This window comes from Burkholderia sp. 4M9327F10 (assembly GCF_005503145.1).
Classification (GTDB): domain Bacteria; phylum Pseudomonadota; class Gammaproteobacteria; order Burkholderiales; family Burkholderiaceae; genus Paraburkholderia.
Genome location: NZ_SCNV01000005.1, coordinates 1 through 57,671, shown reverse-complemented (window position 1 = coordinate 57,671; position 57,671 = coordinate 1). Strand labels below are relative to the sequence as shown.

Here is a 57,671-nt window from a genome sequence, read left to right as displayed (position 1 = left end):
CACGGTCGGAAAGTTAGCGCCAACCGCGGGAGATACCGACCTGCCTGCCACGTAATGATTGCTCATGCCATGTACCCGGCAGTTACAATCGACTACACCGTGACCGGGAGAGTCGTGCATCCGGGTCGTGCCCATGTGACGCCGCGAGCTTTCGAGTACCGCTGGCCACGGCTTGCCGTCCAGAGGATCGTCGGTCTGCACGTCCGCCACGCTGGCACGCTGGCACGCTGGCACGCCGCAATTCTTCCGCCAGCAATGCGACGGTGCGGTCAAACGTGCGCTTTACCAACTCTGTCAGCTGTCAGTCGACCGTCACGCGGTTCATGCCCAGCTCGTCTTTCTGTGACGAGAATGTCACGCTGCTGTCACAGTTTGCCTCGGCTTCAGCGATCGTCTGGAGCTTGACTTCGGTGATAAGGGAGCGGGGCTGCAACTGGCGCGCACGACCGAAGCAGGCGGTATCGACGGGGTTTATGTTGCAAATAGGTCCGGCGAATCGGTTAGAGCTGTCGGAGTAAAGCGACCTGATGACCCGCCATGAGCAAGCTGAAGAGTCTGGAGGAGTTGTTCGGCGGACGTCATCCTGATCGGAAAATCATCATTCTGTTTGCTCGCTGGTATCTGCGCTACAAGCTCAGCCTACGCGATCTGGTTGAGATGATGGTCGAACGGGGCGTGTTGCTGGCTCACACGACGGTCCTGCTGGCTGAGGCGCTATACGCCCGAGTTGGTCAAACGCTGTAACCGTTGTACTACGGGTGCGGGTCGCTCCTGGGGTGTCGACGAGACCCATATAAAGATGTGCGGCAGGTGCGTATACCCCTACCGTGCGGGGGATCGAGTCGTCCAGACGGTGGACTTCATGCAGGGGAGGCGCGACATGGCCGCCGCCAAAGCCTTCTGCAGCCAGGCCCTTAGGCATCAGGGCCAGTCGCCGGAGACCATTACGCCCGCCGGTTATGCTGCTTCGCACCGCGCAGTGCGCGAGATGAAGACGGATGGTCCTGCTGCCCGAAGACACGAAGATTAGATTGTCGAAATATATGAACCACGTGATCAAGCACGACCATCGCCACATGAAATCCAGAGCGGATGTGATGCCAGGTTTCAAATGCCTCTGGTGGGCCGGGATCACGAATTCAGGCAGTGAGTTGACGCATCGCATCGCAAGGGGCAGTTCAATGGCGCTAAATTCGGTCTGAAGGACGCTGCCGCTTCGCCCGCCTATGGGATGCGGTCCCTGTCTGTTCGATAAGGCATCCTGATTATAAGGCTAATTCGCGACTGGCGTTTTACAAGGTCGGCTGGCGATCAGCCTCCGCGCGACGCGCGTTCATCGGCAGAAGCAACCGGATCAAACCATCGGACGAATACATCTCTGTTTACAAACGGATACTACTGGCGAGCAATTGACACCCGACACGACCTGTGCGGTGGACCACAGTCGCCACGCCGGCAAAAGATCAACATCAGTGGCTGATTGACGCTATCGTCCGCACCTGGCTCGCGAAACAAAGCTCCCGCGACGCGCATGCGCCGCGCACCCGTAAGCAACTCTCTCTGAACGACTGCGTAAAGCCTCGTGTTGCCGCGCTGGAGACTCGGATTGAACATTACGCTCCATCCTGACGACGGTGCAACGAGGACATCCTTACGGCGGCAAAAATGCGGCAGACCTTCTTACCAGTTCGGCGCTTTAAAAAAAATACGTCAGGTCGTGACTTTGTTGTGGGCGATCTGCACGGATGTTTCTCGCAACTGCGAAAGGAACTCGAAGCATGCCAGTTCGATCTCGCTAGGGACAGGCTCTTTGCCGTCGGCGATCTCGTAGACAGAGGGTTCGAATCACCTGCTGTCCTCGATGTGGTGCGTCGGTACGACATCCAGTCGGTGCGCGGCAATCATGAGGAGTCGATCGTGCGCTGGCGTCTTTATGGCGCCAATGACGGCTTCGTTCGGGGCAATGGCGGCAGGTGGCTACTTGATATGGCAGCGGACGGGCAGTCCATTGACGCTATCGTTGCGTACATGGCAGCGCTCCCCTATGCAATCGAAATAGAGACGGACTTTGGTCTGGTCGGAATCGTACATGCGAACGTGCCTCTGCAATCCTGGCCCAGAACGGTTAAGGCAATAATGAAAGAAGGTGTTGACGGGAAGATACGGCGCAAGGTCATCTGGGATCGGTCACGATGGAAGTTGCCAGGATCGGACGGCTTCGCGTCGATGCGTTGCGTCGCAGCACGACTGTTCAGGCGGTTGAAGTCCGGAAGGCTTGATACGTGCGGCAGGGTCGAAGGGGTCACGGCTGTTATCGTAGGACATACGCCTTCACCCCGGCCGGTCGTGAGCCACAATGTCATCAACGTCGACACGGGTGTTGTCTACGGCGGCAACCTTACACTATTGCGCCTCGACGAAATCCCCACCCTGCTGAGCGAGGGCACCCGCGCGGCACCTGCACTCAGCCCGATAGCGCAATACCCGCCGGCCCGCGAATCGGGAAAACTATAGTGCCCTGTCAGGCTCATGCGTCAGCATGACCGACGGACGCAGGTACGAGTGGGACGCCCAATCCACCGGTGCGGGGGTAGTCATTCAATCTGAGATTTTTTGCAGCGAACGCCAAAGCGCCCGGTTGACCCGCCTCACTATCCTGGCGTTCAATGCGCGCGCAAACCTCGCCGGGGCACATTAATGCGCCGCAAGTATTTCAGCTTTCCGGCTAGAAATCCGCGATCAGGAACCCGACTTGCGCTTTTTTAATACGCGCGACGGCCTGTCAACCAGTTGCAAGCCGCCGCGTCAAACGCCAATGCCGCGACGGCCGCTCAGGAAATCGCTCCAGGAGACAGAGCGGACTGCCGTAAAACATGGGCGGGCTGATCAGCCAAGCGGCGTATCGGGACGACATTTCTGCATTCAAAGTGGCGGCGTACGCGAGTGCCGTCGCTGTTTTCCGATACAAGATGACCGTTCGTTTCTTTCGTGCGAAACCAGTACGGCATCCAACAGCAACGCTTCGATGACTTCGGACGCAATGCGCGGCGCATTCGTGGGCGGTAGTGAGAGCCGTGCACACGCCGGAAGGACCCGCACCGAGGTCTACCATGAATTACGGCGCGCCCAAAAGGATGGCACACTGGATCATTGAATGCACGATATGGCGGAGGCAACTGACTGGAGATACGCTTGCATTTCTGCCAGTTTCGCGAAACCCGGTCGCGCAAAACGCAATTGCGCGACCAATCATAGCAGGGAATAACGTAGGCACCATGTTGGGCAGAATTTCCTAAAAATCGACTGCTGCTCGTCCGAGCTGCCGGTGGCTGTTGAGGAGATGTTCAATCCGAGTGAACGCCTTACACGCGGAGCATTTTCGAACTTGCTAGTTAAGCAGCCCCAAGTCGCCGAAGCAGAAATTCCTGCGGAGGTCGCTTTGCCTTCGCTTTTTCGCTAACGCATCGTCGGATCGACCGCGATCAATATGCTCGGTCTTATTCCAAACGCCGAGACCGGCCCGGCAAACCTCCAATTGGGTCCAAAGATTTTTACAAGCCTTGTGCCGGGGTTTGCAGGATCGCCCCGGGAAGCATGCGCCCCCTGTCTAACGTGTTAAAAAGTGAACCGCATTGACGCTAGGGCGCCGAACTCGCGAGGTCTTGCCATTGCAGTCGCGCCGTTACAATTCGTTCAGATGTAAACATTTCAACGGAAGCGACAGTCCTTGGTAAAAACTACAGCATCGGAACGTTTCCCTTGCGCGGGCGCCGCCGGGCGGCATGGCCTATATCTTGCTTAAAGTGGCCCAGTTTGGACTCGCCACACTGACATGACGCCATCCGAGCCGCGCCCACTGATCCTCCTGGCCGACGATGACGAACAGACCGCTGCCGCCTGGACGGCCATCCTCCGCCTGAACGGGTTTGATGTTGTGTGGGCGCCTGACGGCGCTTCGGCCTGGGCTCTCGCGCGTACCGCTCGCCCGGACCTTTTGCTCACCGACTGGAACATGCCTGGTATAGACGGGCCGGAATTGTGCAGGATATTCCGGGCCGACCCAACTCTGGCTAGTGTGCCTATCGTTCTGGCTTCGTCATTAAGCCTGCCGCCCTCTTCGCCGTCTGTTCTGCCCGATCTGTTTCTTCAGAAGCCCGCAGACGCGACAGCACTGTTAGCCGCAGTGTCGGCGCTCGCGATTGTAAAGGGAGTTGCAGATGGGTCGAAGGATGACGCCAAACCTCACAATGGAGAAACCGAGGTTTGACCGACCGGTTCGGACGAACAGGAGGAAGTTTGGACCGCTTTTATCCGGATCGGAGAACGAGCGCTTTAATTATGCTGACTGCCTCTCATGCTCTGGCAGCCCTCGGAAAAATGCCAGAGCATTTCGCCGGCACGGACGAAAGTCCGTGCCGTTTTTTTGATGGTCCGAGGTTCAGGTTGCACACGCACCTTGCGCACCCGGCTCGTCCCGTTAACCGGAAAGTGATGCAGGCCTCCAGCCGTGCTGGCGCCGTCATCAGGGTCAAGTGAGAAATCTCTCAACTCGCGCCGCGGACCGCCGTTAACTCAGACGACATACCTGACCTATTCGACGCGTCACGTCGCAAGTGCTCGAATCGTCAGGGTTCGGACTCCAAGTTTGCCAGGGTTGGCAACACCGGATTATGGACGCCCGTACTGCACGGCGTGCGATCGAAGAAACGTCCCTCATGGTTTTCAAAAGACTCTGTACCGCGTTCATCGCGGTAGTGCTGAGCGCCGCGGCTGCGTCCGTTTGCGAAGCACAATACTCCACTGGGTGGATAGCCAACACGCATGGCACGGCCACGACTCGAGTGGGCAATGTGGCTCGCTCGATGTGGGTGGCACCTGAAGGGGAGATCTATACCGCATCAATGTGGGACGAAGGTGAGGGCGGCATCGCGATCTATCAGAACGGACAGAACATCGGTTCGATCGGGGCGCACGCCGAATTTCAGGGGGGCGCGATCACCGGTAACTCGACCTCGCTATTCGCTGCGCTGCAGTTCAGCGCCACTTACGGTAGCGGTAAGGTTGGCCGATACAACCGGACCAGCCGTACGCGCGACCTGCTCATCACCGTCAGCGCGACGACCACCGAACGCCTGGCCGATGTCGTCACCGGACTCGCGACGTCCGGCTCGCTGCTATATGCGAGCGATTTCCCCGGCAATCGCGTGCGCGTGTTTACGACGTCCGGTGTCTGGCTGCACGATATCAGCATGGCAGAGCCGGGCGCATTAGCGGTAGACGCAGCTGGAAACGTCTGGGTCGCACAACAAAGCCTGGGCGCCGTGATCCAGTTCGGTCCCAGCGGGGAGCGCCGGAACACCATCCAGTTGCCGGCCAATGCGCGGCCCGCTTCGCTGTACTTCGATGCGACGAGCGACCAGCTATGGATCGGCGACGAAGGGCCGGATATGAACATCAAGATCTATGACGTGTCCGGCACGCCGTATGCCGCGGGGACGTTCGGTGTTCAAGGCGGCTTTCTCAGTACGGCCAATGGCACAAAAGGGCAAGTGGGCGATAAGCGCTTTACGCGCGTCACCGGCATCGGCAGGGATTCCGCGCGCAATCTCTACGTCCTGAACAATCCATGGGGAGGGTCATGGGACCTCGGCCGTAACGGCGGCACCGATATCCATGCATACGACGGGACCGGAGTCCTACGCTGGCAGCTCCAATCTGTGAACTTCGAGGGCAACGCGGCTCCTGATCCGGCCACCGACGGGGCGATTTTCTACGGCGGAATGAACATCTATTCGGGAACCGTGGGCGGCACCTTGGTTGCCAACACAATCGATCCGATCACCTATCCGGCCGATCCGCGGATCAATCTTGCCGACCACGAACGTGGCGAACATTTCGCGCAGATCGCCAGCGTGAGAGGGCACCGGATACTCGTCGCCGCGAGTCAGAACCCCGATACCTTCTACTTTTTCCACTTCAACGCGGCGAGCGGCTACATTGCGATTCCTGATGGCGCGTTGCCGGGAACGGCCTTCGCCACGACGGCCCGCGTGCGCAACGGTTTCTGTCTGGATAGCAGAGGCGATATCTGGGCGGGTCTCGACAAAACCAACGTCATTTCTCACTATCCGCTAACCGGTTTCGATGCGAGCGGCAAGCCGGTCTGGGGTGCCGCGGTGACGATGCCGATCCCTCGTACAATCACGCAACTGACGCGGATCATCTACCTGGCTGACAGCGACACGATGATTCTCACGCAGGGGCCAAGCGGAAGCACGGACTGGACCGCGGTCGGATCACGCGTCGAGGTCTATCACGGCTGGCTGGCTGGCAACAGGAACACGCCGAACCCCGTGATCAACATCACTGGCGCGAGTCCCAAATCCATTGCGGCCGCCGGCAATTATCTGTTTGTGGGCTACGTGCACACCGTGCCGAATATTGATGCCTTCAACCTCACGACGGGACAGCTCGACATCACGTTCACCAATAGCAACCCAAACAAAGTCGACGTCGGCAACGACGTGGACTCGATGTACGGACTTCGGACCTATCGACGTTCGACCGGCGAATATGAGGTCACCAAAGACAACTACAACGACGCGAGCGTGGTGCTGTATCGCTGGACGCCGCCTGTGTCGACCGGGAGCGGAGCGAGTGCGACGAAAACGCTACTGGTGTCGCCATTCAGCGGGAAGTAATGAATTTCGGCGATGCTAGCATGTCAACGGCCGTAAAAGAGAGCAGGGGAAAGCGTAAGGCGCGCTTGATTTCCCCTGGACCGTTGGAAGTTTTTGTTGTAAAGGATAGAACGTCAAAAGCTGCGGCGGACTTTGAGCGTATGACAGAACCGGGGACTCACCAAGCCTGAAAATTCGTCTGCGTCTATTGATCTCGTGAACTGAATGAAGCGTGAGTAACCGGGTTTCATCGGGGCCTGCAACGCAGCAGGCTGCGCCAAGGCCAAATGTAGAGCGGAAGCCCGTTCCGTTCGTGGGCCTCCTGAGAACCTCGCTCCAGGAGCTCTTTTTTATGCCTCGCCACTTTAGACCATTCGGCATGCTGGTGTTCCTGCTATACGTATCAGCTTCGCATGGCACGCCCCCCGAAATTGCCCTCATCCCTGTCAGTCTGGCAGTCCAGGAAACTTGTGTCATCCAGTCCACCTCGGATTCAGCATTGACTACAGGTGCTGAAGTGTTGTGTCTGCACGGTGCACCCTACAGTGTCACGCTTGCATCTCGCGACCCTGAGCAGCCGGTCCCCGCGTCGCAGGTCGCTACTCCCGTCGCGCAACGCGTGGTCTGGACCGTGGCATTCTGAGGTCCGGCCGTCATCCGTTAGCGTAGATCGACGTAAAAAACGTCACCGTTTCGACAGTCATTGGGTCACCCTTGAAGAAGGGAGCGCTAAAAACGTAGGGCGTAACCCAGTTGCTCGGTCAGAGAACCTGGTGGACTCGAAAGATTCTTTCGACAAAAAGCGTGCGGCACCCTGTTCTGTGAAAACTAGCACCTGATTGCCACTCTGGCTACATAGGCATAATTTGCAGTTCGGCATATCGGGGCGCCAGGATGAGCTCAGGACGAGGAGACGGGTACGCCGGCGTGATCAGTCCGGGCTTATTGGACCGCTCGCGCAGGAGTAACGCCGGGTAACGAAATTCCCAACATCCGGAAACGTCTTCATCACCGATGATCTTCCAGAAGAAGTGCCAATGGCCGCCGACCCGTTGCCCACTTGCAAATTCCAGGTTTCATTAGCCGCACAGGGGGCCTCGACGACCGCTTGTGGCGATTGGTTATCCTGATTAAACTCACGAAAACCCAAACAACAACCCTTCTCGCATCAGCGTGGCACAATGGAACCGTGTGCTTGTATTTCAATCAACCCGTACTAGACACCCCAAATTTAGGGGCAACGACGTGGCCGATAAATGCAGACAATTCTTATTGTGGACGATGACCCCAGCATTCTGGCTGCGTGGAAGCGTATCCTGAAACTGGAAGGTTACCGGGTCGAGACCGCCAACGACGGGCGTGCCGGACTTTCCCTCGCCCATAATCTGGAGCCAGATCTGATTATCACTGACCGGTCCATGCCGATAATGGATGGCATCGAGTTTTGTTGCTGTTTAAAGTCGGTGCCGACGTTAGCAAAAATTCCTGTCATTCTGGCTAGCGCTGACTATCGAGCCACTGGCGGTCCGCCGTATTGGGATGAACTTTGGCAGAAACCGGTGTCCACTGACTTAATGCTAGCCTCGATAAGACGCCTCACGGAGGTGTCCCGGAAGTCGTGACAAGATGACCGGGCGGTCGGCTGTTTTCGAGCCGACACATCTGTACAAGACAAACTCGAGCCGGGGCAATATTCGAGAATCTGCATCAGCGTGTGCCCGCCAGGATTTGAATGCGGTGGAAATTATCGTAACAGGTTCGCCGTTCAATTTACGGCGCGTCGGACTCCGCCCAATACCGTTCAAACGCTATGCGGGCGCAGGCATCGGTGAATCAGTCGTCATCGTCACCATGATAGCGGTATTCCCAGCCACGGTGGCGACCACGATCATACCACCTTCGTTCGTCGCCGTAATCCGCTTCATAGTGGTAGCCATAGCCATAGCGGTTTTGTCGCGATAAGGAAGGTGGGTCAAACAAATGTCGGTATGATAAGGACTGCTGATGCGATCAACGAATAGAACTGCCGGGCGGGAGTTTGCGCGATCCCACCGTCTTTCATCTGGCCTTTGACGATCATCTGCATGAGCTCGATGCCGCCCAGAATGATGCGTTCACAACGAAAACTCTTGAAGCCCAATATCGGTCGGGTGCGACGCTTGATGGCACGGTGGTCCTGCTCGACGACGTTGTTCAGGTACTTCTTCTGGCGGATCCTGATCGGTGCCTCACGTTCAGCGTTGAGCGCCTGTAGCGCTGCCAGATTTGACCCGCTTTTATCAATCGTTACGGTCTCCGGTTCGCCGTTCTGGGCGATCGCCTTTTCGAAGTAGCGCCGGGCCGCAACCTTGTCACGATGGGCTCGCAGCAGGAAATCGATCGTGTTGCCCGCTTTGTCCACTGCGCGATACAGATATTTCCATTCGCTCCTGACCCGAATGTACGTTTCGTCCATACGCCAGCTCCTACCGACCGCCCGCTTGCACCGTCGGAACGCTTTCTCCAGCACTGGCAGCAGTTTGAGCGCCCAGCGATGCACGGTCGAATGGTCAACCAAAATTCCTCGCTCGGCCATCATCTGCTCAAGGTGGCGCAGACTTAGCGGATAAGCAACGTACCAGCGCACGCAAAGAAGGATTACATCAAGCGGATAGTGCAGACGCTTGAGCACCTTCGTCACGGCCGGATTCAAATTCTGCTTCATCGACCAGATCATTCGTTCTCGGGACTTCAGCATAGCAGGTCCCTTATCGCGACAAAGCCATTCCCGGGAACCCCTGACGTTCGCGTACAGCTTCGACAGGGCCCCATGGACCTTTGCATCGATCGCCCGCCGCTTCGAATCGTTGGGCTCGCTGGCAATGGCATCGCTTACCGCCCCCAGGGAGACCGTGAGCGTAAGACCCGCGCCAACTAGCATTGCGCCCGTCCGCACAAAACCTCTTCTGTTCGTCGCTACCTCCGTCGTTGTTGCATGGGTTACCGGGTCGCGGCCTCGTCTTCGACCGGGATCGGTCAGGCATCGGGACCGAACTTTACGAAGCGCCGGTACGCCGCTTCAGTTCCGCTGTCGTACGCTCCAGCTCCTGCACGATCATCGCCTCATCGGGCAACACCGTCTGGTATTCCGCCGCAAGAATCTTGTTCGGCAGGTTGTCCAGCGCGTAGTGTGCTTCTGCCGCACCTTTTTCGGCGCAAAGGATCAGACCGACAGGTGGATTCTCCCCAGGCTTCATCCAGTGCTCGCGCGCGTAGTTCAGATAGAGATGCATCTGCCCGGCGTCCGCATAGCTGAAGCGGCCGACCTTGAGATCGATGATGACCAGGCATCTCAGACGTCGATGGAAAAACACCAGATCCACCCTGAACCACGTGTCGTCGATTCTCAGGCGGCGCTGCCGGCCGACGAAAGCGAAGTCGTCGCCGAGCTCCAGCAGGAAATCCGCCAGATGCTGGATCAGCGCCTCCTCAAGATCCGACTCCGAGTACTCGTCCCTGATGTCGAGAAACTCGAGGACGAACGGGTCGCGAATCGCCTCCTCTGGCGTGAGGAGATCACCCGGCTGGACATCGGCGGCTTTTCTGAGCAGCGCCGCCTTGTTGCGCGACAGCGCCAGCCGCTCGTAAAGCTGGCTACCGATCTGGCGGTCGAGTTGGCGCACCGACCAGCCTTCGCGCAATGCCTCTGTTTCATAGAAAGCGCGCGCGGCCGCCGTCTTCACAGAAAGCAGGCGCACATAGGCGGACCACGGCAACGTAAAACGGGTGGCGAGCGCCATGTAATCGGGCGCCGTTGCCGTGGTGTCGACCACGTCTTTCGCCGACAGCGATTTTCCAGACGGCGTCTGGACATTTTCGGGTGCTGCCGATTTTCCAGACACTGTCTGGAAAATCTCCGCCGCCGGCCAGGCGGAATAGAACGCGCGCATGCTGGCCAGATTCGCCCGGCCGAAGCCGCGTCCGAAACGGCACGTCAGGTCATCCGCGAGCCGGGCGATCAGCGCCTGTCCGTAGCCGGCGCGCGCCTGCCCGCCCTGCTCGCTGGCGACGATCCGCCGCCCGATCTCCCAGTAGGCTGCTGTCATCACGGCATTGACGTTGCGTGCCGCCGTGCGTCGCGCCGACTCGACGACACTGACCACCTCCTTGTGCAGCCCGGCGTAGTCGCCGGGCGCGATCGCCACCTTCGTCATGACGCGTTGACGGCATCCTTGAACGCCTTGCCCGCCGTGAACTTGACGGTCTTCGCCGCGGCGATCTGCATTTCGGCGCCGGTCGCCGGATTGCGGCCGACCCGTGCGGCGCGCGCACCCGTGGAAAACGAGCCGAAGCCGATCAGCTGGACGGTATCGCCCTTTGTCACCGCGCCAGTGATCGCAGCGATCACTGCGTCGATCATCGCGCCGGTCGCGGCCTTGCTTTCATCGGTTACCGCTGCGACCGCGTCCACCAGTTCCTGCTTGTTCATGGTTGATTCCTCATTGTGATTGGGATGCCGCCACCCTACCCGATCGGCCTGCCTTCACGCAATCACGACCAGCGAGCGGGCGGTCCGGTTCTGCGGCACCCGGATCAACCAAAGGTGCATTGACTTCGGCACGCGCCGTCAGGGTCGGTCGGAAGCGCCCGGGCACGGCAGATCAATCTGCGATTTTATCGACCGTAACCGAGCGACGACCGGAACGCGCCACGCAGCAAAATCTCCACATCTGATAACTGGAGTAATCACGAACCGGCCTTGACGCGAACGGCGGGCTGCCGGCAGGAACCTGCGCACCAGCCCGACGGGCACCGGAGCGCGCGCTCAGCGACTCCCGGTCGGCCGGGTCGACAGGGTGCGCCGGTACTGGTCGACTTCCAGCAGCAGATGGTCAATCCGCTCGCGCAGCTGGCCATTCTGCGCGCGCAGCGCGTCCGCTTCCCCGCTCGCCTGCAGCCGCACGGCATCGTTCTGCATCTTGAGAAACCGCTCGGTGCCGGCCAGCTGCGTGGCGGTCTGCGCGAGGGCCGTCGCGCCCACACCGGCGCGTTCGATCGACGCGTGCAGCTCGCCGAGCAGCCGGTTCACGTGTTCGCCGGCCAGATCCCGTGCCGCATGCGCTTCGCCGAGTTCGCGGTGCAAGTGCGCATTGTCCTGCTCAAGCCGCCGGATCCGCGCATGGGCATCTTCCAGCGCCGCCTGCAGCAGCGGCTGTTGCGCCATCGCGTTCACATCACCACGATCCGGTGCGGCGCCGCCCGCATGCCCATTCCCCCGCTCGCGCTGTGACGCGTACAGCGGCGCGAGCGCCTCGCGCACCACCGGAGCGAGTGCCTGGCGCATCAGCTCGAGATCGACCGGGCGGTTCTCCGCACTGCCCGGCTGCGCCATCGGGGCCAGCGCCTGCGCCCGCAGGATCGCCTGCTGGACCGTCGGGGCACTCGGATGGCGCTGGACGCCGGCCTGCGGCCCGACATCGCGCAGCAGCCGGCTGTAGTTGGTAGCGCCAAACACGCGGCCGGTAACCGCCCGGACTTCGGCGATCAGGCCATCCAGGAAGCGTGCGTTGTCGCGCGGGAAATCCCGGTCAAGCGCCGCGATGCCATTCATGATGGCGAGCAGCTGTGCATCATTCCACTCAATCCGGGGTCGGCCCATGTTTCAGCTCCTCGGGGTCCGTCAGAAAAGATCGCCCTGCCGCGGATCGCGCGCAGGGGGTTTTGATGCCTTCACGGGGCGCGCCGACTGGCGCCGCGGCTTCACGCGCCGCAGATGCGCGATGAGCCGGACCGGCACGCCCTCGGCCAGCAGTGTCAGGCTGAACAGGCCGGTGTCACCCGGCGCCGGCGCGCCGGGGTTGCCCCCTGCGGCACCGTGCGAGGAAGTGAAAGTTGCTTCGTTTCGGAAGTGAAACTAGCAGCACCGTAGGCTTAAACCTGGTGACCGAACGGGAACGCTCCGCGCCCCAATTGGGGCTCGTTGTTCGATCGACCAGCGCGGGCTATTAAGAATGTCCTTAAAAAAACACGGCATGCTGCGCTTTGGCTGGCGTACAAAAGTCTTGTCAGCAGTGTCTGTCGCCCCCATAATAGTGACCAAGTGGACTGGGAGTTCCCGGTCGGCGTCAAAGCCTCGGTGAGTCTCACCGGGGCTTTTCGCTTTCTCGCGACGGGAAAATCTTCAGTCCCCAGTCCTCGTAGCCTTCCCCCAGACGTTCGCGCCCACCGCTGCAATAGAATTTTCGTTTCAGCACCTCGAATGCGCGGTTCTCCTGCCCCGGGCGAATAACACTCATCCCGACCGGCCGGGCCACGAGGTCGGCGAGTTGCAGCCCGGGCGAATCTACCTTCTTGTCAGCAAAGATGACGTCGAACGGCAGGGAGATTCCCAGTCGGTTGGCCCCATCACAGATGCGACGAAACTCAAGCTCGAGCTCGTTATCCTCCTTCTTGCCGCGGCATTCGACGACCACGTGCGTAAGCGCGCCATCCTGATTCTTTTCCTGAAGGAATTCGTAGAGCGTTTCTAGACAGAACCCGAGCGCAAGATGGTAGGGGTTGTTGTCTGCGTCGCCGCGCTCACGAAGCCGGGTCTTGTCAATGACACAACTGATCAGGATGAAGTTGCTGAGCTCAATGATGCCGGTCAGCTCGGAGATGAACTGCTGCTTGTGCTCGCGATTGACGAAGAAACGAAAATCTCCCTTCTCCTTCCGGATTTCATGTTCGCGGAGGACCACCAGGTCGTGACCGAAGTGGTTGAACTTGAACTTGTGCAGCGCCGGCACGACCTTTTCGCTGTAGTGACGCTTGTAGAACACACAGAAAGCCAGCACGAACACCGGATAGTTGGCATCCAGTGTCTGCATGCCGTGATCACCACTCTCATCCACGTAGACGACGAAATTGCTGTATTTGCCCGGCACCGACGTTTCGCCGGCATCATCGTCCGCGTCATGTTGCGGCTCATCGTTAAACAGCGAAAATTGCTGCGGCGTCGGCGTTGGATCGTTGCTCATGCGTTGGTTACGCTCCCTTGGTCGTCTTCGCGCCGTGTGCCGGATTCTCCACGCGACCGCGGCAACTCACGATGGTGTTTTGGCACGTACCGCCGGGATCCTGTCCCGGTCCGGCGACGCGACTATTTTACTGTCAACCGATGCGCATCCGCTTTCCCGCACGGGATGTCGGTCGGCCAGCCCCTGATACACATGACGGCACGCAGCCGGGAGCGTCGCTCAACGTGTGCTCAGAACAGTTGTGCGTCCTGGCAGACTTATTACCGCCAATTTTTGCGCAAAACGCGACCCTTTATCGGTTCGCCTCGTTTGGCAATGAGCTGGCAAAGAGGTCTGAAATCGCGTCGCTCGCCTGTTGCCGCGACGGCATCGTGCCGCTCCGGACCCGCGAGATAACATCCGGTGGGAGCCAGACATCCTCCATTGCGCCGATGCCGCCCTCGATCATCTGCTGCAGGAAAAACGATTGCTTGCGTCCCGTTAATTCCGCCAATAGCCGCAACCTTTGCTCGGTCTGTGGGTTGACGCGTACCGCGACTACCTTCCGCTGATTTTCGGCGGTTCGTTTCACCGCATACTCCTGTGATGTTCTTCGTCCCGCAAACGGGCGCGTTCGTGCGGTGCTTCTACCACGGCGAATCGCGGTCGGCAACGCTAATTCGCGGAAGGGGCTCCCGTACCGGGCTACCAGCAATTGCCAGCCTTGAATGAAGAACGATGACCGTAACGTTGAAACCGAGCGCAATGCCGCACAGCGCGAGAAGGCCGCGCAGTTCCATAAGTGTGGCTGCCAACTCGGCGTGGTGGACGACATCGATATGCGACAGCTGTGCCACCTGGTTGAGATTGACGCCGACGTGGCGTAACAGCTCGATCAGCTTAAAGGATGCGGTTGCCGCCCCACGATGCGGTGCTGTCCCGCGTCGCCCCGAGCAACAGCTGCGCGCGACGAGTCATCGCATCGATCTCCCGGCGCCAATCCGATTCGACAGAGTATCCGGATGGCGTCTGTCACGACGCGCTTGTTATCCGTTTGCCGAGGCCAGCATCGAACCCGTACACCGTTTCGCCCCACAGCGACACGCATAGTCAGCGATCAGCTCGGGAGTAATCGCGTCATCGATCGTGAGTCCATAGGCGATACAAAGCTCCTCGCCCGGCATCAAGTCTTTGAGCGTCTCGATGAAAACCCGCCCCCGCCCGTCCTCGATCGCCTCGCAGTTCGGCTGGCAGGAGTGATTCAGCCAGCGCGCGCTGTTGCCGCCGACGCTGCCGTCGATCACGCGCCCGTCATCCAGCCCGAAAATGAACGTATGGCCGGGCATGCCGGAGCGCCGGAACCGGGCAGCGGCCCGTCGCCACGAGGTCACCTCGCCGCGATATTCGAGGATCCGCTGGCCGGCTGGAATCGCGCGCAGCGCGAAGACACCTCGTCCATGCACCGATGATTTCCTGACCGTCACGCGCCGCACGTCGAAACTCCTGATCCGTTGAAGCCTGCGAGCATAGCGAGCATAGCGCTGCGCAGCAACCGGCACGGTCGCATCAGAACAATCGGGTCTGCCGGGGATCGCGTGGCGGGGGCCGGGAAACATCAGTCCGGCCGGTCTGCCGGCGTTTACCGCGCCTGCCTCCGACCCGCTGCAGCCGTGCCAGCATCAGGCATTCAACTGCCCCATCGTTAAAGCGCAATTCGAAGACGCCGGTGTCGCCGGACCGACACCGTGCCGTTGCGCGGAACGACAGGCGTAGCCCCCGACGTTTCGCCCGGGCGATCATCTGCGTGCGACTCATGCCGTGCCAGCAATCCGACATGAAACGCGTCACGGCCCCGGGCAGGGACTCATGCGCGACGCCCTGCGGCAGCGTCAGTCCGGCGAGCAGGTAGAGATCAGCCATGCAGTCCATTTCCCTGGTGGCGAATTACCCTGTCTTTATACCGTTTTCTTGCGACGCGTTGCTGGTTTGGCGGTCGGCAAGGCACGGGACGAACGGGTCGGCCGTGGTGCCGTCCGGACGCCAGCCGATGCCGACGACGCCCGCGGTTCCCGTGCACGCGTTTCCGCTTCCCGCAGCGTCATCATCTCCGCTTGCAGCCGCACATTTTCCGCCTGAACGGCATCCAGCCGCCCCTGCAGCACGCCCGCCTGATGACGTGCATCGCCCAGCTGCATCTGCAGGGTTTCCAATGCACTGCGGTGGTCGGCGTCCTTCCGGTCCGCGCGACGTGCGGCCTCGTCGAGCTCCTTCTGCAGCTTCGTTGCGGTACTGCGCTCGCGGTCGATCTCGAGCAACGCGCGCTTTTCAGAAGCGCGGAGCCGATTCTCCGCGCGCTCAGCAGTTTCCCGCTGTTTTTCCAGATCGCGCGAAAACCCTTCCCTGGCCTCCTGCAGTTCGCGGTCGCGCGCAGCCAGCGCCGCCTGGATCCTCGCCAGTTCCGCCTCGAGCGCCTGCCGCTGCGCATGGCCTTCGGCCTGTGCCCTGTCCAGCTCGCGGATCTCGACCTGCGCGGCCAGCAGCGCCGCGGTGCGCTGCTCAAGCGCCGTCTCGACGCGACCCAGTTCGTCGCGAGCGGCGACCACCGACTGCTGCGCCTCGGCCCGCTGCGCCTCGACTTCGTCACGCAGAGCGTCGAGCGCGGCGTCGGCCGACGCAGTGGCGCGCGCCCAGAGGGTCGCGACCAGTTCGCCGGCAGCCGCGCTGAGATCGGTGGGCAGGTCGGGATGCTCGATGCGCACGCGGCTCTTTTCGCGTAGTTCCGTCCAGAACTCGCCGAGCACGGCAGTCGGCGTGCCCATGCTGCCGCGCTTCACGAGCTGGTACAACCGGTTCGCGGTCGGCGTGATGCCATGACGGAAGAACAGCAGTGCGCAGACCTCGCGGTACAGCTCGCGGGTCTTGGGGAATTCGGCCTTCAGGCGCGCGATTTCGGCGGCCAGCGCCGCATCGGGGGACAGGACGTCGCTCATGAGATCACAATCAAACAATTATGATAGATATTACTACGTAGACCGGCCTATATCTAATCATCGACCGCGCATATTTTGACATTAATCCTATAATGTTGAAATTCAGCAATGGTGATGCGACAATCGCCGCGTGACACCCTGGATTCCGCCCGAGCCCCCATGAAAACCACCCTGATCGCGCCGCGCCCGCTCGACGCGCTCGACCTGCCCGCTGATCTCAACGGCCGCGACGGTACCAACCGGGCGCACGGACACGCCCAGGTCGCCGCCCGCGACGACCTGGATGCGGTGCGCGCGTGGCTCGCGCGCGTCGCCGACAAAAAGACCACCTTCGAGAACTACCGCAAGGAAGCCGAACGGCTGCTGCTGTGGGCTATCGTCCAGCTGGGCAAGCCGCTGTCGTCGCTCACGCACGAGGATCTGCTCGTCTACCAGCGCTTCCTGGCTGATCCGCAACCACGGGAGCGCTGGGTCGCCGGCGGCGGCCGCAAATTTCCGCGTCACGATCCCCGCTGGCGGCCCTTCTACGGCGCGCTCGCCGCGACCAGCCAGCGCCAGGCGATGGTGATTCTCAATGCGCTGTTCGCGTGGCTCGTCGACGCCGGCTATCTGGCCGGCAACCCGCTGTCGCTGTCCCGCCAGCGTGCCCGGCGGGCGGCGCCACGCATTACCCGCTACCTCGAGCGCGACCTGTGGCAGGAGGTCAAGGTGTACATCGATACCCTGCCCCGCGAGACCGGTCGCGAGCGCGAACGCTATTTCCGCGCGCGGTGGCTGTTCACCCTGCTCTATCTGGGTGGCCTGCGCATCTCGGAAGTCAGCGGCAATGCGATGGGCCGCTTCTTCTGCCGGCGCGATACCGACGGCCATGAGCGCTGGTGGCTCGAGGTGCTCGGCAAGGGCGACCGGGAGCGGCTCGTGCCCGCCTCCGCCGAAATGATGGTCGAACTCGCCCGCTACCGACGCGAGCGCGGGTTGGCCGCGCTACCCTCCCCGCAGGAAGACACGCCACTGGTGCTGCCGCTCGGCCAGTCCATGAAGCCGCTCACCCGCGCGGCGCTGCACACGATCGTGAAAGGTATCTTCGCGGGCGCGGCGGACAGGCTGCGACTGCGTGGCGACGAGTATGCCGCACGCGCGACGCAGCTCGAGCGCGCTTCCGCGCACTGGCTGCGCCACAGCGCGGGTTCGCACATGGCCGACGGCAACCTCGACCTGCGCCTCGTGCGCGACAATCTCGGCCACGCGTCGCTCACCACCACCAGCCTGTATCTGCACAGCGACGACGCACAGCGCCACCGCGAAACGGAAGAAAAGCACCGCATCGATTGGTAAAGCGGTCGCCGTCCGTGGCCCCGGAGTCATGCGGACCGGCCAGACCCCGGAAGGCACGGCGAAGGCTTGATTCATCTGGCGTGCACGCTTAATCCCGTCACTTTGCGCTATTGCCGGCGGAAAGTTGTTATGTGCAGCCTCGAACCCCGCTCGCTTATAGCAAAGCTTTCCGGTTGTAGGAACTCGACATAAATGTTTGGGCGGGATGTGGAGGCCCGCAGCTAACAAACGGCGTGCGTGACCTCCGGGGCCCCACAGCGAGTGTAGCCGGTCGAGCAGGGACTGGTTCTGCTGCCAGGACGGGATCTTCGGAAGCGGCGTTCCAGAATGAGCCTGACAGACGGCGCTGTTTTTTATCGAAGACGACTAGCCGCGCCCATGCAACGCACCAGCACCCGGTAAACGCCGTCAAGCGACGAGTCGTTCGCCTCGCGACGCGCAATGGCTTCAAGCGTGCGAAGCAGGTATTCGGCGACTTCAAGGTCGTCCTCTGCACAGGCGCGCTCAAAGGCCTTCCGTACGTCATCGTGGAGCGTGGATTGGGTGGCGCCTGCGTCTTGGCTAGCGAGCGTCCCTGCTCGCCGGGACACGGGGTGTGGGGAGTGGTGGCGCATCATGTCCGTACCCTCAAGGTTCGAAGGTGATCGTCCTCTCCGCCGAAGCGCCAGTCAATGGTCCGGCGCCTCGCACGCGGGCACACGCCAGGCTTTCCCGGCCGAACACACTACCGGCTCCCGGATGATGACAGGCCTGCCGCTTGGGAAGGGATTTCAGAGCGAAACAGCCGAAGGGAGCACACGGCGGCCGTCAGCTCAACGGCGGCAAATACGCCCAGTGCGGCGCCGAAGCCGAAACGAAGCACCTCGCCGAAAATGAGACTCCCGAGGCCGAAGCCAACGAACAGCGTGAAGACGTTCAGGCCCATCGCCTGTCCCGGCCGCTTGCTCCCGAGCGACGTCACAATGCCGGCGAACAGTGGCTGGGTCATGTCGTAGCCCAGCGACAGCACCATCGCGACGAGTGGTGCGAGCATCACCGGGAAATGGGCGAGCAGCGCGGCGGCCGCCAGCGTGCTGAGTCCGAGCCCGATTGGCAGCAACCTCGCACGCCCAAACTTGTCCGCTGCGCGGCCGATCACCGGTCCGAGCAGGAATCCCGGCACGCCGTAGCCGAGCAACGCCAGACCGATACCCGTAGGCCCAAGGCCGTAGCGTCGTTGGAGATACACGCTGAGCCAGGTGAAGACGCCGGAATGGAACATCGAGTTCACAAACACATAGCCATAAGTGCGCCGCCCGCGTGGTGTCCCGAGCAGGCTCAGGTAGCCCCGGAACAGTTCGCCGAGCGAGCCGCCGACCGGCTGCATCGCCGCTGCGATCATGCGGCGATAGGGCAGAAACATCACGAGGACAACTGCCCCCGCCGCACCGACCAGCAGGAACAATCCACGCCAGCCGATGAAGGGCACCAGCATCGCGCCCAGCGGCGAGCCGAAAGCCATACCGCCGGCCATCGCGCCGAAGAGCCAGCCGAGCGGGCGGCCCCGCTGCTCATAGGGGAAGAACTTGGCGACGAGCACCAGCGCGAGCGGCACGACACCACTAACGCCCACGCCCGTCAGAACACGCCACAGCGCCATCTGACTGATGGACGTCGCGGTTGCCGTCAATGCCGTGAGCGCTGCGAAGGCCGCCAGGGAGGCGAACATGACACGCTGAACGCCCACCCGATCGGCCAGTAGGCCATACACCAGCGTGGCGACGCCGTAGGGGATCAGGTAGGCCGGCACCACCAGACCGACCGCTTGCACCGAGGTCCCGAAAGCGCTGGAGAGTGCCGGGATGATCGGCGCGACCATGTACGCCTGGAAAAAAATAAAGAACGTGGCGGCCGCGAGCATCCGCAGCAGGCGCTCCCGTTCGTGATGGTCGGGGACACGGGCGGTGGCATCATGTTTCATGTTGAGGTCTTCGCTACGTCAAAGAGTCCGCCTGGCCTAGATCGCCAGTTGGGGAATCACAAAAAAATACGCGTTCAGCATGTACAGGCCGGCCAGCACCAGCGTGGCCGCACCGGCCATCTCAAACGCCTTCTGGTAACGCTGAAGCATGGAGAGGCTTTCGAGCCAGCCGACCGCCGCAGCGCCGAGGATGACGGGCACCGCGCGGCCCAGCGCGAACGCGAACAGCAGTGTTGCGCCGAACAGGGGCGACCCGATCCCGGCAGCGATCCCGAGCAGCACCACGAGCGCGGGCGTGCAAAACGGGCAAACCGCGACGGCAAACGACGCCCCCAGTGCGACTGCGCCCCATCCGCTGCTGGCGCGTCTGGCGCGAAGGGAGATCGATGGCAGCGGCAGCCTGATCCAACCGGGCCACATCAGGCCCAGCAGAATCAGTACGGGCCCCAGAACAAGGCCCCATTCCCTCCCGATCAGCTGCGCTACCCAATGTCCGCCGAAGCCGGCAATCAACCCCAACAACGTCTGGGCGATCACCATGCCCAGAATGAACAGGCCGCCATACAACGTTGCTGTTTTCGTTTCGCGCGCCTTCGTGACGTATGCGAGCGAAACCGGAATGGAGGCCAGCGCGACCGGGTTGAACGAGAAAACGAATCCCAGCAGAAAGCCGATTCCCAGCGATGCCAGGCTCGCCTGCTCAAGCGTCGCGCGCAGCGACTCAATGTTCATTTAGCGCCTCCAGGGCATGTTTCATTTTCATCTTGCGCCGATGGTGCACGGGTCGCGCGCGATCGTTGCACGGACGGTGACTCAGGACCGTTCTCGTTCAAGTCGCCGCACCAACGCCTCGCGAAGCTGTGCGGCGCTTGGCAGTTTCGCGAAGACAAGTTCGCCATCGATCGCCAGCGACGGCGGGGTCAACACGCCGAGCGCCACGGCGTAATCCAGTTCGTCCAGCAGGTTCACATCACGCCAGGACACCTGATCCTCGCCGAACGCTTCGGCGATTGCTTTCAAGCTGTCCCGGGCGCGATCACAGTGGCTGCAGCCGGGTGTCGAGAAGACTTCGACCTTGATACTCATGGCATTCGTCCGGAGTTAGTGTGGGTCGCGAGGCTGGTGAGCCATGCTGGACTCCAGCGCCGCCAGAATGGGACAGTCATCCAGTGGTCGGTCTTCGGCCGTGCAGATCTCGATCAGGTCACTCAACGCGTGCGACATCGCTTTCATCGTCCTGATCTTCTGTTCGAGCTGCAATTTCTTGCGGATTGCGAGGCTGCGTACGTCGCTGCAGCACGAACTGTCATCGGCCTTCAGCTCGAGCAGTTGCCGTATTTCCGCTAGCGTCATGCCGCACTGCTGGGCGTGCCTGATGAAGTCCAGCCGGCGCACCGCGTCCTCGTCATACAGGCGATAGCCGGCTTCGGTCTTGGTCGCGGGCAGCAGCAACCCTTCATCCTCGTAGAAGCGGATGGTGTCGGCGCTGACCTCGGCACGCTTCGCGAGCTTGCCGATGGTCATGCCGGCGCGCGCCTGAGCCGGCTCGGCCACCGGATCGGTCCGACGCCGCGGCCGTGCCGCACGATTGTCCGTTCGGGAGGGTTGGCCGACGCCGCGGCGGTTGTGCTTCATGGAATCAGGGGGTGTTCGCACGGATGAATCCTCCAATGGCGACGATGGTCGCCTTGATGCCGGGTTGCGGCCTGCCTGCGGCGCATCTCAATTGGGTGACCTCGGCGTTCAACTGACGACCCGGGTTTCGTAACCGGCGTTACCCAGGCATGCTGCGAGCGTAGCCGGTTCCAGTTTCGTCGCGTCAAACAGCACCTCGATACGCTGGTCAAGTGCCTGCGCCCGAACCTGTCGCACGCCCTGCAGCGTGGTCAGCAGGCGCGCGACGCGCTGTTCGCATTTCTCGCAGTTCAGTCGCAGTGCACCGGTCACTTCGAGTGTGACGGATTTGAACATCGTTAAACCCCTCTTTTCATCACATCGGCGCCGAGCGCCGGTGACGCTTGCCTCACGATGGGATCGCCTGCGGCGGCATCGGAGGCGCGTGCCCGACCGCCCGGATCGCCTCGAAGAAATAGCTGCCGCGCCCCCACAGGGAGTTGATGAAGATCGCGGTCACGCTCGCGGCCATCGCGACCATGCCCCAGACCGGATAAATCAGGCCGGTGGCGGCCGCCGGAATCCCGACGCCATTGAACAGGAACGCCAGCGAGACGTTCTGCACGATCTTCCGGTAGCTGTTACGACTAACCGCATAGGCGTCGAGCACGGCGCCGAGCCGCTGGTTGAGGATGATCACGTCGGCCGATTCGATTGCGATGTCCGCACCACTGCCAAAGGCGATGCCGACGTCAGCCTGCATCAGCGCCGGCGCATCGTTGATGCCGTCGCCGACCATCGCCACGCGTGCGCCCTGCTGCAGTTGCCGGATCAGGACGGCCTTGCCGGCCGGCAGCATACGCGCGTGCACTTCTTCAATCCCGGCTGCGTGGGCAAAATGGCGGGCCGCCTGTTCGTTATCGCCGGTGATCAGGCTCGTGCGGATGCCAAGCGCGTGCAGGCGGCGCACGGTCTCTGCCGCGTCGGGCCGCAGCGCGTCGCCCAGTGCCAGCAGGCCGAGCAGCACGCCGTCGCGCGCCAGACCGATGACTGTCAGTCCGCGCGCTTCGAGGTCATGGATGCGCGCCTGCTGGGCCGCGAGATCCACGGCTTCGGCCGCGAGAAACACCGGGCTGCCGAGCATCAGGCTCGTCTCGCCAAGGCGTGCCCGCACGCCGTGCCCCGCGACGGCCTCGAATCCTTCCACCTCGGACAGCGCGAGATGGCGGCTGAACGCTTCGTCCACGACGGCTCGCGCGAGCGGGTGTTCGGAAAAGGCTTCGACGGCTGCCGCGAGCGCGAGCAGTTCCTCCTCGCTGCACGCCACGGCGACGATCTCGCGCAAGGCGGGGCGACCCTCGGTGAGCGTGCCGGTCTTGTCGAATACCACGCGGTTCACGCGGCGCAGCGCCTGAAACGCCTCACCGGTGCGCATCAGCACGCCGCGCTCGGCCGCTTCACCGGCCCCCCGCACGATCGATAGTGGAGCGGAGATCCCCACCGCGCACGGATACCCCATGACCAGCACGCTCAGGCCGGCAAACACCGCCCGTTGCAGATCCGGCGCACCGCCGACCAGCAGGGGACCGACTAGCCAGAACAGCGCTGCCGCGACGGCCGTAAGCAGTACGAGCGGGGTATACACCCGCAACACGCGGTCGACGAGATGCAGCAGACCGGGCTTGAGGGCGCGGGCGTCTTCCACGCTGCGAATCACCTGTCTGAGAAAACTCTCCTCGCCCACCGCACTGACACGCACGAGCAGCGTGCCGTGGCCGTTCAACGCGCCGCTCACCACCCGGTCTCCGGCGCGCTTCTCGACGGGGAGCGGCTCGCCGGTGACGAGTGATTCATCCACGTCCGATTCGCCCGATTCGACCTGCCCATCGACCGGCACCCGGCCACCCGGGCGGAGGCGCACCAGGTCGCCGACGTGCACCTGTTCGAGCGGCACCTCCTGTTCCTGACCGTCCTTGACGAGATACGCAACGTCAGGCTCAAGGTCCAGCAGCTTCTTGACCGCCTGTGAACTGCGGGTCTTAACGATCAGCGAGAGCCACTCGGAAAAGATGTGGTAGCTGAGCACCATTACCGTGACGGCGAAAAACGCCTCGGTCGGATAGCCGGGCAGGTGCAACGCCAGGCCGATCACCCCACCAGCCAAGCCCGCGAACGCGCCGAATTCAACCAGCACATGCTGGTTGAGAATGCCGCGCCGCAGCGCCATCACAGCCATCCGCACAATATGCACGCCCACCCCGAAGACGAGCATCAGCGCGAGCGCACCGGCGATCCATGGGACGGTCGCGCCGAACGCGCCGCGCAACTTGAGGTAATAGATACCCGCGCCGAACACGGCGATCAGGGTCGTGCCGGCCATCGCGCGCGACAGGCCGTAGCCACGCAACACGACGAAGGCAAAGGCCACCAGACTGACGAGCGAAAATACGCACAGCGGGAACCACGCGCTGTCGACCGGGTAGCCGACCAGGCCCATTGACGCGATGCTGGCCGCGAGGGCGGTGAGGAAGCGCCCGCGCTCGCGTACCAGCGCGCGCTCTTCTTCGTCATAGGGCCGCAGCTTGCGCGGATCGGAGACCGTGTAGCCGATATCCCTGAGCGTCTGCAGCAGATCCTCGGCGTGTGCGACATTGGGGTCATACTCAATCAGCGCCTGCTCATGGGTCAGGCTCACCGCGACCTTGTCGACGCCGGGTCGTTTGCCCAGCGCCTTTTCAATCGTGCCCGTGCACAGCGAGCAGTGCAGGCCACCGATGCACGCACGGATGCGGCGTCGGCCCGGCAGGCTGGAGGGCTCCTCGCTCCAGAAGCGCGGTGCCGATTCAACGGACGTTGCAGTCGTCATGACGACACCTCCACATCAAACCCCATCTCTTGCAGCCGCTCGCGTATCTGGCTCGGAATGAGCCGGGCCGGATCAAACGCGACGGCGACACATTGCGTGGCGGCGTCGGCGGCCACGTGTTGTACCCCTGGCAGGCGCTGCAGGGCGAAATGGATACGGCTCTCGCAGCCACTGCAGTGGATTTTTTCGTCACCGGTGACGGTGAAGTCAATTCGGTCTGGCATGAACTGCTCCTTTGGGCATGACATGCGCTTGGCGTCTCGCCCTAATCGAAACGGGCAGGCCGGGGTCCGCTATAACCCATCCTAGACCTTGGAGCGTACTCCAGAGTCAAGAGAAAACCGCCTGGCGATACGTCTCGAAGTCGCCGTGAGTGACGCAGCGTATTAGTGTCCAATTGGGCTGTACCCTTATGTCGGGCAATTCCTGTCAAGACCCACATCAACCTAACCGTGCGATTCTGTGTGGCACGCCAACAAGCGAGTCGCGCAAGTGCGATTCCGGCAAGCGCTACGCGGGGCCCACAAATCGACCAAGCTGCGGTCTTAGCGTCAGGAAATCTGTCTTTTGAGGGCACGTCTCTTCGGCCTCAACATCCCCCGCATGCCCCGCCACTCATCCTGGCCCCTGTTCGGCGCGGCCGCCGTAGAGGGGGCGCGACGTTCGCGATCGGCTTCATCTCGCAGGAGGTCTTTGGCTTGGCACGTGCCTTACCGGACCCGGGGTGGTGCTACGATGGCTACGAACTGTAGCCGTTTGTGAAAGAGGACGGCGAGGCGGTTGTCGACGAACACGGACATCGTGTGAAGTAGTTTGCCAATCTAGTGGTCTGCGTCAAACGGATTGCATCTGATTCAGCTTGTTCCTTGCACGCGTAACTTTCGCCAGGATGTCGGAAGCCTTAGCAGTCCAGATGAACGGTTTCTGATGGCGATTGTGCTTCTCCACGTACTGTTCGATCGTGCCGACCAATTCAGGCACCGATCGGAAGACCGCTCGTCGCAACTGGTTCTCGGACAGGTCACGAAAGAAGCGTTCGACCATGTTGAGCCAGGATGCACTGGTGGGCGTGAAATGCATGTGGAATCGCGGGTGCTTGGCCAGCCACGCTTTTACCTCGGGATGCTTATGGGTTGCATAGTTGTCGGCGATCAAATGCAGCTCCTTGTGTTTGGGTGTGTTGCGATCGATCTTGCGCAAGAAGCTCAGCCACTCCTGGTGACGATGTTTCGTCTGGCACTGGCCAATGACACTTCCATCGAGCGTGTTCATCGCGGCAAACAGCGTAGTCGCACCATGGCGCTTGTAATCGTGCCTCATCGTTTGAGCGCGACCACGCTTGAGCGGCAATCCCGGCTGGGTCCGGTCAAGCGCCTGGATCTGGGACTTCTCATCGCAGCACAAGACCAAGGCGTGTTCCGGGGGATCGAGATACAGCCCGACGATGTCCTCGAGTTTCTCGGCGAAGTGCTTGTCGTTCGATACCTTGAAGCTCTCTACCCGACGCGGCTTGAGGCCGTGCGCCTGCCAGATGCGCCGCACGCTTGCCGCACTGACGCCGGCCACCGCCGCCATGCTACGCGTGCTCCAATGCGTCGCGTTATCCGGACGCTGCTGCGTCGTCAGCGCCACGATGGTCTTGACCTTGCGGGCGGAGATCTTCGGCTTGCGCCCGGGTCGCGACTCATCGCACTGGATCCTTGCTACACCGTCAGCGATAAAGCGAGCGCGCCAGCGCGCCACCGTGCCTCGCCAGATACCAAGCTCCGCACCGATCTCTTTGTCCGTCTGGCCCTGTGCTGCGAGCAAAATCATCTTGGCACGCTCGGCCACTCGAACCGGAATCGTCCGGCCAGTAGCCCACGTCTCCAACTGTCTGCGCTGTGCTTCGCTCAGCTCAACTTTCGCCGCGATTCTCATGACTTCGTCCTCCGAGTAAAGGAGACTCGCAAATCGCGATTACGTTGCATTGTTTGTGACGCACTGCACTAGCGAAGCATCACCTTGCCGAGTTGAACGCCCGCATCGCGGAGTTGACCGAGATGCGCGACACACTGGTGCCCCGCGCTCAACATTGCCGTGGTGACTCTCGGCCCAAATGCCCAATTCCCGAGGATTTGGCCGCGTCCCGCCATTAGCAGTAAGTGCCTCGATAAAACATCGAAAAAGGCCTTGACCTTCCCACCATGGGAATGGTGATACTGGGTTCATCGAAGATAAACTGATGGAGAAAAAGCATGGAATTTCAAGTGAATGATATGAGCTGCGGCGGCTGCGGACGAAGCATCACCAACGCAGTGAAGCATGTCGACCCCTCCGCTTCGGTGGACGTCGATATCGCGCAGAAAACGGTCAAGGTGACCTCATCCGTATCGCCCGAGAAAGTGCTCAACGCAATATCAGAGGCCGGTTACAACCCGGTCTTGAAAGGCTGATGTACGCCCGGGTCGCTCCAGACCCGGGCTTTTTCCGAGGTATTGGTGATGGAAGCGACCCTGCAAAAAACCGGCGACAAACCGGCATCGAAGGAATGGTCAATTCCCATCGTGGGGATGACGTGCGCCTCGTGCGTCGCTCGCGTTGAGAAGGCTCTGGCTAAAGTGCCTGGAGTCACGCATGCAGCGGTCAACCTTGCGACCGAGCGTGCCAGTGTTACGGCCGGCGTCGCGGTGGCGCAAGATGCCATCGTCGATGCGGTAAATCGCGCCGGCTATGAAGTGCCCATGAATTCCACCACCCTCGACATCAAGGGGATGACGTGCGCGTCTTGCATCTCTCGCGTAGAGAAGGCGCTCTTGCGGCTGCCTGGCGTATCCGCTGCCGTCGTGAACCTTGCCACTGAAACCGCAACGGTGACCAGCATGGGAGTGAGCGATGACGCGTTAGTCGCTGCGGTGATCAAGGCCGGATACGAAGCTGCTCGGCATGTTGACAGCAGTGCCAAGCCCGCGCCGTCTCGTTTTGATGCCGACATGCTTGCTGTCATAGCATCCGCTGTCCTGACCGTCCCCCTCGTCGTACCAATGTTCGTGGAGCTGTTCGGCGCTCACGCAATACTTCCGGCGTCGGCCCAATTCGCACTGGCGACTGTCGTGCAGTTCGTTTTTGGCGCCAGATTCTACAAGGCTGCCTGCAAAGCGGTGCTGGCCAAAGCGGGGAATATGGATTTGCTCGTCGCTCTGGGGACCACTGCAGCTTACGGTCTCAGTATGTACGAGCTCATCGCTCACCCCGGCCAAATGAATCATCTTTATTTCGAGGCGTCAGCCGTCGTTATTACGCTTGTCCGATTCGGGAAGTGGTTGGAAGTGCGCGCGAAGCGCAAGACCACCGACGCAATTAGAGCGCTCAACGCATTGCGGCCTGAAACGGCGCGCGTTCGCATGGCGGGCGAAGAGAAAGATACCGCGGTGTCGAGTGTCCGTGCCGGCGACCAGGTTGTGGTGCGTCCTGGCGAGCGGATCCCGGTGGACGGAACAATCGTAGAAGGCCAGAGCGATGTAGACGAGTCGCTTATAACGGGAGAAGGTTTGCCTGTTGCGAAGGCTGTTGGAGACTCGGTCGTGACAGGCTCCATCGTAGGAAACGGGTATCTGTTGCTTCAGACCACGGCAGTCGGCGCGGACACGATGCTGTCCCGCATTATCCGTCTTGTCGAGTCGGCTCAAGCCGAGAAGGCTCCGATACAAAGGCTGGTGGACCGTGTCAGTGCCGTGTTCGTACCCGTCATTTTAGGCATTGCACTGGTTACTTTGGTAGGGTGGCTGCTGGCAAATGGAAACGTCGAAGCAGCCATTCTGAATGCCGTTGCGGTGCTGGTCATCGCCTGCCCGTGCGCGCTAGGGTTAGCAACGCCCACGGCGATTATGGCGGGCACCGGCGTAGCGGCACAGCATGGCATTCTCATCAAAGACGCCGAAGCGTTGGAACTGGCTCACCGCCTCACCGTTATCGCGCTCGACAAGACCGGTACATTGACCGAGGGAAAGCCGAGCCTCGTACAATTCGAGGTAAACCAAATTCCGCACCTCGAAGCTTTGCAACTGGCGGCATCGGTGCAACAGGCAAGCGAGCATCCGCTAGCCCGCGCGGTGGTAAATGCTGCGAAAGAGAAAGGGCTGACGCTGAGTCGCGCAAGTGATGCCACTGCCCTGACTGGCCGAGGTGTCGAAGCGACGATTGATGGGCGCAGGATCGTTATCGCAAGCGAACGATGGCTCATGGAAAGTGCAGTCGGAGTCCCTTCCGAACTCGAGCTTGTCGGAGAGCAGGCGCAGGAAGCCGGCTTCTCCGTCTCGTGGCTCGTCGCGACTCAGCCAGCCACCAAGGTTCTGGCCATGATGGCATTCGGCGACGCAATCAAGAACACATCGCCAGGCGCCATCCGCGCGCTTTCGGCGTTGGGCGTTCGGACGGTGCTCCTTACTGGAGATAACGAGGGGAGCGCGCATCTCGTGGCAAAGGAACTCGGGATAAAAGATGTTCGTGCGTCGTTGCTGCCCCAAGACAAGGCAATAGCAGTGGCGGCGTTGAAGCGCGACGGCAATACTGTCGGCATGGTCGGGGACGGCATCAACGATGCGCCCGCGCTCGCCGCGGCTGACGTCGGTATCGCAATGTCCACTGGAACCGACGTAGCAATGCATGCAGCGGGCGTGACACTTATGCGCGGGGACCCGGCACTTATCGCAGACGCAATCGACATCTCGCGCCGGACGTACAGCAAGATTCGACAGAACCTGTTCTGGGCGTTCGTCTACAACCTGATTGGCGTGCCGTTGGCAGCGTTCGGCCTGCTGAATCCAATTGTAGCGGGAGCAGCAATGGCATTCAGCAGTGTCAGCGTCGTGAGCAATGCGCTGCTTCTTCGGACCTGGAAACCTCGTTCCCGCGGCGTATGAAGGGACAGGCGCGATGTGTGTAGATAAAGTTTTCCCGTACCAGAGCCGGGCGTCCACGACGAGCTCCCTGTCCGTCCCGGGCTCGCTCCGTGAGACGCGGCTGTCCCAGGACCACCGCTCGATGTCAAACATTGACTTGGATACCCGTTGACGAGATTCACCGGCTTATGTTGAAAACCAGGTCCGATGGCATCGGAACTTCGGTAGTCCAACAACGTCCGCCGACCCTTACCGTCCCACTCGTATTCACCGAAAACGTGACCAGCGTCATTCCAGTTGACTACGAAGTAGCTAGCGACCGAGTCGCGCCTGCGTTGGGTGTCCTCCACGGACACATTCCTCGACAGGGCGCCCATGACGACCATAACGTAGGTACGCGGAAGTCTGAATCGGGTAACATTAGGTTTTATGAGGCCTCCGCTGTCCCGAATCGACAGGGTCAACGCCTGTTTAGGTAGTCATGTCACCCCAATTTTTCCGTGCGATCGTTTATTTGCTATTGCTACTTCTGCCTTTGCGCGGCTGGGCGGCAGGTGATCTCATGGACTGTCAACCTGGAACGTCAATCGAGAGCGGCGCCATCAGCGGCGGCCCCGCTTCCCAGCCGATACGAGCTGAAATCACATCGGGCGCCGCCGATGGACACAGACTAATTCCGGGCACCGCCAAATCGGGAAAGGCGAACGTGAACCTCTGTTCGGTTTGCCTCAGTTGCACGTTTTGCACTCCGATGCCTGTGCATGCATCGCTCGACGCTCCTAGTCCGATTGGCTATCCCGCCCGCTTTTTAGCTATCGATCGGATCTATTCCTCCACTGCTCCCGACGTACCCCATCCTCCACCTCAACGCCCCCGCGTCTAATTCTCGCGGGCGACTTTTGTCGTTTAACAGCGTTGAGAGTCCGGTGCCCCCCTGGTGCGCCGGGAGGATCTGTTTGGTTTCGGAGCAGGACGATGCATCGTCGAAATTTTTTTGCCGGCCTGGCCGGGCTGTCTACGCTTGCCTGGACCACCGCTGCGTTGCGCGCCAAGGGCACCATGAGCGGTGCAATGGGCAACATGACGGGAATGGGGAACATGCCCGCCATGAACGGGATGGACGCGCCAACGCCGCGACTCGCGTCCGCTCGTGCGATCCCAATGGGTGGGCCGCTGCAGCCGCCTCGAGTTCTTCAAAACGAAACCAGTGAGGCGGGAAAATTCCGGGCGACGCTAGTCGCGGCGCCAACACGCGTGCAGCTTGTGCCCGGCCAAACCACCGAGGTCTGGAGTTACAACGACAGTTTTCCAGGGCCGCTGCTCGAGCTCACTGCAGGCGACGACGTCGAGATCACCTTACACAACCGGTTGCCACAAGCCACCACGATTCACTGGCACGGGCTGCCGGTACCGGCGGACCAGGACGGCAATCCCTCAGAGGCAGTACCCGCTGGCGGCAGCCGCGTTTACCGGTTCACGCTGCCGACGGATATTAGTGGCTTGTACTGGTATCATCCGCACCCCCACAAGCAGTCATCGGAACAGGTGTACCGCGGTCTCGCGGGGCCGATCCTGGTGCGCGCCAGGGATGATCTATTGGCGGCGCTGCCTGAGAGGGTTCTGGCCATCACCGATTTGCGCCTTACCGCAGATGGTGCAATCCCCGCAAACGACATGATGGACTGGATGAACGGGCGCGAAGGCCAGTTCGTTCTGGTTAATGGTCAGCACCGACCAAAGTTGGCGTTCGACGCTAGCGGACAAGAACGTTGGCGGATACTGAATGCCACCAATGCCCGCTATCTTCGCCTCCAACTACCCGGCCATTCGTTGGTGCTGGTGGGCACGGACGGGGGCCCGCTCGAACATGCGCAGACGGGCCTGCGCGAGATTCTCGTCGCCCCCGCGCAACGCGTCGATGTGGTCGTGCACGCCAGCGGCCAACACATGTCGCCTTCGCCGGTGCTCGCGGCTCCGTATAACCGGGGCAAGATGGGCGGTGCTGCTGAAGACGCACCGGTTCAACTCCTCGATGTTATTTTTAGCAACGCTCGTGCATCCAGCCGGCCACCGTTGCCGTCCGTCCTGCGCTCATGGCCGCAATGGCCCGCAGCCAACGTTCAGAAGCGCGTCGTCATGAGCGAATCGATGTCGATGGCGAAGGGGCAGCAGGGAGGGATGCAATTTCTTATGAACGGGAAATCGTTTGCCATGGACCGCGTTGATCTCACTAGCGAGATGGGCGTCATGGAAGAGTGGACGATCGTCAACGACTCTGACATGGACCATCCATTTCATATTCACGGCACACAGTTTCTCGTGATCGAGCGGGAAATCGGCGGCCGAATCCGCAAGGAATCGTTTCGTGCACTCTATGACACGGTCAACCTGAAATCCCAGGAAACCGTGCGAATCAGGATTATGCAAACCATGAAGGGCATTCGCATGTTTCATTGCCACCTTCTCGAACACGAAGACCTGGGCATGATGGGACGACTCAATGTCATCTGAATGCCGGGAGGCACTATGTCCGAATCTGCCGCTCTCGAGCGCAGACGGCGCGCCGCTGGTCTCCGACATGCCGGCTACTAAATCCCTGTTTGAGCATTTTCATCATGACAGACATTAGCAACTTCAAATTCCCGGTCAGCAAAGCCCTGGCGGCTCTGCTGGTTGTCATCCTCGCCATCACGGCATACATGGCTTTTGGCCGAACGAAAGCTGTGCCGGATGCGACGTATGTGCTGACGTCGGGCCGAAAGTTAACGACGGCGGACCTGCGTGGAAAAGTCTACCTGGTGGATTTCTGGGCCACAAGTTGCGCCACCTGCATCAAGGAAATGCCTCAGATGATTCAAACGTATAACAGGTTCAAAGGCGCGAACTTCGACTTCATCGCAATAGCGATGAATTACGATCCGCCCGCGTATGTGACCAACTACGCCAATACAAGGCATTTGCCGTTCAGGATCGTCATGGACACAGATGGAAGTCTTGCCCGCAAATTTTTCAATGTTGAGATGACGCCGACCACGTATCTGGTCGACAAGAATGGAAAGATCCTTAAACGCTTCCTCGGCGAGCCTGATTTCGCCGCGCTTGACCGCATGATCAGTGATGCTCTCGCCCAATCGACTTAACAGAGCGCGCCATGTTCACTTCCCTCTGGGTTCAGGCGCCGCTTGCCGTGGCCGCAGGCGTACTCCTCAACCTGACACCGTGCGTGTTACCGGCTATTCCCATCAAGGTGCGCGCCATCCTGCGCGAAGCCGGCGGAGGCTTGGGTGCGCGCCTGCTGTCAGCCGGCCTGTTCACCGCCGGATCGGTGCTCTTTTTCTCGATCCTTGGACTCTCTACGGCGCTCCTGCATCTGCAGTGGGGCGTCCTGTTCCAGTCGCGCATTCTGCTGATCGTGCTCAGCGCGCTGCTGCTGGCGCTGGCCATGATGAATTTTTCGGGCAGAGGGCTGCCGGTCCCCGCTAGGGCCGCGTCGATGCGGGGTGCCCGATTTCTCGAACCGTTTGTTTCGGGACTGGCCGGCGCGTTGCTTTCGACACCTTGCACCGGTCCCCTATTGGGCGGCGTTCTGGTGTTCGCGCTCACGCAGCCGGTAGCCAATATTGTGACCATTTTCGTCTCGATTGGCGTCGGCCTTGCGCTGCCCTACGCAGGATTGATTCTTCACCCCAAGTTGCTCCAGCGGCTGCCGCGCGCCGGCGCGTGGTCTGATGTCGTTCGGCGTAGTTTCGGCTGGGTCCTGCTGGGCGCGGCGCTTTTCTTTGCGCAAAGCGTGTTGCCGGCCGCGGCGGGACCGTTCCTGTGGTTCGCGTTTCTTGCCGGGCTGCTGGTCTGGACCGCTCATGCGTTCTGGCGGGCTCAGGATCGCGCCGCACGCCGCGCGGTGGCGATCTTCGGCGTCATTGCATGCGGATTGGTCTACGCGGGCGTAAGTCCCGGATCCTCTGCGGCACATGTCGTCGCGTGGCAACGTCTGGAGGCGTCCGATGCCACGAAGCTGTCAGCTCTTGGCCGCCCAGCCCTGGTCGAGTTTACCGCTCAATGGTGTATCAACTGCAAGATCCTGGAAAGCACGGTGTACCGCGACAGTGACGTCATCCAAGCCATCCGTTCCCGCGGCGCCGTTGCGTTCCAGGTCGATCTGACGCGACCCAATCCTGCGCTTGAGCGCCTGCTTGCCTCTTACGGCGGCGCAGGCTTGCCGTTTCTCGCGATCCTCGACAGTCGGGGCCGGGTAGTCCAGCAGTTTTCCGGCCTGTTTACGGGCGGAAGTCTTATCAATGCGCTAACGGATGTCAAATAGCAGGTGAACCATTGTGAACATGAACTCCAGGACCACCAGGATATCTTTTGCCCTGACGTTGCTTGCAGTGGCAGCCATCGTTGCATGGAGCCGGTATCCGGAATTTCGCGATGTAGTGACTTTCTGGGATACGCGAGCACAGAATTCATCTTCCCCAATCTTTTCCGCCGCATCCCGTGGCGGAATTGGCGACTCTTCTAAACAGGTCACGGCGTCGTTCGAAAACGTCGCCCGCGGCGCCGAGGTGATACTCCATATTCGGTCGAACTGGCATGTCAACGCCAATCCTGCGTCGCTCGATTATCTGATCCCCACAACAATCTCCGTCGAACAGGGCGGCGAAGTACGTCCGGTTACCGCGCAATATCCAGCGGGCGTGAACAGCGGGATTCACGTAGATGGTCAGGAACTCAAGGTCTACGAGGACGGAACGCGCATCCCCCTGTCAAATGTGCCCAACGCGGCAGACGCCCGCCTGACAGTTCGCGCGCAAGCCTGCAGGACTGATGGTGTGTGCTTGCCGCCCGCGGACATCCCGGTACCGAGGAATATGCGCTAGCTCGGCACCGGTTGCTTTGCGCCTCACGGGTCCCGATCAAAACGAAGTCAGGGTTATGCACGCACATCCCCTGACGCCCGACTAGAGAAATCCATGGTAACGCTGCTTGGCATAAACATCTCCTTCGACCGGCTGATTTTTTTCGCGGCGTTTTTTTCTGCAACGTGCCTGCTCCGGATTGTCAGCCGAAAGTCAAAGCATCCGTCGGTGTACAGGTACAGCGCGCTGCTCGACGAAGCCGCGGTTTGCGGGTTGCTCGTCGCGCGGCTGGGTTATGTCGCTGGACACATGGACGCGTATCGCGCACATCCGTATGAAGTCCTGTTTTTCTGGCTGCCAGGGTATGCGCCTTTATATGGCCTGGCCGGAGGGCTGACGTGGGCGCTGCTTCGGATATGGCGAGGCAGGAGAACACATACGCCCAGTCTGCGAGTGTTAGCCACGGCGGCGCTGCCTCTCGTCATCGCGTTGCTATATTTGAGCGTCCAGACCTGGGAGAATCCCACCGGGAAAGATTCCCAGATTGCCGACGCGCTGAACAACCTGCCGATGACCGGTACAGACGGGCAGCCACTCATTCTGCAGAACCTCAAGGGGCACAGCATCGTTGTCAATTTGTGGGCGAGTTGGTGCGTACCATGCAGGATGGAACTGCCGATCCTGCAGGATGCTTCGCAACGGCTCCAAAAATCCGGGCTGATCGTCGTCGGCCTCGATCTCTACGAGGCACGGTCGCAAGCCCTGGCGTTCGCCAGCGCCCGTGGCGTAACGTATGTGATCGCATCGCCCATCCATTCATCGGAAACGACACGAACGCAGATCGATCGCCTCATCAATTTCATTGGCTCCAATGTGATTCCGGTTTCGATTTTCATCGACGCTTCCGGGAAGGTCAGAGCCGTACTGCCTGGCATACTTTCACCCGGAACCATTGACGACTGGGTGCGCAGGTACTCAGCATCAGCCCGTGAAAGGAATGCCTCGACCTGACCTTCTGCACGAGGTCAGATCTGCAAGGAAGGTCGTTCGCCGAAATCAGATTGCCGGATTCTCCAGGAAGAAATGGACGCTCAGTCACAAGGAAGGGATGCGATGACGAAAAAAATAAATCTGCCGCGCAAGTATACGATTCATCTTGCAACACCGGAGCCCGTATGAATGCGGTTAATTCAGTGCGGAGGCCAAAAGTCACCAGGCGGGCATGGAGCAATACGCTGGATTTGCTAGGCTCGATGCGATTTGCCATCAGTCTGCTGGTCATTCTCTCCATCGCCAGCATCATCGGCACGGTGCTCACGCAGGACGATCCCTATCCCAACTACGTCAATCAGTTCGGCCCATTCTGGGCGGATATTTTCCGTTCGCTCGGCCTGTACACCGTCTACAGCTCGTGGTGGTTCATGCTGATCCTCGGTTTTCTGATGGTGTCGGTGTCGCTGTGCGTGATCCGCAATGCGCCGAAGATGATCGCGGACGCGAAGAGCTGGAAAGACAGGGTTCGCGAAGGCAGTCTGCGCGCGTTCCATCACAAGGGCGAGTTCGCAGTGCACGGCACCCGCGCGAAGACCTCGGTGGTGCTCGCGACACTGTCGGCGAAGCTCGGCTACAAGTTCGTCACGCGCGAGTCGGAAGGCGCGACGCTGATCGCCGCCAAGCGCGGCGCGCTGACCAAGTTCGGGTACATCTCCGCGCACATCGCGATCGTCGTCATCTGTCTGGGCGGTCTGCTCGACAGCAACCTGCCGATCAGGCTGCAGATGTGGCTGTTCGACAAGTCGCCGATCCGCAGTAACACGGTGATCAACGAGATTCCGCCGGAACATCGTCTGTCGCAATCGAATCCGACATTTCGTGGCTATGCGTGGGTGCCGGAAGGGCAGCATGTATCGACGGCAATTCTGAATCAGCCGGACGGCTCGCTAATCCAGGATCTGCCGTTCTCGATTGAGCTCAACAAGTTCATCGTCGACTACTACTCGACCGGCATGCCGAAGCTGTTCGCGAGCGACATCGTCGTGGTCGACCATAAGACCGGCGCGCGCGTGCCGGCGCGGGTCGAAGTGAACAAGCCGTTCACCTACGACGGCGTGTCGATCTACCAGTCAAGCTTCCAGGACGGAGGCTCGCACATGCAGATGACCGCGTGGCCGATGACGGGCGCAAGCGGAAAGACCACACCGTTCGGCGGCGTGATCGGCAACTCGGCGCCACTTAACGCGCCGATCGCCGGCGCCGACGGCCAGACGATTGAATTCGCCGACTTCCGCGCAATCAATGTCGAGAACGTTTCGAATGGCAGCGGCGCCAATGACGCACGCGGCGTGGCAGCGCATCGCACACTGAAAGAAGCGTTCGACGAGCGCCTCGGTTCCGGTGCGAAGACCTCGAAACCGATGAACATGCATAACGTCGGCCCATCGGTGCAATACAAGGTGCGTGACAAGGACGGCCAGGCGCGCGAGTACAACAACTACATGCTGCCGGTGGACGTGGCCGGCGAGCGGATGTTCCTCGCGGGCATGCGTAACAGTCCGAATGATCCGTTCCGCTATCTGCGCATTCCGGCCGACGCTGGCGGTACCGTCAAGGAATGGATGAACCTGCGCGCCACGCTTGAAAATCCGGCCATGCGCGCCGCAGCGGCGCACCGTTTCGCGCTGCGTTCAGCGCCGGGTTCCAATCCGGAACTCCGACAGCATCTCGAAGAGAGCGTGCTGCGTGCACTGACGCTTTTTGCGGGCGCCGACAACAGTATCAAGATGCCGAACGGCCAGACCGTCGGTGGTTTCCAGGCAATTGCCGGTTTTATCGACCATTCGGTGCCGAAGGGCGAGCAGGAAAAGGCCGCTGGCCTGCTCCTGCGTATGCTGGAAGGCGCGACATGGGATCTATGGCAGTTGTCGCGCGAGCAGCTCGGCGAACCGGATGCGCAGGCCAACGCGGACGAAAGCCGCTTCATCCAGAGCTCGATCAATGCAATATCCGACAGCTTTTTGTATGGATCGCCGGTCTACTTGCAGCTGGACTCATTCAAGGAAGTGCAGGCTTCGGTATTCCAGCTGGCGCGCGCGCCGGGCAAAAAAGTCGTGTATCTTGGCAGCCTGCTTCTCGTGTTAGGCATCTTTTCGATGTTCTACGTCCGCGAACGGCGCCTCTGGTTCTGGCTCAAAGATACCGATCACGGCACGAATGTCGTGATGGCGATGTCGAGTGCGCGCAAAACACTCGATTTCGAAAAGGAGTTCGTCCAGACGCGCGACGCTGTCGGCGCCGCGCTGGGCGCCAAACTCACTGAAGCATCCGACACCGCCGGCGCCTCCGACAAACCCGGCAATGCCGGCGCGCCGTCCGCACGCTCACAAGATTCGACCCGGTAAGATCATGGACCTGACTCAGGTTTCTTCATCCTCCTCTTCGTCACCCTCGCGGCCCCCCAGGGCGTTCGCGAGCGAGACACTCAACGTCGCGCAGTATGACGACCGGCCGTTTCTGAAACGGCTCGGTATCGCCGACTGGCTGTTCGCCGTCGTGATGGTTGCGGGCGCGGGGTTCGCGCTGTCGCGCTATCACCCGTTCATGAATTACTACGACAAACTGGTGCTGTGCCTGGCGGTGCCGGTGTTCGTCGTGCTCGGCTGGCGCTGGAAGCCCGTGCGTCCACTAATCGCCGGTATTGCGGCGCTGTCGCTGCTGGCGATCCAGATCTATCACGGCGATCTCAGCCGCGCGGATAATGCGTTCTTTCTGAAGTATTTCCTGTCGAGCCAGTCCGCGATTCTGTGGATGAGCGCGCTCTTCGTGTTCGCCACCGTCTTCTACTGGATCGGTCTGCTGTCGCGTTCACCGACCGGCGCCGCGATCGGTTCGAAAATGACGTGGGCCGCCGTGGTGATGGGCTTCGTCGGTTTGATGGTGCGCTGGTACGAGTCGTACCTGATCGGCGCGGACGTCGGGCATATTCCAATCTCGAACCTGTACGAAGTGTTCGTGCTGTTCAGCCTGATTACCGCGCTGTTCTATCTGTACTACGAGCAGCACTACAATACGCGTGCGCTCGGCGCATTCGTGCTGCTGGTGATCGGGGCGGCGGTCGGCTTCCTGATGTGGTATTCGGTTTCGCGCGACGCGCAGCAGATCGAGCCGCTCGTGCCCGCGCTGCAAAGCTGGTGGATGAAGATCCACGTGCCGGCCAACTTCATCGGCTACGGCAGCTTTGCGCTGTCGGCGATGGTCGGCGTCGCGTATCTCGTCAAAGAGCGCGGCGTGCTGGCGGACCGTCTGCCGCCGCTCGACGTGCTCGACGACCTGATGTACAAGTCGATCGCCGTCGGTTTCGCGTTCTTCACGATCGCGACGATTCTCGGCGCGCTGTGGGCCGCCGACGCGTGGGGCGGCTACTGGAGCTGGGACCCGAAGGAAACGTGGGCGCTGATCGTGTGGCTGAACTACGCGGCGTGGCTCCATATGCGCCTGATGAAGGGTCTGCGTGGTGCGGTGGCGGCATGGTGGGCGCTGACCGGCCTGCTGGTGACGACCTTCGCGTTTCTTGGCGTCAACATGTTCTTATCTGGATTGCATAGTTACGGAAAACTTTGAGTGGAATTGTGGCGGCTGGACGTCTCACCAATGTCTCGAATATCAGACGCACCGAAGCACGGCTCAATGAGAATGAACGCGAAGGTCCGGGCACAACAAGAGAGGGAGATGGTCCGTGCCCGCCCTCCTTCAAATGTGAAGCAGACACCCGGCACTGTGTCATCGCTTTTCGCCAGGCAAGCGAGACAGGCGCAGTTGCTACGCAATCGAAAAGGATTCCAGGCGCGTATCCATGTAGGCGAGGACGGATACTGAGCGATTTGCAGAAAACGACATTATCTGGCGACCATATAGGGAGCACGAGACTTGAAGCTAAAATCGGAAATAACACTGACACTCGCGATGTTGATTGCATCGGCGCCCATGGCGATCGCCTTCGCCGAAACCCCCAAAGGCGTCGATCAGGCATTGAAGGCAGCAATCGGCGGTTCACAGCGAACGCCCGCGTTCAGGCTTCGGGACAAATATCGACATCCGGTCGAAACACTCGAATTTTTTGGCATCCAGCCCGACATGAGGGTGGTTGAGGTCCTGCCCGGCAGAGGATGGTACACCGAGATTCTCGCCCCCTTTCTGAAAGAACATGGACAACTGATTGAGGCTACGCCGCCCGCAACAAGTGTCAATCCATTTTTCCGCAAGATGGCCGGCATGTACGGGAAAAAGCTTTCGGACAATCCGGATCTCTATGGAAACGTTGCGACGACGGCCTTCGAGCCTCCGGAATACATGCCGCTCGGCGGCCCGGAATCTGCCGACATGGTGGTGACGTTCCTCAATCTCCATGACTTCGTCTACTCCAACGCGCATAACGAGACAACGGACGCGATCGTGCAACGCTTCTTCCTGTCTGCCTATCAGGTACTGAAGCCGGGCGGAGTGCTGGGCATCGTCGAGCATCGGGCCAAGGCAGGCGAAAGCGTCGCCGACGCGATCACAAAGGGACGCGTTCCGCAAGACTATGCAATCCGCGCGGCGCGGCACGCAGGCTTCGTGCTGGCCGGTACGTCCGAAACCAATGCCAACCCAAAAGACGACGGTAGCTATCCCGTCTGGTACTTGCCGCCAACGCTGAAGCTGGGCGACAAGGACCGGGCAAAGTATCTTGCAATCGGTGAGAGTGACGACATGACCCTGCGTTTCATAAAGCCGGGGAATTGATGTCGTTACGGATGACGCCGACACCGGAGTTGATCGATGCCAACGTACTTGCGTGTGCGCTGTCACGGTGTCGGGGGCAATGTCTCGCCCCCGGCTGGTGCCGTTGAAGCGCGGCCGATTGGTCCCGATCGTCGCTCGGCGTGACGGGTAGACGGCATTTACCGACGGCACAATGTCGTCACGTTGAGCCTGGACCAACTCCTGGCTGCTCCGGCGTCGTCGCCGGTCAGGCCTGACTGCAAAGCCGCTCGTAATCGCGCAATTGCGACACATGGTATTGAGCGTCGTTCACGTTGACCGCACTTCAAAGCATCCTCGCAATGGCCTCAATCGGTTTCATACCCGCGCCGAAGCGGGCGATGTTTTCACGGTGCTCCTTGAGTGCACCGTACGGCAAATATTTGATGCCCAGTTCCGTAACGCGTGAAAACGCTGGTCGGGCAAGCTGGCTGCGCACATCCGCTTCTCGCGCGTCGGGCGCAACCAGGTATAGGTGCCTCTGCGCGGGCGTGACCGAACCGAGCGCCAGATCGAGCAGGCGAACGATGCCCGAGTAGATGGATGTCGTATGCTCGACCTCAAATGCGGCGACCACGGTCTGATCCGGATGCAGCCAGATGACGTCGATGAGTGGCACCGTGTCCGCCCCACTAATGCTGAGCGATGCGGGCAGTTCCGTTATGCAGCCGTCAACAAGCTTTCCGCCTGCGTAGGAACGCGAGCGGTCATTGGTTGCAATCCAGACCCTGTACCCGAGCGAGTGACCCAGATCGCGTAACCAGCCCTGAACCTCGGTATGGGTCGCGTCCTGCTGCTGATTCGCTTCGAGTTGCCTGGCAAGCGTGGTTGATTGCGCGCGAACGGCCTCCAGATCCTTCAGCCAAGCCTGGCCCGACACAGTGTCGTCGACTGGTGGGGGCAGCGGATACCGATCCATGCCGACATCGAACAGGAACCCTGCAATCGCACCGAGATCGTTGGAGAGGAGTGACCGATGCTCGCGGTTCAACTCCAGGATGCCTTGTCGCATCGACAGATAGTGGTCCCAGCGCCCGAGTTTCACGTTCGCTCGAGTCACCGCGTTGAAGCCTCGCACAATCGCGGTGTTGAACGGACTGACGTGTGTGGGGTGAATGAAATACAGCAGATTGGCGACAGCCGGCCCCAGACCCTTGATCGCGTGCGAGTCCAGTATCCGGATTGCCTCGAGAACTTCATCTGCCTCGTTACAGCAATCGCACGCGTCCAGCGCTTTCCCGAACGCACGCTGGTTCACTGGATTCTCGTAAATGTCGGGGATACGCAGCTTGGGTTTCCACAGGAACGCGTGGTCTGCGCCCCTGAATATCTGGCGCTGCTCCGCGATCGAGGCGACGACGGTTTCGAGCGAGGAGCCCCGATAAGCGTTTCCGAAGGCGCCAGCGTTGATTTCCTTGACGACCTGCCGTATTCCTTGGCGGATGGAACGAAAATTCTTGAGCCGTTCAGGCCAGAGAAACCAAGTCTGGAACGTCCCCGCGGGGTCGGACTTCCAGTGCTCGATCAGCGTGTGGAGACTGTTCATAGGTTAGCGATTTGTAGTTTGGCAGCGAGTCTATCACTGCACATCCGCTGTCCGATCGTAGGCGCCTTTACCGATAGGCGAAGTCGAGGGTGGTGTGCATGCCAATCCGACGTGGTTGCGGGAGTTCAGGACGAACATTCGAGGATGTCGCGAAAGCGTTCAGCGTGGCTGCCAACATTGACCCGACACGCGAAGAAGCCTCAATCTCTCCAGCTTTTTCCTGGAGCATTCCCGAATTTTGGCGGCGGCGGTTCCGGCCAATCCCTGCGCAAGATTGGGGCGCCCACGGGTTCCTGGGCGTCCGTCTTCGGTTGAATCGCCGAAATATGCAGTCGTCGAGCCTGCAAAAAGTGACGTCAACACAAGCTCGCAGGGAACGCAGGTCCGTGTCTTGCTACGAGCAATTTCATCCGAACGTGCACTGACCAGGCAATGGCGCAAACCGTGGCGAAATGCCGCTTCGTCTTGACCTTCCCGCCGTGGGAACGCCCATGCTGAAAGTTCTGACTTGCGACCGGAGGAAAGCGGGGAACTCGAAGTTAGAGACATGTCATGAGCCGGTGCGTCAATTCGATTGCGAATGCGGTCGCCATCTCGACCGGCAACGACTCTGGAAACAGACGTCACCACGAAAATCGTGAAAGTCGATTCTGCCTTGCCTGAGGCAAGCGTTGTCGCTGCGATTAAAGCGGTGGAATTTCACCCAACGGTCCACGCGCAATCATATCGTCCGAGGGGAAGCCGGAATGTGGTTATCATTTGCACGCTGTTGCTCCGCGCACAATCGGGCGCGTGGCTCAAGTCGAAAATATCCACGCCCCTGGTTCGTCCAACGCGTCTATAACGGGATGACGAGGTCACCCTTAAGCTGATCAACGTCATGAAGGTACGGAAATCACCTCATGATGTGCCTCGATAGCCTGAGGTCGCTCGTAGAGAACCCCTCACGCAGGAGTTTGCGATGCAGATTGTCACTGCCCTGGGTCATGCCCTCTGGATGGGCTTCACCATGTTATGGCAGATTTTCTGGGGATTGAGTCTGGGCTTCCTGTTCTCTGCCGTGATTGAAGTCGTGGTCTCGAAGTCCGAGATGTCGAAGCTTCTGCCTGACGCGTCGCCACGGTCGCTGACTTTCGCCAGTCTGCTCGGCGCCGCGTCGTCCTCATGTTCGTATGCAGCGGTCGCAATGGCGCGGTCGATCGTGCGAAAAGGCGGCGATTTCACTTCAGCGATGGCGTTCCAGTTCGCGGCGACGAATCTAGTACTCGAACTCGGCGTATTGATGTGGGTCCTGATTTCCTGGCAGTTCGCAGCCGCTGAGTTCATCGGTGGCCCGATCATGATTGTCGTTCTGGTACTGCTCTTCCGGTTCTTTCTCAAGGATGCGCTGAAAAGCGAAGCTATCGAGCAGGCGGACAAAGGTATCGCCGGCAGCATGGAAGGTCATGCGGCCATGTCGATGGGCCAGCACGGAACCTGGAAGCAACGTCTATCATCCAGAGACGGGTGGATAGCAATCAGCCACAGCTACGTAATGAACTGGTCAATGCTGTGGCGCGACATCGGCATCGGGTTGCTCATCGCAGGCGCGCTCGGCGCCTGGGTGCCGGACAGCTTCTGGCAGAAGTTTTTTCTCGTCAGCCATCCAACGGCGGCAATGATCTGGGGCGCGTTTGTCGGCCCGTTGATTGCGGTTGCGTCGTTTACCTGCTCTGTGGGTAACGTGCCGCTCGCCGCAGTACTGTGGAACGGCGGTATCAGCTTCGGCGGTGTCGCTTCTTTCATCTTCGGCGACCTCATCATTCTTCCCATCCTCAACATCTACAGGAAGTACTACGGCGGCCGGATGACGGTGTTCCTTTCTGTGACCTTCTATCTTGCGATGGTTTCAGCGGCACTCGTGGTCGAAGCGCTGTTCCAGTCGCTCGGATGGGTCCCGACGCAGCGGCATACAGCAGTCGTCGACGCGGCGATAACCTTCAACTACACCGCCGTGCTCGACATCGTCTTTGGTGCCGTCTTCCTCGTCCTGACGGCCGTATTTTTCAGGACCGGCGGCCCTGAGATGATGAGGATGATGGAAGACGGTGAGCACGACCACGCTGCAGACGGACACCGCGGCTCGCATGACCATGCGCAGCATCAACATCGTAGTCACTCGGAATGATTTTTTCCACAAGGAGTTTCAAGATGAAAAACCTTCACGCGCTTCGTGCCCTTTGCCTTTGTGCTGGCTTTGTATTTGCTGGCGCCGCTCTGCCCGTCAACGCGCAGCAGGGCGCGTCGATGCCGGCAATGAGTATGTCCGGTTCGACAGATGCCCGGTCGGGCCCGTCAACGCAGGCCTTCAAGGACGCGGACCAGAAAATGATGAAGGATATGAGCGCGCCTTCATACACGGGCGACGCCGACAAGGACTTCGTGGCCCACATGATTCCCCATCACAAGGGTGCGGTCAGCATGGCGGAGGTCGAACTAAAATATGGCAAGGACCCGGACATGAAGCGGCTGGCCAGAAACATCGTCAAGGCGCAGGATGAGGAAATTGCGTACATGACGAAGTGGCAGGCAAAGCACAGCGCCAAGTAGTGGAGTACAGAGGCCTTCGCGCCGCACGATCCGGCGAAGCCACGCCCGGCGGTCAAGGACGGCTGCGATGACGTCCTGGTTGCACCCGCGCCCACTGCAACTCGTAACCCGGGTGCTGCGCGCATCGCTCGACTCAGGTGTCTGGGAGGTGCTCGTCGTCCGAACCAGGCGCATGGCAACTCTGGCGATGTTCCGGCTGCGTCATGCTGTTCGTGCTCAAAGTGATGCTGCGGCCGGGTGGCGGAACGGTTTTGCGTTGGACATAGCTGGAGTGGCAATGAATGGACGACCGTGCTCGTGAAAAAGACGCGCGCGCGACGCTGACGAAGCGAGCGACGCTGGCGATACGGGAGCGACTCGAAGGCAGAGGCGTTCGAGTCCTTCTGCCATTTTTCGGCCCGGCAGTAGTCGTCTCGATCGCCTACATGGACCCTGGGAACTTCGCGACGAACATCCAGGCTGGCGCGAAGTATGGCTACATGCTCCTCTGGGTCGTCCTGCTGGCAAATCTCATCGCAATGCTGTTTCAGGCGCTCTCCGCAAAGCTCGGGATCGTCACCGGGAGAAACCTCGCAGAACTTTGCCGTGACCACTTCCCCAGGCCGCTCGTGCTCCTCTTGTGGGGGATGAGCGAGGTGGCCGCAATGGCAACAGATCTGGCCGAGTTTCTGGGCGCAGCAATCGGCCTGTCACTGTTGTTTCACATGCCGCTGCTGGTCAGCATGGTTGTCACCGCGCTCGTGACCTATGCGCTTCTGCTGTTCGAGCGCGCTGGTTTCCGCCCACTCGAACTCGCAATTGGTGGGCTGGTCGGCGTAATTGGCCTGTCGTACCTGGCCGAGCTATTCATCGTACCGATCGCCTGGCCAGCCATCTTCGTGCATACGTTCTCGCCGCGCCTTCCGGATTCTGCGGCTCTCACGATTGCCGTCGGCATTGTCGGTGCGACAGTGATGCCACATGCATTGTTTCTCCATTCTGGGCTGACCCAGAATCGCGTGCGCCCAAAGACAGACGCACAATGCGCCACGCTGTTGGCATATTCGAACCTCGAGGTCATCATCGCGCTGTCAACCGCAGGTCTCATCAATATGGCGATGGTCATCATGGCCGCCGGAGCATTTCACGAGGGACATCGCGACGTCGCCGAAATCGAAACGGCGTACCATACATTGGGACCCCTGCTGGGCATCGGTGCTGCGGGCATTTTCCTCCTGGCGCTCATCGCGTCCGGGATATCGAGCTCAGTCGTGGGCACGATGGCCGGCCAGATGATTATGCAAGGCTTTATTGGCTTTCGTATCCCGCTCTGGATACGGAGAGTTGTGGTAATGGTGCCCAGTTTTGCCGTTGTCGGTTTCGGGGCGAACGCGACCAATGCGCTGGTTATTAGTCAGGTCGTGCTGAGTCTGGCGTTGCCGTTTCCGATGACGGCGCTGGTATGGTTCAGCGCCCAGCGGGATATCATGGGCATTCACAGGAACCGCGCGTTCACGACCATATTGGCCACGATCGCAGCCACTGTGGTCCTGTCGCTTAATGCGATTCTGCTCCTGCAAACCGTCGGAGTGACGCTTCCGTTGTCGTGAACATCATGCGCTCCCTTCTCGTCGTCTGCGTGCTCGCGATCGCCAGCGCACCCACCGTATATGCTGATGAAAGCGGAAATCCGGCCGCGCCCTCCACTATTGAAAGCGATGTGCACGTTTTCGTCGTGGCGGAGGACGGCACCGTGGCGGAAGACGACAACACGACGGTGCGGGCAAATACCGCGGCCGGCATCGAGGACATCGCGCAGCGCAATGTCTGGTTCGACCAGAATATGTCGCATGTCGAAATACTTGAGGCCTACACGATCGACAGGAACGGAATCCTGCACCCGGTAGCGCCGGGTCAGGTCCGCGACATCCAGGCGCCACGCTCCGGGGGTGCACCGACCTTCCAGGACGCCCGGCAGAGGTCGGTGATCTTTCCCGGCGTCGGCACCGGCTCGCGCATACACCTGAGATTTCGCAAGACGCAGTCGCGACCGGTCGTGGCGCGCCAGTTCAGCTATTACGTCGAACCGGACCGGGGACCGGTCGACAGCCAGAAGCTGATCTTCGATTTACCGGCGGACAAAAGACTTTACGCCGACGCACGCGGATATGCCGCGTTATCGCCTGTCACCGCCCACGGCCGAACCCGGTATGAGTTCGATTACAGCCGGGAGCACTACGATCGTATTGAAAACGGTGCGCTCGGGTACGCGACGTATGGGGACCGGCTAATGGTCTCGACCTTTCCCGACTACGCGGCTTTTGCTGCGAGCTACCGTGAACCTGCGGTCGACGCCACGGCCAACGACCCGTCCATTCGCGACCTTGCGCTATCACTCACGCAACAGGACGCCAATCCACGCACGAAGGCGAAAACGCTATACGACTGGGTGCGCCGGAACGTTCGCTATGTTTCGCTGTACGTGGGACAGAGCCCGGCGGCCCCGCACAAGGCGGTCGACATCCTCGCGAACCGATACGGCGACTGCAAGGACCACGTGGCTCTGTACGGCGCGCTCCTCGCGGCGGTCGGCATTAGCAGCGAGCCTGCCCTGATCAGTCTCGGTTCCGTGCACACGCTTCCGTCGGTACCCGGCTATGGCGCAAGCGCGATCAATCACGTCATCACGTGGTTGCCCGGGTTGGGCACCTACGCGGATACCACCACCTCGAATGTCGAGTTCGGCTACCTGCCGCTCGCGGACATGGACCGACCGACTGTCCTCATCGATGACGGCACGCTATCGCGTACGCCCGCTACTGAACCGCTCTCGCGCACGGCCCGCCTTCAGATCGATGTTGTGTCCGGCGGCGCAACCTCGTTCGCATACCGGGTCGAAGACGCGGGGTGGGGCGCGGAAATCGAGCGCACCAGCCTGCGGCTCGCGAGCGCGCAGCAGCGCGACCAGATTGCGGCGAACCGGTTGCGGCTCACGGGTTTGCGCGGCACTGCCACGCTGACGACCGGCAACGTCGACGCCACCGCCGGTCCGCTTACCACGACGCTGCGCGGCACCCTTGATGATGTCGTCTGGCCGACCGGCACGACCGCCGTGCCTGCCCTGACGAGCCTCTCCGGCGGCATCGCGACGCAGGTGAACAACGACCTCGCGGAGCGCACCCGCACGCAACCCTATCTCTGTACCGACGGCGAATGCGATGAGGTTGGCCAAATTACCCTGCCGAAAGAGATTCGCGTGGTCGATGTACCTGACAACACGGACATCAAGGATGGGGTTTTCGATTTCCGGTCGCGATATGTGTTCGACCCCTCCACGAACGTTCTGCAGGTGACGCGCCACCTGCGAACCGCTTTCGGCAGGCAGGTCTGCTCGCCCGCCGATTTTGCCACCGCGCGACCCACGCTCGAAAGGATCGAACGCGATGCGCAATCGCAGATCGTCGTGAAGGCAGCGCAGCACTGAAGCCACGGCGTCGTTAACCGCTTTGATTGCACGGCGGCGGACCCTGAGGGATTCCTGGAGTCAACGCCAGACGCTTCAAAAACGCGCCCGATAACCTCAAAGTTTGCGCTCGGGCCGTGACACGTCCAACCCTCAATACCCTTCGGGAGAAGAAAATGAGTAAAGAACTTGAGTTAGAAAGCGTCGATTGCCTGGTGATCGGTGCGGGGGTGGCGGGACTTACCGCGGCGATCTATCTGGCTCGCTTTCGGCGCAGCATTACAGTCGTTGATGCTGGCCAGAGCCGGGCCTCCGTGATTCCCCTTTCCCACAACTGCCCGGGATATCCGGACGGTATCGCCGGCCCCGATCTGCTTGCGCGGCTGCGCGCACAAGCTTCGCGTTATGGGGTTAGCATCGTTGCCGGAACCGTGCAAAATCTCAGCATGCAGGAGGATCGAACATTTCTTGCATTGACCGAGTCCACACGCATCCAGGCCAGAAAAGTGCTGCTCGCCACCGGTGTCATCGACGTCGAGCCCGCTTTTCCCGGGCTGGTTGACGCCGTTCACCGGGGCTTGGTCCGCCATTGCCCCATTTGCGATGGCTACGAGGTAATCGGCAAGAAAGTGGCAGTCATCGCGCAAGACACGGAGGCCGTGAAAGAAGCGCTGTTCATTCGCACCTACACTGCGGACCTGACGCTGTTTACCCTTGGACACAGCGCTGCATTTTCTGACGAAGACCGCCAGAAACTGAAAACCGCCGGAGTCACCGTGATCGAAGAGGGAATTCCCGCGCTACGCATGGAGGGAGACCGCATCGCTGCGCTCCAAACGCTCTCTGGCAAGGAGTACGAGTTCGATTCTGTCTACTCCGCGCTGGGAGACACGGTAAGGTCAGATCTCGCCTTGTCCCTTAACGCGGACCACGCGCCTGACCGAACCCTGATTGTTGATCAACACATGGCGACATCCGTCGCCGGTCTGTATGCCGCCGGCGACGTGGTGCATAGTCTCGATCAGATCGCTGTGGCCTTCGGGGAGGCCGCCACCGCTGCCACGGCTATGCACGATTGTCTGAATGCGGAGGGTTGGGCGGCCGGAGACCGGGCCCGCGCAGGTAACGTGGAGCATTCGCCACCGGATGACCAGACGATGCGCAAAAGCGGATGATGGCAGTTGCGCATAGAACAACACGCGCGCCCTCATGGCGCGTGCTAACGGGGGGCTGCACGCAATCGCTGCTCGTCCCGGCGTCTCCTGGTCAGCGCATGTTCCCCGTGTGCCCAAGCGAATACCGGCCGGGTTGCGGCCAGACCGTGAGTCCATGCGGTTCCATGCCGACCGGAATGCCTTTTACGGTTCCTGCGGTCGTATCGATCGCATAAACGACATCGTCGTACCGGCCGGACAGCCACAGCGTCCTGCCATCGGGGCTGACATTGCCCATATCCGGACTGCCACCGCCCGGAATCGGCCAGGTCGCCACGACTTTGCGTGAGGCGAAGTCGAGCACCGACACACTGCCCTTGCCGTGACGCGGACCGTGAACCAGATTGGAGCCTCGATTGGCGATGTACAGGCGGGTGCCATCGCGGCTCGGATACAGACCGTGCGTGCCGACACCGGTCTTGATGAAGCCAATCTTCGTGAAGCTGTCGCCGTCGACCACGAAAACGCCATCAGCCCTCATGTCGGCAACATAGAATACCTTGCCGTCCGGCGAGATACGGATGTCCTGCGGCATGCCCTTCCTGTCGAGTTGAAGATAGCCCACGACCTTCCGTTTGACCAGATCGATTTTTGCCAGCTTCCCGCCGAATTCACAGGTGAACAGGACGTACCTGCCGTCGATCGAGAAGTCGGCGTGATTGATGCCTTTGCACTCCGGTACCGGAAGGCTCGATTTCAGCGCCATCGTATGCGGATCGCGAAAGTCCAGTCGCGCGTGCGCTTCCGCTACCACGATCGCATCCCTGCCATCCGGCGTGAAGTACATGTTGTAGGGGTCATCAACCATGATCTCCTTGCCGGGCTTGCCCGTCTTCGGATCGACCGGTGTCAGGCTGCCGTCAGTGCGGCCCTCGGCATTGTTGGCCACCCACAGCGTCTGCAGGTCCCATGAAGGGACGACGTGCTGTGGGCTATAGCCGACACGGAACCGGTCGACTACCTTGAACGTCGCGGGGTCGATCACATAGACGTCGTTCGAGCGCAGATTGGGCACATAGATCCGTGGCAATGCATTCTTGACAGCCGGACTGAAATGACCGGCGCCCGCTTCACCGTACAGATTGCTGGCGTTCACCAACGGAGGCATGCCCGCGACAGTATTGGGAGTCGGGGCAGCCGATACGCTAGCCGCGATGGACAAACCGGCCAGCGCGGCACCGACAGACCGCGCAAGTCGCGAGAAGAAGCGACGGGAGCGTGAATACATGATGAGTTCCGTTATTCAGTGAAATGATGGTGGAAGATGAACCTGATCCTGCCGCGAACGTCACCGGCTCACGGTGTCTTTCCTGATGGCATTGACCGTTTTCGACACGATAGCCTCGATGCCCGGCTCGCCAAGTCCGGCAGTCGAGCGTCGGGGGTCCCCGCCATAGACGCCGTCGGCGGGTCCGGGTTTCGGCGCATTCTTCAATTGGCTCTGCCGTACCATTTGCGGCGCCACCGCGAGCAGCAGCGACGTATCCGCAAGACCCGCATGCGTGCCGATCTCGTCATCACGGTAGCCGCGTTGACGCAGGATCTGTGCGTAGCCGTCCGAACTAGCCCCATAGTATTCAGGCGGGTCGAATGCGCGCGCGCCCGAGCCTGCCCAGGCCTTGTTTAACTGCCCGACCGCACGCCGGATGTCGTTCTGGTAGCCGCCGTGATCGCCCAGAAAAACAATGTTCCTGAAACCGTGGACCCTGAAGCTGTTCGCGACGGATTCCAGTGTTTTTTCGAACACATCGTCCGGCACCGTGGTGGTGCCGGGGAAACGCATGTGCGAGGTCGGCGGCGCATAGCCGCCCTCCGGCACGTAGGCGATGACCGGCGCGACCAGCGCATTGCCGAGTTCTTCGGCAATGCGTTGCGACAGCACCTTTACGCGCGCATTGTGCTTGCCGAGTGCGACATACGGACCGCTTTGCTCGGTGCCGCCAATGGGGACAAGCATGGTCGTCTTGCCGGCCTGAACCTCTTCACGCAGTTCGGTCCACGTCAGGTCATCCAGGAATACTGTCTTCGGTGTTTGTGCAAAGACGGCATGCGAGGCAGTCAGAAAAATGAAGGAAACGAATGCTTTTCGTAGTGTTGGATGCATGAGGGTTATTCCTGACACTTGCTGCAAACTGGCTGTAATGTAAGTCCGGTTGAAACGCCGCGTTGCGCGGTCCTTCGGTCGGGCACCATGCTGCCAGATTTTGCTCGCGTTGTGCGCCCATCATTAGCAAAACGGGTCATTCTCACGACGGTTGGCAACGCCAGCCTGACCGTCCAGATGCGATCGTCATGACAGGTCACTGCCAGCACACATCACGGTTTCGCAATTACACCTGGCCATGCTTGCCCGTCCTGCGGCGCCAGGGTCGATAATGACGTGTGTCAGGAAAAAGGGGGGAAACCTGAAGTCCGCTCGGCCGACATAAGGACGGTTGCGGTGACGCTCGCCCGAGCCCATCGACCGGCATCCGGCCGGCGGTACGAACGGCCCTTCCCCAATGCCGCACCACTGGTGCGCTGGCGGCGCTGCTTCATGCACGGGATTGCCCTCTGATGGTCACCCGCGCTGCGAGGAGGCGATGTACGCATTCGTTCGATTTTTCTGCATGGCGTGCGCGATGGCGCACGGCGCGAGCGCATTCGCCACCATGCTCAACGAAGACAACGAGGCGCCGTCGGCGCTGGAGAACGACGTGCATGTCTTCGTCGTCCAGCACGACGGTTCCGTCGAGGAGCACGACGACTCGACGCTGCGCGCAAATACCGCGAGCGGCGTCGACGATATCGCGCAACGTTATATCTGGTACAACAAGGATATCGAGAGGGTCGAACTGCTCGCGGCCGAGACCATTGGCCGCGACGGCGTGGCGCATACGGTTGGTCCGGAAGCGATCCGCGACGTGCAGGAACCGCGCTCCGCCGGCGCGCCGACCTTCCAGGACGGCGTGCTGCGCACGGCGATCTTTCCCGGCATCGAGGCCGGTTCGCGCACGCGTCTCGTGTTCCGCAAGGCGCGTGCGAAGCCGCTTCAGGCGGGACTCTTCAGTTATTTCGTCGAGCCTTCGCGTGAGCCAGTCGAAAGCCAGCGCCTGATCTTCGACCTGCCCGACGACGTGCCGCTTTACGCCGACGCACGCGGTTACGTCGCGCTAGCGCCCGTCACGTCAAACGGTCGCACGCGCTACGAATTCGACTACCGCCACGGCCCATATCCACCGATCGAAAGCGGCGCCGTCGGATACGCGACTTACGGCGACCGGCTGATGGTGTCCACCGAACCCAATTTTGCGTCGTTCGCAGCGCGCTATCGTATCGCGGCCATGGACCCGAGCGTGGGCGACCCCGCGGTCGTGCAGCTCGCGCAATCGCTGACAGCGAACGCGGCGGACCCGCGCGCGAAAGCTCGGGCAATTTATGACTGGGTACGTCTGAATGTGCGTTACGTAGCGCTCTTTCTCGGCGAGACGGCGGCGGTTCCGCACAAGGTGACCGACGTACTGCGGAATCGCTACGGCGATTGCAAGGATCACGTTGCGCTCTTTGGCGCGCTGCTCGCCGCGGTCGGGATACGCAGCGAACCGGTACTACTGGGTCTCGGTCCTGTCTATACGTTGCCGTCCGTGCCTGGTTACGGCGCAAGCGCGATCAATCACGCAATTGTCTGGATACCAGACCTCGGCCTGTATGCCGATACGACTGTAGGCGGTGCCGAATTCGGCTACCTGCCGGCGAGCGTTATGGATCGGCCGGCGCTGCTGGTGGACCAAGGCGTGCTCTCTCGCACGCCCCCAGCGCAGCCGCGGGAGCGTGTTGCGCGCCTGCAGATCGAAGTTGCGCCCAGCGGCATGGCCGACTATACCTATCACGTCGAGGACGCCGGCTGGACAGCTGAACTGGAGCGCAACATGTTCCGGCGTGCGACACGCGAGCGCGCACGACAGATTGCGACCGACCGCCTGCGGCAGACCGGGCTGCACGGCACGGCGCAGATTCGCACCAGCGAACTCGACGCGACGGGGGGGCCGTTTGACACATCCATAGCGGGCTCTCTCGATCATTTCGTGTGGCCAGCCGGGACGACCGCCCTGTCCGCGCTGTCAAGCCTGTCAGGCGGTATCGCGACTCAGGTGCAGGGCTGGCTCGCCGAGCCGGTACGCACGCAGCCCTATGTTTGCATGGATGGCGACTTCGTCGAGACGGCGCAGATCGCGCTACCCGGGATCGTACGCGTGACCGTCCTGCCTGAGGATACGAGGGTGCAGGATCGCTTCTTCGATTTCGAATCGCACTATGTCTTCGATCCGGGCACGCAGGTCGTGCAGATCACGCGCAGGCTGCACGCGCGCTTTGCGCATCAGATGTGTTCGCCGGACGATTCTGGCGCCGCGCGTGCGTCGCTGGAGCGCATTGAGCGCGACACGCTGGCGCAGATCGTTGTGCGGGCAAAGAGCCGTTGAAATGGGCCGCGCAAAAGACCGAGGAGCCAGCTTGCGTTCATTCAGTCATGAGCAATGAGGCAGCCCTCTGCCCCTTCCAAAGACTAACGTTTGATTGCACGATCCTTATCGATCAAAGGTTCGCATATCCTCCTATGGCGAGAAAGCCGACGAGCCGCCAGGCCCAGGTGCTAGCGGTCCTTAACGCGAGGACCGCCGGCTTCAGCATGATCGGACGATCCACCTGGGATGCCCCCGCGCCGGTTGCACCTATCTGGGCGGACAGTTCGTTTTGACATGCAAACTCTGGCAAGGATATGTTTTGGGTAGCTGCACCGCCCTCGCTGCACTCGGACTGGCATCATCGCTACTTACGACGCTTGACTCTTTTGTCGCGACGGAATTCGCGCAGCCGGCAAGCACCACTGCCAGACCCGATATCACGGCGACTCTACTCCACGCAAGAGATGGCATATGTACTCGACAAAAAGGGAGAATGGGTTGCAACACAGCTGTCAAGGTTGACTAGCCCGCCGCGCGTGAGCGCCGCTGATGCGAGCGACCGCGCTCCGTCATCAGACTGCCCGGCAGGGTCAGTTTGCATTTCCAGGCGGCACAATGTCGTCGCGTTGAGGCTGACTCGCATCCAGTTGTGCCTGCTCGCGCGTCTTTCCCCCCGGCGAAGCCCGACCTCCCGGCGCGCGCGATCCCGATGTCGACGTATTCGCGTTATGTTTCACGGTGGAGAAACCGGCCGTTGCGGCCTTCGGGTAGTCGTGATCTGCGTCCGCATGAGCGGAAGTAGCAAGCGTCGCAAGAATAACGGCGCTCGCGGAAAGTTGAATTTTCATATGTCCCCTCCAGAACAGCGCCAGAACCGGCGATAACAGTTCCGACTGCCTTTCATTCTGGATGGCGGCGTATGAACGGGACATGGCGTGGATATGACCTTTTGGTCATCTTCATCTCGGACGAGTTGGCCCCGCCGCTGGCGACGCCGGCCCGCTGCAGCCGAAGCCAGATAAGGCCGGGTGGTGCCTTCATCGAGCTCGCGGCGATGACCATCTGCGTGGACTGAAGAACTTTTTTGGTGCGATCTATGACGTACCGGGTAATGGACTGGAAACCAGGATCGCAGCCGCGACCAGCACGCTGACCAGCACCGCCGACTCGATGTGCAGGACGGTGGCGAAACGCTTCAGCGGTCGCACGGATGACGCCGATGCGGTGTCCTTCAGCGACGCCATCAGCCCGGGCATTTCAAAGAATCGGTTGTGTCCGCCAAGCGCAGCGGCGATGAATACGAAGGCAAGCTTCAGCAGCAGCACCTGCCCGTAGGTCGAGTCCAGCAGATTGCCAGGCGAGTTGACGCCGCGCCAGCCGTTGTACGCGCCGGTAATGAACAGGACGATCAGCGCAAATGTCGCCGTGTCCGACAGCGACTGGATGAACGCTGCGCTATTTGTTCGCTCGTTTCCCGGTGCCCTGAAGAAACGTGGCACAACCACATAGGTCGCGACCAGCACGAGGCCGACCCAGGCACTGATGGCCAGCAGGTGAATCCAGTCCGCCCATACCGGCACGCTGAACACGCCGGCGTCGACCGGGTGCCCTGCGTTGCTTCGCGTCATCGCAAAGCCCGCGAGTGCGAGCCACAGCACCGGCTGAAAGCGGATGCTGCCCGCTCGCGGCGCCAGTGAGATGCCGGCTACGCATAACAGGAACACGGCGCCGGCAGCCCAGGTGTGGCCATAGCTGGTTCCCTCAAGCATCGAGCGTACGGCTGGCCACGCGTCGGCAAGTGTCGAGTCGCTCATCAACGCGCAATGAATCCAGAACTCAGACACCGATGCCAGAAGCGCAACGACCGCTGCAACGCGAAATGCCCGCGTCAGCCGGCGACTGACGCCCGCCTGCCAGGCGGACGGCGAACGGGCCAGCCACCGTTCGCTCAGCAGTGCACCGACGAGTACCGCAAAGCCGAGGTTGTGCAGCGCAACGGATGCGAGCCGCAAAACGCCGAGGAAACCGTCGTTCATCATTTCACCTTCAAAGTGTATGTGCCCCTGCCCGTCAACTGTGTCACGACACGAATGACGGGCAGGAAGTACGCCGGACGCGGCCCGCCATTCCCCCTCTTTCTGCACGGACTCACTGCCCGCTTGCCGTCACCTGATCGCTCCCGCGCCGAGCCTGCTCAATCTGCTGGAATCGGGCTCGATTGCGCGCGATGGTTGCGGCGCTAGGCGGATAGTCGTTTTTGCTAACCGGAGCGAGACCCGCTCGCTCCGCTTCCAATAGCTCCGCACGAACCTGTGCCCGCGTCTTGCCGTAGTCCGTCGTACGACCGACTGCGAGGGGGTCTTGTGCCGTAGCGGTCCGACCCGCCACGTCCGTCGCATCGGTCGCGACAGAGGCTGGCGCCGCCGACTGAGGGCCAGACACCGGGTTCGTGTGTGGGTATTGGTTACGCCCCGATCCGCTATGACCACCACCGCCACCGGCGAACGCCGTGACAGCGGCCGACAGAAGCAAGGTTGCGAAGACCGAGCGTTGGATCAGAATGAGATGTTTCATCATTGACTCCGTGAATAGACAAAAGCGCAATGCGCGGCGCGCATTGACGGCACGAGCGAACGAAGTGCCAAAGCGCGGACGATAGTCCCGCGGCTGCGACTTCGGCGGCTTATGAATAAATTGCGAAGGGTTCCAGCCAGATCCAGTTGGGGCGGCTGTTCGATGTGGGCGAAGTTGGCGTTGATCGTGGACACGTCAGCGATCCCGCGTTGTCTGAACGAGGCCAACCTGTACGGATGAAATCGTCCGTCCCCAACCGTCGAACTAAAGCACGTCCAATGTCAGTTGCCAGGGGTCAATTGCGAAACACCTGGAACAGGATGCGAGCGGGGAGAGAAGCGGTAAGGAGAAGGGGCTGCGGCCGCGTCGGCAAGCGTGGGTGAATGGCTAGCGCAGGTATCGTGGAGCCGCCCCAAATCAGCGGCATCCAGACGAGCGGCGACGGCTTTGATCGTGTGACACGACCGGGCTGTGCCGGATTGTCGCAGTGGCCGTGCCAAACTGCGGCGGTCTGGTGATCGTGCAGATCAACATGTCCATCAGAGGCCATGGCCACTACCGCTTGACTCGTTGGGGTGGAATGCCGCGTCATCGCACAGGCATACGCCGCCACCCACAGTTGGCTGAAGAACACCACAACGAGTAGCGTTACAGCACAAAACGTATGTTTGGCGTCGCGGCGCATGATAGGGTGTCAACCCGCCTGATCCGCATCGAGTGAGGCGCGCTGCAAGTCTGGGAGTGACAAGGTCGCCTCCCCGAACTCGCTCGCGGCCGGCGCGCCAGACTCTTCCGTCGGGTACCCGGATTGCCTTGCTGCCTCGTTCGTTGCTGTTGCGCACCACATTTTTTCACCTCAACTCAACGATAGAACCGAGTCCTTACTCTCCCGCCACTGGCCTGTGAAGGGAAAAGCCGTCAGGTTCTTCCTGACCGCACTCGCATTGTGCAGACGGACGATGAAGCGTGGCATGGGTCAACACCCTACCGATGCGGTAGGAAACCCCATCGAAGGTTTCCTGATCCTGCGGGTGTCGGGCTCGGCGTCAGCCAATGGTTTGTTAATGCGGCAGCTGGCTTGAGACGCCCCCAGGCAGATTGGGATCGTCGCGGCTTTTCCGTGATGCGAGAACAGCACGCAGAGCCGCTCGACACGATGCACGGTGGCACGCTTTAAGGCTGCATCCGTCTGGCCAGATGCAGCCGAACCGAAACCATGTCACTCAGTGTGACAGACGATAGAGTTCCTGATTGCGCCTAATCGTTTCGGCACCCGGCGGATAGTCGTTCCTCCGGAATGGCAGAAGGCCGTCTTTCTGCGCCTGAATCAGTTCGGCATTAACTTCGGCACGTGTTTTACCACGCGCGCCGGACGAATAGGTGCCGTCCGCGACGCCACCCACGGCGCTATCGGTGCCGGTCGCACCAGCGGACTGGTAGTTGGCGTCTGCAAAGGCCGGCACAGCCGCGGCGATACCGATAACAGCAAGAAGGACGGTAAGCAGCTTCATTCAATTACTCCGTTTCAGTGTTTGACGGAGTCAGTTTAGGTATCGGTCTCTGACAGGACCGTGGCCAGCAGATGAACAATTCGTCAGATACTCACGACGTGCACGAACGCGTTGCCCCATGCGGCTAGATGTCTTCACACAGGACTCCCAAAGATACTCCGACGAACCTCATTGAAGTGCAGAGCGCATGGGCATAAAAAAAGGACCCGGACACAGCGTCGGATCCCGTAAAAGATGGTCGTTGCCTGAAATCAATCAAGGCCGGGTGGCGCCTTCATCGAGTTCGCGGCGATGACCATCTGCGTGGACTGAAGAACTTTTTTGGTGCGATCTATGACGTACCGGGTAATGGACTGGAAACCAGGATCGCAGCCGCGACCAGCACGCTGACCAGCA

The 57,671-nt window shown here is 60.8% G+C and carries 49 protein-coding genes and 2 pseudogenes (1 of these 51 running past the window's edge); 26 read left to right on the top strand and 25 right to left on the bottom strand.

What is annotated here, in order from left to right; translation table 11 throughout:
• On the bottom strand, positions 1-120 hold the 5' end (the start) of the coding sequence (locus FFS45_RS42275; protein ID WP_249362720.1) for a GMC oxidoreductase. It extends 189 nt beyond the left edge of the window; 120 of the gene's 309 nt are visible here — the first part of the coding sequence; it begins with the start codon at positions 118-120; the stop codon falls past the left edge of the window.
• 417 nt (positions 121-537) lie between these two features.
• Here FFS45_RS42275 and FFS45_RS42270 point away from each other — a divergent pair, with 417 nt between their 5' ends.
• From FFS45_RS42270 to FFS45_RS07300, 6 genes are all read left to right on the top strand, one after another.
• Positions 538-744: a hypothetical protein gene (locus tag FFS45_RS42270; RefSeq protein WP_249362707.1), complete on the top strand. Its 207-nt coding sequence runs from the start codon at positions 538-540 to the stop codon at positions 742-744.
• 55 nt (positions 745-799) lie between these two features.
• The gene (locus FFS45_RS42265; RefSeq protein ID WP_249362706.1) at positions 800-1,030 is read left to right on the top strand and encodes a transposase; all 231 of its coding nucleotides are present in this window, start codon (positions 800-802) and stop codon (positions 1,028-1,030) included.
• A gap of 635 nt (positions 1,031-1,665) precedes the next feature.
• Entirely contained in the window at positions 1,666-2,514 is an 849-nt protein-coding gene (locus FFS45_RS07315) for a metallophosphoesterase (RefSeq protein ID WP_137954048.1), read from the top strand.
• A gap of 1,318 nt (positions 2,515-3,832) precedes the next feature.
• Positions 3,833-4,267, top strand: a complete 435-nt coding sequence (locus tag FFS45_RS07310) for a response regulator (RefSeq protein WP_137954047.1) — start codon at positions 3,833-3,835, stop codon at positions 4,265-4,267.
• Between the two features lie 448 nt (positions 4,268-4,715).
• Positions 4,716-6,701 (top strand): SMP-30/gluconolactonase/LRE family protein, encoded by a 1,986-nt coding sequence (locus tag FFS45_RS07305; protein WP_137954046.1) that lies wholly within the window; start codon positions 4,716-4,718, stop codon positions 6,699-6,701.
• Between the two features lie 1,235 nt (positions 6,702-7,936).
• On the top strand, positions 7,937-8,302 hold the full coding sequence (locus tag FFS45_RS07300) for a response regulator (RefSeq protein ID WP_137954045.1): 366 nt from the start codon (positions 7,937-7,939) through the stop codon (positions 8,300-8,302).
• A gap of 350 nt (positions 8,303-8,652) precedes the next feature.
• Here FFS45_RS07300 and FFS45_RS07295 read toward each other — a convergent pair whose 3' ends face one another.
• The 6 genes and pseudogenes from FFS45_RS07295 to FFS45_RS07270 form a co-directional block, all read right to left on the bottom strand.
• On the bottom strand, positions 8,653-9,384 hold the full coding sequence (locus FFS45_RS07295; RefSeq protein ID WP_137954144.1) for an IS6 family transposase: 732 nt from the start codon (positions 9,382-9,384) through the stop codon (positions 8,653-8,655).
• Positions 9,385-9,715: 331 nt separating this feature from the next.
• Entirely contained in the window at positions 9,716-10,873 is a 1,158-nt protein-coding gene (locus tag FFS45_RS07290) for a PDDEXK nuclease domain-containing protein (RefSeq protein WP_137954044.1), read from the bottom strand.
• Positions 10,870-11,163, bottom strand: a pseudogene (locus tag FFS45_RS07285) (HU family DNA-binding protein); the annotation flags it as partial. The gene FFS45_RS07290 and the pseudogene FFS45_RS07285, both read right to left, overlap by 4 nt.
• Before the next feature lie 321 nt (positions 11,164-11,484).
• Positions 11,485-12,318, bottom strand: a complete 834-nt coding sequence (locus FFS45_RS07280; RefSeq protein ID WP_137954042.1) for a hypothetical protein — start codon at positions 12,316-12,318, stop codon at positions 11,485-11,487.
• Positions 12,319-12,802: 484 nt separating this feature from the next.
• Positions 12,803-13,678, bottom strand: coding sequence for a DUF3800 domain-containing protein (locus FFS45_RS07275; RefSeq protein ID WP_137954041.1), 876 nt, complete (start codon positions 13,676-13,678; stop codon positions 12,803-12,805).
• A 292-nt stretch (positions 13,679-13,970) separates the two neighbouring features.
• Positions 13,971-14,249, bottom strand: a complete 279-nt coding sequence (locus tag FFS45_RS07270) for a hypothetical protein (protein WP_137954040.1) — start codon at positions 14,247-14,249, stop codon at positions 13,971-13,973.
• Between the two features lie 136 nt (positions 14,250-14,385).
• Here FFS45_RS07270 and FFS45_RS41630 point away from each other — a divergent pair, with 136 nt between their 5' ends.
• Positions 14,386-14,544: a hypothetical protein gene (locus tag FFS45_RS41630; RefSeq protein ID WP_171029597.1), complete on the top strand. Its 159-nt coding sequence runs from the start codon at positions 14,386-14,388 to the stop codon at positions 14,542-14,544.
• Between the two features lie 159 nt (positions 14,545-14,703).
• On the opposite strand, the gene FFS45_RS07265 is transcribed toward FFS45_RS41630, so the two are convergent.
• The 3 genes from FFS45_RS07265 to FFS45_RS07255 all read right to left on the bottom strand — a co-directional run bounded on the left by FFS45_RS07265 (position 14,704) and on the right by FFS45_RS07255 (position 16,647).
• Complete coding sequence (locus FFS45_RS07265) at positions 14,704-15,150, bottom strand: SET domain-containing protein-lysine N-methyltransferase (protein WP_137954039.1); 447 nt, start codon at positions 15,148-15,150, stop codon at positions 14,704-14,706.
• 73 nt (positions 15,151-15,223) lie between these two features.
• Positions 15,224-15,577, bottom strand: a complete 354-nt coding sequence (locus FFS45_RS07260; protein ID WP_137954038.1) for a hypothetical protein — start codon at positions 15,575-15,577, stop codon at positions 15,224-15,226.
• 35 nt (positions 15,578-15,612) lie between these two features.
• The gene (locus FFS45_RS07255) at positions 15,613-16,647 is read right to left on the bottom strand and encodes a DNA-binding protein (protein WP_137954037.1); all 1,035 of its coding nucleotides are present in this window, start codon (positions 16,645-16,647) and stop codon (positions 15,613-15,615) included.
• Between the two features lie 159 nt (positions 16,648-16,806).
• On the opposite strand from FFS45_RS07255, the gene FFS45_RS07250 reads away from it, so the two are divergent.
• Positions 16,807-17,982: a tyrosine-type recombinase/integrase gene (locus FFS45_RS07250; protein ID WP_137954036.1), complete on the top strand. Its 1,176-nt coding sequence runs from the start codon at positions 16,807-16,809 to the stop codon at positions 17,980-17,982.
• 724 nt (positions 17,983-18,706) lie between these two features.
• On the opposite strand, the gene FFS45_RS07245 is transcribed toward FFS45_RS07250, so the two are convergent.
• The 8 genes from FFS45_RS07245 to FFS45_RS07210 all read right to left on the bottom strand — a co-directional run bounded on the left by FFS45_RS07245 (position 18,707) and on the right by FFS45_RS07210 (position 26,342).
• Positions 18,707-19,942: an MFS transporter gene (locus FFS45_RS07245; protein ID WP_137954035.1), complete on the bottom strand. Its 1,236-nt coding sequence runs from the start codon at positions 19,940-19,942 to the stop codon at positions 18,707-18,709.
• Positions 19,943-19,978: 36 nt separating this feature from the next.
• The gene (locus tag FFS45_RS07240) at positions 19,979-20,674 is read right to left on the bottom strand and encodes a cytochrome c biogenesis protein CcdA (protein WP_137954034.1); all 696 of its coding nucleotides are present in this window, start codon (positions 20,672-20,674) and stop codon (positions 19,979-19,981) included.
• An 81-nt stretch (positions 20,675-20,755) separates the two neighbouring features.
• Positions 20,756-21,028, bottom strand: a complete 273-nt coding sequence (locus tag FFS45_RS07235) for a thioredoxin family protein (RefSeq protein ID WP_137954033.1) — start codon at positions 21,026-21,028, stop codon at positions 20,756-20,758.
• Between the two features lie 15 nt (positions 21,029-21,043).
• On the bottom strand, positions 21,044-21,577 hold the full coding sequence (locus tag FFS45_RS07230; RefSeq protein ID WP_249362705.1) for a heavy metal-responsive transcriptional regulator: 534 nt from the start codon (positions 21,575-21,577) through the stop codon (positions 21,044-21,046).
• Between the two features lie 108 nt (positions 21,578-21,685).
• Entirely contained in the window at positions 21,686-21,913 is a 228-nt protein-coding gene (locus tag FFS45_RS07225) for a heavy metal-associated domain-containing protein (protein WP_137954032.1), read from the bottom strand.
• A gap of 52 nt (positions 21,914-21,965) precedes the next feature.
• Positions 21,966-24,422 (bottom strand): cation-translocating P-type ATPase, encoded by a 2,457-nt coding sequence (locus FFS45_RS07220; RefSeq protein WP_137954031.1) that lies wholly within the window; start codon positions 24,420-24,422, stop codon positions 21,966-21,968.
• Positions 24,419-24,646: a heavy-metal-associated domain-containing protein gene (locus tag FFS45_RS07215; protein ID WP_137954030.1), complete on the bottom strand. Its 228-nt coding sequence runs from the start codon at positions 24,644-24,646 to the stop codon at positions 24,419-24,421. The genes FFS45_RS07220 and FFS45_RS07215 overlap by 4 nt, the downstream gene beginning before the upstream one ends.
• A 610-nt stretch (positions 24,647-25,256) precedes the next feature.
• Positions 25,257-26,342 carry an IS630 family transposase gene (locus tag FFS45_RS07210; RefSeq protein ID WP_137954029.1) on the bottom strand — a complete coding sequence of 362 codons (1,086 nt, stop codon included), beginning with the start codon at positions 26,340-26,342 and terminating at the stop codon, positions 25,257-25,259.
• 65 nt (positions 26,343-26,407) lie between these two features.
• On the opposite strand from FFS45_RS07210, the pseudogene FFS45_RS07205 reads away from it, so the two are divergent.
• From FFS45_RS07205 to FFS45_RS07160, 11 genes and pseudogenes are all read left to right on the top strand, one after another.
• A pseudogene (locus tag FFS45_RS07205) lies at positions 26,408-26,560 on the top strand (Cu(I)-responsive transcriptional regulator); the annotation flags it as partial.
• Positions 26,561-26,659: 99 nt separating this feature from the next.
• Entirely contained in the window at positions 26,660-26,857 is a 198-nt protein-coding gene (locus tag FFS45_RS42260; RefSeq protein WP_249362704.1) for a heavy-metal-associated domain-containing protein, read from the top strand.
• A 48-nt stretch (positions 26,858-26,905) separates the two neighbouring features.
• A complete protein-coding gene (locus FFS45_RS07200; RefSeq protein WP_249362703.1) occupies positions 26,906-29,323 on the top strand; it encodes a heavy metal translocating P-type ATPase in 2,418 nt (805 codons plus the stop codon).
• Between the two features lie 954 nt (positions 29,324-30,277).
• Positions 30,278-31,813: a multicopper oxidase family protein gene (locus FFS45_RS07195; RefSeq protein ID WP_137954027.1), complete on the top strand. Its 1,536-nt coding sequence runs from the start codon at positions 30,278-30,280 to the stop codon at positions 31,811-31,813.
• Positions 31,814-31,917: 104 nt separating this feature from the next.
• Positions 31,918-32,442, top strand: coding sequence for a TlpA disulfide reductase family protein (locus FFS45_RS07190; protein WP_137954026.1), 525 nt, complete (start codon positions 31,918-31,920; stop codon positions 32,440-32,442).
• A 47-nt stretch (positions 32,443-32,489) separates the two neighbouring features.
• A complete protein-coding gene (locus tag FFS45_RS07185) occupies positions 32,490-33,623 on the top strand; it encodes a cytochrome c biogenesis protein CcdA (RefSeq protein ID WP_249362702.1) in 1,134 nt (377 codons plus the stop codon).
• A gap of 19 nt (positions 33,624-33,642) precedes the next feature.
• Positions 33,643-34,182, top strand: coding sequence for a protein-disulfide reductase DsbD domain-containing protein (locus FFS45_RS07180; RefSeq protein ID WP_171029596.1), 540 nt, complete (start codon positions 33,643-33,645; stop codon positions 34,180-34,182).
• A 93-nt stretch (positions 34,183-34,275) separates the two neighbouring features.
• On the top strand, positions 34,276-35,172 hold the full coding sequence (locus FFS45_RS07175; RefSeq protein ID WP_137954023.1) for a TlpA disulfide reductase family protein: 897 nt from the start codon (positions 34,276-34,278) through the stop codon (positions 35,170-35,172).
• A 164-nt stretch (positions 35,173-35,336) separates the two neighbouring features.
• On the top strand, positions 35,337-37,559 hold the full coding sequence (locus FFS45_RS07170; RefSeq protein WP_137954022.1) for a cytochrome c biogenesis protein ResB: 2,223 nt from the start codon (positions 35,337-35,339) through the stop codon (positions 37,557-37,559).
• Positions 37,560-37,563: 4 nt separating this feature from the next.
• Positions 37,564-38,778, top strand: a complete 1,215-nt coding sequence (ccsB, locus tag FFS45_RS07165) for a c-type cytochrome biogenesis protein CcsB (RefSeq protein ID WP_137954021.1) — start codon at positions 37,564-37,566, stop codon at positions 38,776-38,778.
• Positions 38,779-39,084: 306 nt separating this feature from the next.
• A complete protein-coding gene (locus FFS45_RS07160) occupies positions 39,085-39,939 on the top strand; it encodes a methyltransferase (protein WP_249362701.1) in 855 nt (284 codons plus the stop codon).
• Positions 39,940-40,243: 304 nt separating this feature from the next.
• Here the strand turns inward: FFS45_RS07160 and FFS45_RS07155 are convergent, their stop codons facing one another.
• Complete coding sequence (locus FFS45_RS07155) at positions 40,244-41,503, bottom strand: type II restriction endonuclease (protein WP_137954020.1); 1,260 nt, start codon at positions 41,501-41,503, stop codon at positions 40,244-40,246.
• A 961-nt stretch (positions 41,504-42,464) separates the two neighbouring features.
• On the opposite strand from FFS45_RS07155, the gene FFS45_RS07145 reads away from it, so the two are divergent.
• From FFS45_RS07145 to FFS45_RS07125, 5 genes are all read left to right on the top strand, one after another.
• Positions 42,465-43,670, top strand: a complete 1,206-nt coding sequence (locus tag FFS45_RS07145; protein WP_137954019.1) for a permease — start codon at positions 42,465-42,467, stop codon at positions 43,668-43,670.
• A gap of 23 nt (positions 43,671-43,693) precedes the next feature.
• Positions 43,694-44,092 carry a DUF305 domain-containing protein gene (locus FFS45_RS07140; RefSeq protein WP_137954018.1) on the top strand — a complete coding sequence of 133 codons (399 nt, stop codon included), beginning with the start codon at positions 43,694-43,696 and terminating at the stop codon, positions 44,090-44,092.
• Between the two features lie 281 nt (positions 44,093-44,373).
• The gene (locus tag FFS45_RS07135) at positions 44,374-45,681 is read left to right on the top strand and encodes an Nramp family divalent metal transporter (RefSeq protein WP_137954017.1); all 1,308 of its coding nucleotides are present in this window, start codon (positions 44,374-44,376) and stop codon (positions 45,679-45,681) included.
• A 5-nt stretch (positions 45,682-45,686) separates the two neighbouring features.
• Complete coding sequence (locus FFS45_RS07130) at positions 45,687-47,555, top strand: DUF3857 and transglutaminase domain-containing protein (RefSeq protein WP_137954016.1); 1,869 nt, start codon at positions 45,687-45,689, stop codon at positions 47,553-47,555.
• A 155-nt stretch (positions 47,556-47,710) separates the two neighbouring features.
• Positions 47,711-48,709 carry an NAD(P)/FAD-dependent oxidoreductase gene (locus FFS45_RS07125; protein ID WP_137954015.1) on the top strand — a complete coding sequence of 333 codons (999 nt, stop codon included), beginning with the start codon at positions 47,711-47,713 and terminating at the stop codon, positions 48,707-48,709.
• A 91-nt stretch (positions 48,710-48,800) separates the two neighbouring features.
• Here the strand turns inward: FFS45_RS07125 and FFS45_RS07120 are convergent, their stop codons facing one another.
• Entirely contained in the window at positions 48,801-49,976 is a 1,176-nt protein-coding gene (locus FFS45_RS07120) for a YncE family protein (RefSeq protein WP_137954014.1), read from the bottom strand.
• Positions 49,977-50,036: 60 nt separating this feature from the next.
• On the bottom strand, positions 50,037-50,852 hold the full coding sequence (locus FFS45_RS07115; protein ID WP_137954013.1) for a creatininase family protein: 816 nt from the start codon (positions 50,850-50,852) through the stop codon (positions 50,037-50,039).
• 478 nt (positions 50,853-51,330) lie between these two features.
• Here FFS45_RS07115 and FFS45_RS07110 point away from each other — a divergent pair, with 478 nt between their 5' ends.
• Positions 51,331-53,208: a DUF3857 and transglutaminase domain-containing protein gene (locus tag FFS45_RS07110; protein ID WP_137954012.1), complete on the top strand. Its 1,878-nt coding sequence runs from the start codon at positions 51,331-51,333 to the stop codon at positions 53,206-53,208.
• A gap of 572 nt (positions 53,209-53,780) precedes the next feature.
• Here FFS45_RS07110 and FFS45_RS07105 read toward each other — a convergent pair.
• Complete coding sequence (locus FFS45_RS07105) at positions 53,781-54,038, bottom strand: DUF4148 domain-containing protein (RefSeq protein WP_137954011.1); 258 nt, start codon at positions 54,036-54,038, stop codon at positions 53,781-53,783.
• 71 nt (positions 54,039-54,109) lie between these two features.
• Between FFS45_RS07105 and FFS45_RS41625 the strand changes: the two genes are divergently transcribed.
• Complete coding sequence (locus FFS45_RS41625) at positions 54,110-54,265, top strand: hypothetical protein (RefSeq protein WP_171029595.1); 156 nt, start codon at positions 54,110-54,112, stop codon at positions 54,263-54,265.
• 19 nt (positions 54,266-54,284) lie between these two features.
• On the opposite strand, the gene FFS45_RS07100 is transcribed toward FFS45_RS41625, so the two are convergent.
• The 3 genes from FFS45_RS07100 to FFS45_RS07090 form a co-directional block, all read right to left on the bottom strand.
• Entirely contained in the window at positions 54,285-55,226 is a 942-nt protein-coding gene (locus FFS45_RS07100; protein WP_137954010.1) for a CopD family protein, read from the bottom strand.
• A gap of 112 nt (positions 55,227-55,338) precedes the next feature.
• Positions 55,339-55,764, bottom strand: coding sequence for a DUF4148 domain-containing protein (locus tag FFS45_RS07095; RefSeq protein WP_137954009.1), 426 nt, complete (start codon positions 55,762-55,764; stop codon positions 55,339-55,341).
• A gap of 1,223 nt (positions 55,765-56,987) precedes the next feature.
• The gene (locus FFS45_RS07090; protein ID WP_137954008.1) at positions 56,988-57,275 is read right to left on the bottom strand and encodes a DUF4148 domain-containing protein; all 288 of its coding nucleotides are present in this window, start codon (positions 57,273-57,275) and stop codon (positions 56,988-56,990) included.
• Positions 57,276-57,671 lie beyond the last annotated feature (396 nt).

Bases quoted from the DNA above. Each gene is read 5' to 3' on its own strand.
- ccsB (WP_137954021.1), top strand. From the start codon at position 37,564: ATGGACCTGACTCAGGTTTCTTCATCCTCCTCTTCGTCACCCTCGCGG.
- FFS45_RS07200 (WP_249362703.1), top strand. From the start codon at position 26,906: ATGGAAGCGACCCTGCAAAAAACCGGCGACAAACCGGCATCGAAGGAA.
- FFS45_RS07155 (WP_137954020.1), bottom strand. From the start codon at position 41,503: ATGAACAGTCTCCACACGCTGATCGAGCACTGGAAGTCCGACCCCGCG.
- FFS45_RS07225 (WP_137954032.1), bottom strand. From the start codon at position 21,913: ATGTTCAAATCCGTCACACTCGAAGTGACCGGTGCACTGCGACTGAAC.
- FFS45_RS07300 (WP_137954045.1), top strand. From the start codon at position 7,937: ATGCAGACAATTCTTATTGTGGACGATGACCCCAGCATTCTGGCTGCG.
- FFS45_RS07240 (WP_137954034.1), bottom strand. From the start codon at position 20,674: ATGAACATTGAGTCGCTGCGCGCGACGCTTGAGCAGGCGAGCCTGGCA.
- FFS45_RS07260 (WP_137954038.1), bottom strand. From the start codon at position 15,577: ATGGCTGATCTCTACCTGCTCGCCGGACTGACGCTGCCGCAGGGCGTC.
- FFS45_RS07295 (WP_137954144.1), bottom strand. From the start codon at position 9,384: ATGAAGCAGAATTTGAATCCGGCCGTGACGAAGGTGCTCAAGCGTCTG.
- FFS45_RS07100 (WP_137954010.1), bottom strand. From the start codon at position 55,226: ATGAACGACGGTTTCCTCGGCGTTTTGCGGCTCGCATCCGTTGCGCTG.
- FFS45_RS07315 (WP_137954048.1), top strand. From the start codon at position 1,666: ATGCGGCAGACCTTCTTACCAGTTCGGCGCTTTAAAAAAAATACGTCA.
- FFS45_RS07215 (WP_137954030.1), bottom strand. From the start codon at position 24,646: ATGCCAGACCGAATTGACTTCACCGTCACCGGTGACGAAAAAATCCAC.
- FFS45_RS07120 (WP_137954014.1), bottom strand. From the start codon at position 49,976: ATGTATTCACGCTCCCGTCGCTTCTTCTCGCGACTTGCGCGGTCTGTC.
- FFS45_RS07180 (WP_171029596.1), top strand. From the start codon at position 33,643: ATGAACTCCAGGACCACCAGGATATCTTTTGCCCTGACGTTGCTTGCA.
- FFS45_RS42260 (WP_249362704.1), top strand. From the start codon at position 26,660: ATGGAATTTCAAGTGAATGATATGAGCTGCGGCGGCTGCGGACGAAGC.
- FFS45_RS07305 (WP_137954046.1), top strand. From the start codon at position 4,716: ATGGTTTTCAAAAGACTCTGTACCGCGTTCATCGCGGTAGTGCTGAGC.
- FFS45_RS07230 (WP_249362705.1), bottom strand. From the start codon at position 21,577: ATGAAGCACAACCGCCGCGGCGTCGGCCAACCCTCCCGAACGGACAAT.
- FFS45_RS07170 (WP_137954022.1), top strand. From the start codon at position 35,337: ATGAATGCGGTTAATTCAGTGCGGAGGCCAAAAGTCACCAGGCGGGCA.
- FFS45_RS07090 (WP_137954008.1), bottom strand. From the start codon at position 57,275: ATGAAGCTGCTTACCGTCCTTCTTGCTGTTATCGGTATCGCCGCGGCT.
- FFS45_RS07310 (WP_137954047.1), top strand. From the start codon at position 3,833: ATGACGCCATCCGAGCCGCGCCCACTGATCCTCCTGGCCGACGATGAC.
- FFS45_RS07130 (WP_137954016.1), top strand. From the start codon at position 45,687: ATGCGCTCCCTTCTCGTCGTCTGCGTGCTCGCGATCGCCAGCGCACCC.
- FFS45_RS07245 (WP_137954035.1), bottom strand. From the start codon at position 19,942: ATGAAACATGATGCCACCGCCCGTGTCCCCGACCATCACGAACGGGAG.
- FFS45_RS07175 (WP_137954023.1), top strand. From the start codon at position 34,276: ATGGTAACGCTGCTTGGCATAAACATCTCCTTCGACCGGCTGATTTTT.
- FFS45_RS07135 (WP_137954017.1), top strand. From the start codon at position 44,374: ATGGACGACCGTGCTCGTGAAAAAGACGCGCGCGCGACGCTGACGAAG.
- FFS45_RS07145 (WP_137954019.1), top strand. From the start codon at position 42,465: ATGCAGATTGTCACTGCCCTGGGTCATGCCCTCTGGATGGGCTTCACC.
- FFS45_RS07115 (WP_137954013.1), bottom strand. From the start codon at position 50,852: ATGCATCCAACACTACGAAAAGCATTCGTTTCCTTCATTTTTCTGACT.
- FFS45_RS07105 (WP_137954011.1), bottom strand. From the start codon at position 54,038: ATGAAAATTCAACTTTCCGCGAGCGCCGTTATTCTTGCGACGCTTGCT.
- FFS45_RS07110 (WP_137954012.1), top strand. From the start codon at position 51,331: ATGTACGCATTCGTTCGATTTTTCTGCATGGCGTGCGCGATGGCGCAC.
- FFS45_RS07210 (WP_137954029.1), bottom strand. From the start codon at position 26,342: ATGAGAATCGCGGCGAAAGTTGAGCTGAGCGAAGCACAGCGCAGACAG.
- FFS45_RS07255 (WP_137954037.1), bottom strand. From the start codon at position 16,647: ATGAGCGACGTCCTGTCCCCCGATGCGGCGCTGGCCGCCGAAATCGCG.
- FFS45_RS07280 (WP_137954042.1), bottom strand. From the start codon at position 12,318: ATGGGCCGACCCCGGATTGAGTGGAATGATGCACAGCTGCTCGCCATC.
- FFS45_RS07220 (WP_137954031.1), bottom strand. From the start codon at position 24,422: ATGACGACTGCAACGTCCGTTGAATCGGCACCGCGCTTCTGGAGCGAG.
- FFS45_RS41630 (WP_171029597.1), top strand. From the start codon at position 14,386: ATGAAGAACGATGACCGTAACGTTGAAACCGAGCGCAATGCCGCACAG.
- FFS45_RS07275 (WP_137954041.1), bottom strand. From the start codon at position 13,678: ATGAGCAACGATCCAACGCCGACGCCGCAGCAATTTTCGCTGTTTAAC.
- FFS45_RS07125 (WP_137954015.1), top strand. From the start codon at position 47,711: ATGAGTAAAGAACTTGAGTTAGAAAGCGTCGATTGCCTGGTGATCGGT.
- FFS45_RS07235 (WP_137954033.1), bottom strand. From the start codon at position 21,028: ATGAGTATCAAGGTCGAAGTCTTCTCGACACCCGGCTGCAGCCACTGT.
- FFS45_RS07095 (WP_137954009.1), bottom strand. From the start codon at position 55,764: ATGAAACATCTCATTCTGATCCAACGCTCGGTCTTCGCAACCTTGCTT.
- FFS45_RS42265 (WP_249362706.1), top strand. From the start codon at position 800: ATGTGCGGCAGGTGCGTATACCCCTACCGTGCGGGGGATCGAGTCGTC.
- FFS45_RS07195 (WP_137954027.1), top strand. From the start codon at position 30,278: ATGCATCGTCGAAATTTTTTTGCCGGCCTGGCCGGGCTGTCTACGCTT.
- FFS45_RS41625 (WP_171029595.1), top strand. From the start codon at position 54,110: ATGAACGGGACATGGCGTGGATATGACCTTTTGGTCATCTTCATCTCG.
- FFS45_RS42270 (WP_249362707.1), top strand. From the start codon at position 538: ATGAGCAAGCTGAAGAGTCTGGAGGAGTTGTTCGGCGGACGTCATCCT.
- FFS45_RS07190 (WP_137954026.1), top strand. From the start codon at position 31,918: ATGACAGACATTAGCAACTTCAAATTCCCGGTCAGCAAAGCCCTGGCG.
- FFS45_RS07140 (WP_137954018.1), top strand. From the start codon at position 43,694: ATGAAAAACCTTCACGCGCTTCGTGCCCTTTGCCTTTGTGCTGGCTTT.
- FFS45_RS07290 (WP_137954044.1), bottom strand. From the start codon at position 10,873: ATGACGAAGGTGGCGATCGCGCCCGGCGACTACGCCGGGCTGCACAAG.
- FFS45_RS07250 (WP_137954036.1), top strand. From the start codon at position 16,807: ATGAAAACCACCCTGATCGCGCCGCGCCCGCTCGACGCGCTCGACCTG.